We start from the raw sequence: 55,409 nt of genomic DNA, 5'->3' as shown, positions 1-55,409 counted from the left end.
CTCACCGACATCTCCGCGCCCGCGGCGATGTCGTCGATGCGGACGTCGTAGAAGCCGCGCTCGTCGAAGAGCTCGGTGGCGGCGGCGAGAATTCGCTCGCGGCGCCCGGCCGGGAGCCGGGGCGCGGTGGCGGGCGGTGGCGGCTCGGTGGCGGCGGGCAGTTCGCAGGCGGCGATGGCGCGGGCGATGGCGGACTGCAGTTCGCGCAGCCGCTCCGGGGTGAGGGTGCCGCGGATACCGCTGGTGTTGGAGTACATGGTGAGGACGGCGAAGCCGAGCAGCTCCGCGTCGGGTGCGGACAGCTCGGGGCGGATGCCGCGGATGCCGTCCGCGATCCGCGCGGTCACCTGGACGAAGTTCTCCTCGAAGACCGCGCGCTGCGCCGGTTCCAGGTGCCGCTGCTCGCGGCGCCACAGGGTGGCCTCGTCGTGGTACGCGGTGAGGTCGCCGAGTCCGTCGAGCAGCAGGTCGAAACGCTGGCGCGGGGTGCCGCCCGCGGTGTCGGCGCGGATGGCGAGCTCGTCGACCATGGCCACCTGCCGCATCAGCGCGGCGACCAGGATGGCGTTCTTGCCCTTGAAGTGCCGGTAGACCGCGGGCCCGGTGAGCCCGACCGCGGCGCCGATCTGGTCGATGCCGACGTTCTGGTAGCCGAGCGTGCGGAAGAGCTCACCGGCGGCGGCCGCGATCTGGTCGGCGCGGCGGCCGCGGCGCGCGGGCGCCGGGGCGGTGTCGGCGGGGCGGGCCATCAGCGTCGTCCGGTCGGCTCGGTCATCGCTCCAGTTTCGCATTCCGCCGCGGCCGGAGTCAGCATGGCGTGCGCGAGGACCCGCAGCTCGGCGTCGATGTCCGGGTGGGTGCGGACGCGGCCGGTCTGGGAGAGGTCGGTGACAACGCCGATCACCGCGAGCGCGACCGCGCGGGCCTCGGTGGCCGGGTGGTCCGGGTGGCGGGCCCGGACGGCGTCGGTCCACTCGGCGACGTACTCGCGCTGCGCGGCGCGCAGGTCCCGCTGGGTGTCGTCGGGCAGGTAGATGGCATCGGTGGCGAGGATGCGCATGGTGCGCCCGTGCAGCCCGAGCGCCTGGTCGACGTAGGTGCCGACCAGGGTGTCGAGGGCGTCGTCCGCCCGCGCGAGCGCCTCGGCGGTCACGTAGAGCAGCCCCTCGGCCCCGCGCTCCAGGATGGCCCGCAGGATCAGCGTCTTGTTCGGGAACTGCTGGTAGAGCGTTGCCCCGGACATGCCGGCCGCGCGGGCGATGTCGTCCACGCGCACATCGTGGAAGCCGCGGCGGTCGAACAGCTCGGCGGCGGCGGCGACGATCCGCTCCCGGCGCCCGGCCGGAGTGCGTTCGGCCGGACGGGGTCTCGCGACCCCGGCGCCGCCGGGCGGCGCGCACCCGACGATCGCGCGGGCGAGCCCGCCCTGCACCGCGGCCAGCCGGGCGTCGTCCAGCCCGACGCGCATCTCGGGGGTGTTGCCGAAGAGCGAGAGCAGGGCCACCGAGAGCAGCTCCAGGCCGCTTTCGCCGAGGTCGGGCCGGGCGGCCGCGAGCGCGGATCGGGTGTGGCCGAGCACCTTCCCGAACGCGGCGCGGAACCGCTCGCGCTCGGCCGGGCGCAGGTGCCTGCGCTCGCGCCGCCACAGCATCGCCTCGTCGCGGTGCACGGAGTGCTGCTCCAGGTCGGCGAGGAAGCCGGCCATGCGCTGCCCGGGCGTGCCCGGCCCGTCGGCGGCCCGGCGCGCCATGTCCTCGACGAGCTCGACCTGCCCGATGAGCGTGCGCACCAGGATGTCGTGCTTGCCGGCGAAGTGCCGGTACACCGCGGGCCCGGTGAGCCCCACGGCGGCGCCGATCTCGTCGATGCTCACGTTCCGGTACCCGGCGTCGCGGAACAGCACCGCGGCCGCCCGCATGATCTGTGCACTGCGCCGAGTCATCCAGCCCCCTCATGTGTCGGAGTGGATATTAACAGTAAGCAGTATCTGCGCAGTAAATGACGCTATTGACTCGAGAGGGCATCAAAGTTTACATTCACTCGAGAGACCTGGATCACAGCTAGCGAGGAGTTTGGACATGTACCCCGGCCGACTCGTCTCCGAGCACCCCGACCGACCCGCGATCATCATGGCCGGTACTCGCGAGACGCTCACCTACCGGCAACTGGACGAGCGGGCCAACCGGCTCGCCCACCACTTCCGCGCCATCGGCCTGCGCCGTACCGACCCCATCGCGATCTTCACCGAGAACCACCTCGAGCTGATCGTGACCATGGCCGCCGCCGAACGCACCGGCCTGTACTACACGCCGGTGAACTCGTTCCTCGCCGCGGAGGAGGCGGCCTACATCGTCCGCGACTGCGGCGCGAAGGTGGTGATCAGCAGCACCGCGAAAGCCGAGGTGGCGTGCAGACTTCCCGGTTTGTGCCCGGACGTCGAGCACTGGCTCATGGTGGACGGCGCCGAGCCGCCGTTCCTGGACTTCGCGACCGTGCTCGCGGGCTACCCGGTGACGCCGGTGGAGCGCGAGCGGCTCGGCACGCCGATGTTCTACTCCTCCGGCACCACCGGGCGGCCCAAGGCGGTCAAGCGGCAGCTGCCCGATGTCGCGCCGGACACCCAGCTCGGCATCGAGGAGATGGGCAAGCGGCTGTTCCACATGCGCGAGGGGATGGTGTTCCTCTCTCCGGCGCCGCTCTACCACTCGGGCCCGCAGTCCACGATCTCCATCGGATTGCGGCTCGGCGCGACCCATATCGTCATGGAGCGGTTCGACGCGGAGGAGTTCCTCGCGCTGCTGGACGAGTTCCGGGTGACGCACACGATGGTGGTGCCGACCATGTTCTCCCGGCTGCTGAAGCTGCCCGCCGAGGTCCGCGACCGGTACGACCACTCGACGCTCGAGGTGGCGGTGCACGGCGCCGCGCCGTGCCCGCGCCAGGTCAAGCAGGACATGTTCGACTGGTGGGGGCCGGTGATCTACGAGTACTACGGCGGCACCGAGGCCAACGGCACCTGCGGCTGCACGCCGGAGGAGTGGCTGGCGCACCCGGGCACCGTCGGCCGCGCCTTCTTCGGCGAGATCGTCGTCCTGGACGAGAGCGGCGATCCGCAGCCGCCCGGCACCCCGGGGGACATCTGGTTCCGTGGCGGCAACAGCTCGTTCGAGTACCTCAACGATCCGGGCAAGACCGCCGAGGCCCGCGACCCCGGCGGCACCATGTCCACGATCGGCGATATCGGCTACCTGGACGAGGACGGGTACCTGTTCCTCACCGACCGGCAGGCGTTCGTCATCATCTCCGGCGGGGTGAACATCTATCCGCAGGAGATCGAGAACCTGCTCGTCACGCACCCCGAGGTCATGGACGCGGCCGTGTTCGGCGTTCCCGACGAGGATTTCGGCGAGGCGGTGCAGGCGGTGATCCAGCCGTTCGACCCGGACGGGGCGACGCCCGAGCTGGCCGAGCGGCTACGGGTGTTCTGCCGCGAGCACCTGGCCCGATTCAAATGCCCGCGCTCCTTCGACTTCATCGAGGAAATGCCGCGGCTGCCGACCGGGAAGCTGTACAAGCGGACGCTGCGGGATCGGTACTGGCCGGAGCCTGCCCCCGTCGGCGGGGCCGATCAGACTCCGTAGACGGCGGCGACGAGCAGGTCGCCGAGGAAGGACGCGACGGCGTCGATGTCCCCCAGGTGCGCCTCGCCGGCGAGCGAGCCCGCGATACTGCGCTCGATGGTCCACAGCAGTACCGCGGCGAACTCGCCGGCAGGCGGGCCTGCGACGGCGAGCCCCGCCGCGCGGTCGGCGTCGATGACGCGCTCGAGGGTGGCCGTCATGGTGGCGACGGTGTCCAGGTAGCGCAGGCGCAGCTCGGGGCGGCGCGGCCATTCGTGAATGGCGTTGCGCAGCACGCCGAGATCGGCCGGATCGAGTTCCAGCCAGGCGCTGATCGCCCCCCGGATGCCGGCGGGGTCGGTGCGGTCGGCCGCGGCGAGGTCGGCGAAGCCGCGCACGATGCGGTCGGCCACGGACTGGAACAGCTCGATGAACGCGTCGTCCTTGTTCCCGAAGTAGAAGTAGAAGGTGGCGCGCGAGAGCTTCGAGCGATCGAGGATCTTCGCGACGCTCAGCTGGTCGAGCGTCATCTCGCCGAGCAGTTCGCTGGTGGCCCGGAGCAGCGCCGCCTTGGTCTCGGCGTCACCACCGGGCGTCGCCGCCGGACGCTCCGGCGCGGCGACCGGCGGCGCGGCGACCTTCGCGCGTTTCCGAGCCCGCTCGACCGGGCGTTCGGCGCCGAAGATCCCGGCGAGGGTGAGTTCGGTGATCGCGGCGACCGCGGCCGCGGGCTCCGGAATCCGGGGATCGAGGCGGCGCTGCCCGACGTAGAAGCTCCGCTCGTAGCCGCAGACCAGGACCGTGGCCACCAGCTCGGCCGGCGCGCCCGCGGGCGCGCGGCCCGCGGCCCGCTCGTGCTCGACCTGCTCGCCGATCGCCGAAACGAAGCGCTGCAGCATGACGTTCCAGGCCGCGCCGAGTGCCGGGTGGCTGTGCATGTTCTCCACCACCGCGCAGATGAGCGGGCCGTGCGCCGACCACATCCCGATGGTGCGCTGCAGGTTCTCGTCCAGTGCCCGCTGCCTGGAGCGGCCGAGCTCGGAGTTCCACGGCCCCTCGGCGGTGTAGGTGTCGGTGAGCAGCCGCGACACCATCGCCACCACGACATCGAACTTGGAGGCGAAATAGTGGTAGAAGTTCGCCCTGGAGAGCTTGGCCTGCTGGATGATCTGAGCCACGGTCAGGTCGTGCAGCGACGTGGTGTGCAGCAGCTCCTCGGTCGCCGCGAAGACGGCGAGTTCGGCGGCGGCCCCGCCGTCATGGGCCCGGGGCCGTCGACGTGCTAGCGATTCCCTGTCCACCCGGCCACCCTAGTCGATGTCTGGACACGATGACCGGTCGACCTGTCTGCCCCGCTCCGCCCGGCGTGGTGGCCGAGCGGGTGAGTCGGCACGCGGTTCCTCACCCGCCCGGAGTCCGGAGGTGGCGTCACGCGGGTCGGGTGGCTTCCCGGTAGACGTCCTCGATGACGTCGGCGTACTTCGCCGCCACGCCGCGGCGCCGCAGCTTCATCGTCGGGGTGAGTTCCGCGGAGTCGGGGAGCCACTCGGTGCCGAGCAGGCGGTACGCCTTGACCTGCTCGACCCGGGAGAGCCGGGCGTTCGCCCGCTCCACCGCCGCGTCGACGGCGGCGCGCAGCCGCGGCTCCGCGACAAGGGCGGCGGGGGAGGCGTCCGCGATGCCGTTCTCCTCGGCGAAGATTCGCGCGGCGTCGGGGTCGAGCACGATGAGCGCGATATTGAACGGCCTGCGGTCGCCGACGACGCAGACCTGCCCGAGCAGCGGCGAGGCGCTCTTGAGTGTGCTCTCGATATTGACCGGCGACATGTTCTTGCCCGCCGCGTTGATGATCAGCTCCTTCTTCCGGTCGACGATGCGGACCCAGCCGTCGGCGTCGATGACCGCGATGTCGCCGGTGTGCAGCCAGCCCCGCGGGTCGATCGCCTCGGCGGTGCGCTCCGGGTCCCCGCGGTAGCCGCGCATCACGTGCGGTCCGCGCAGCAGCAGCTCGCCGTCCGCGGCGAGCACGGCCTCGGTGCCCGGCTGGGCCAGCCCGACCAGGCCGATCCGGATGTCGGTGGTCAGGTTGGTGAAGCCGAGCGCCCCGGTCTCGGACATGCCGAAGCCCTCCTGCAGCGGCAGCCCGACGGCGAGGAAGAACTCGTGCACCGCGGGCGCGATGGGCGCGGCCCCGGTCATCAGCAGGGCGACCCGGTCGAGGCCGAGCTGGGTGCGCAGCGGCCCGAAGACACGCTCCTCGGCGATGTCGAGCCGGGCGCGCAGCTCCGCCGGGATGTCGGCGCGCTCCTGGCCGAGCCGCACGGCGGTGATCGCCGATTCGACCATCGCCGCGGTTGCCGTCCGCTGCTCGTCGGGGAGCGAAGCGAAGCGGGTGAGCAGCGCGCCGCGCAGCTTCTCCCAGATGCGCGGCACCCCGAGGAACCAGGACGGGCGGGCCTGCGCGACCGCCGCGAAGACCGTCGCGGCATCGCGCACGGTGGTGATCGGCCAGCCGGTGACGGTCGCCAGGTAGTGCGAGAAGACCCGGTCCGCCGCGTGCGCGGTGGGCAGGTAGGAGATCGCCGCCCCCTCGGGGTCGAACGGGAAGCGGATATTGCACGAGTGCATGACGAACATCAGGTTCGCGTGGGTGAGCTCGACGCCCTTCGGGTCGCCGGTGGTGCCCGAGGTGTAGATCAGCGTGCCGATGTCGCCGGGCCGCACCGCCCGCCAGGTCGCGGCGAAGTCGAAGCCGGGCGGCCTGCGCCCGCGCAGCTCGGCCAGCGGGAGCACCTCGGCGCCCGCGACCGTTCCCGGCCGGTCCGCGTCGGTGACCACCACGTGCTTCAGCAGCGGCGCGCCGGTGCGCGCGACGACGTCGAGGAAGCGCTCCTCGGCGACCAGCACGGCGTTGCCCGCGTTGTCGAAGAGGTAGGCGAGCTGCTCGGGCGCGGAGGTGAGGTAGACGGAGAAGGGGGTGGCGCCCAGGTGCAGCGCCGCCATGTCGATGATGTGGAACTCGGGGCTGTTGGACAGCATGATCGCCACGGTGTCGCCGCGCCGGACGCCGAGCGCGGCGAGCCCCGCGGCGACCTCCTCGACGGCGGCCGCGTACTCGCGCCAGCTCAGCGTGCGGTCCTCGCCGTACGCGACGAGCGCGGGCCGGTCGCCGCGCTCGGCGGCGGTGGCCTGGAAGGCCTGCGGCAGGGTGGCGGCGGCTATCCCGGGCGCCGCACCGGGTGCGGCGGTCTCTACCAGTTCGGACATGGCTTCCTCACATCATCGGGTCGGCGTGGCCGCGACGGCGGCATCGCGGTGGGTGATCTCGAAGTCCGCCTGCCGCGGCGCGTTGACCCGTTTCCAGTAGTCGATGTAGCGCCACGGGCTGTTGGTGACGATGCGGCCGCGGCTGTTGCGGTAGTAGGTGGTGGTGCCGCCGAAGTCCCAGACCGTCCGCGCGAGCGCGTCGTCCAGTTCGCAGTTGTAGGCGTCGTGCGCGTCCTGCCTGACCTCCATCGCGGCCCAGCCGTTGTCGAGCAGCGCGGCGATCGCGGCGCTGACGTACTGCACCTGCATCTCGGTGCCCGCGATGACGGTGCCGCCGTGGCCGGTATTGGTGTTCGGGCCGTACAGGCAGAAGAAGTTCGGGAAGCCGGGCACGGTGATGCCGAGGTGTGCCCGGCCGTCGCCCGCGCCCCAGACGTCGCGCAGGACCCGCCCGTCCCTGCCCTCGACCCGGTACGAGGCGAGGACGTTCACCGCGTCGAAACCGGTGGCGAGCACGATGATGTCGGCGTCGTGGTGGTGTCCGTCCGCGGTGCGGATGCCGTCGGCGGTGATGGTGTCGATGGGCTCGGTCACCAGTTCCACGTCGTCGCGGCGCAGGGTGCGGAACCAGCCGCAGTCGATGAGCATCCGCTTCCCGTAGGGCGGGTAGTCCGGCACGCTCTTGGCGATCAGGTCCGGCCTGCCGTCGAGCTCGCGTTCGATGTAGGCGGTCAGCGCGGCGCGCAGCCGGTCGTTGCTTTTGTTCACCGCCCGGCCGAGGTCGGGGTAGCCGGGGTCCACCTGGAGCAGGCCCCACACCTTGTCGCCCATCCGCCAGAACAGCCTGGCCCGGTACCAGGCGAGGTAGAACGGCACGTGCTCGCAGAGGAAGCGGAAGGCGGCGGGCACCTCGCGGCCCTTGTTCGGGTGCGGCGTCGCCCACTGCGCGGTGCGCTGGAAGACGGTGACCTTCGCCGCGACCCCCGCCGCGGCGGGCACGACCTGCATGGCGCTGGCGCCGGTGCCGATCACCGCGACGCGCTTGCCCGCGAGCTCGATCGCCGGATCCCACCGCGCGGTGTGTACGGCGGGCCCGCGGAAGTCGGCGAGGCCGGGGAGATCGGGCACGCTCGGCTGGTTCAGGAGCCCGACCGCGCTGACCACGATGTCCGCGGTGAGCGTCTCGGCGGCGCCGCCTGCGGGCCGGACCGTCACCTCCCACCGCGCGGCGGTCTCGTCGTACACGGCGGCCTCGACCCGGGTACCGAACCGGATGTGCTCCCGGACGCCGTGCCGGTCGGCGAGCGCCCGCCAGTAGGCCGCCAGCTCGTCCTGCGGGGCGAAGTAGGTGGACCAGCCGGGATTCGGGTCGAAGGACAGCGCGTAGAGGTGGCTCGGGGTGTCGACGCCGCAGCCGGGGTAGACGTTCTCGTGCCAGGTGCCGCCCACCTCGTCGTTCTTCTCCACCACGACGTAGCCGATCCCGGCCTGCCCGAGGCGGATCGCCATGGCGAGCCCGGACACGCCCGCGCCGATGATCAGCACCCGGAAGCCGGGGTCGACCGGTGCCCGCGGCGCGCTGTGCCGGGGGAAGATCCCCATCTCCTCGCCGAGCAGCGTGCCGTACTCGGCCGGGATGGCGTCGGCGAGCAGCACCGACAGCACCCGGCTCAGCCGCTCGGGCGGCGGCTGCGCCGCCGGGAACGGTTCGCTGCCGTCCCGCCAGGCGCGCAGGACGGCGGCGGCCTCGGCGCGGATGCGCCGCCGCAGTTCGTCGGGGAAGCCGCCGGTGTCGTGGTCGCCGAGGTCGCGCGGGGCCGTCGGCAGGTAGGGGGCCTCGATCCAGCGGTCCTCGCCGGTCAGCAGCGCGAGCGCGCCGAGCAGCACCGGCAGGTTGGCGTCGGCGAGCGCGGCGTCGAGCGCGGCATCGGTGAAATCGGCCGTCGGCCGGAAACTCCCGGCAGGCGGGGCTCCCCAGTCGGGAGGCGAGAAGGGGGGAAGCGACTGCGACATAGCGAGACCATACAAATTGTTCAGACGTGGTGTCAATCACTTCGGCGAGGTATCCATACATTGTGTATGGATGGCATGTACCTTCACCGCTATGACGACTGTCGAGCAGCGCTCCCGCGGCGGGGCGATCTACGAGTCCGAGCACGAGGGTTTCCGGGCGAGCTTCCGCGCGTTCCTCGAGGCGAGCGTGGTCCCGGACTACCCCCGGTGGGAGCAGGACGGGATCATTCCGCGCGAGGTCTTCGCCGAGGCGGGCGGCCACGGCTTCCTCGGCATGGCGATCGATGCGGAGTTCGGCGGCGGTGGCGTCGACGATTTCCGCTTCAACGCCGTGATCGCGGAGGAGGTGTCGCGGGCGGGGGTGATGTCGCTCGGCATCAACCTGCACAACGACATCTGTGTGCCCTACTTCCTCCGCTACGCCACCGCCGAGCAGCGCGAACGCTGGCTGCCCGGCCTCGCCACGGGCCGGTCGATCGCCGCGATCGCCATGACCGAGCCAGGCACCGGCTCCGATCTCGCCGGTATCCGGACCACCGCGACCCGCGACGGCGACCACTTCGTCGTGCACGGCGCGAAGACCTTCATCTCCAACGGCATGAACGCCGACCTGGTGATCGTGGCCGTCCGCACCGAGCAGGGCGCGAACCGGCACGGCGGGCTCTCGCTGCTCGTGGTGGAGCGCGACACCCCCGGCTTCGGCCGCGGCCGCAACCTGGAGAAGATCGGCATGCATGCCCAGGACACCGCCGAGCTGTTCTTCGACGGCGCGCGCGTGCCGGTCGCGAACCTGCTGGGCGAGCCCGGCGGTGGCTTCGGCGCGCTGGTGTCGAACCTGCCGCAGGAGCGGCTGACGATCGCCGTGGCGAGCACCGCGGCCGCCGCCCGCGCGATCGAGCACGCGAGCGCCTACGTCCGGGAGCGCACCGTTTTCGGCAAGCCGCTGGCGAACTACCAGAACACCCGGTTCACCCTGGCCGAGGCGCACACCCGAACCGAGGTGCTGCGGGCCTTCGTCCTCGACTGCCTGCGCGAGCACGTCGCGGGGGAACTCACCGCCGAGCGCGCCGCGATGGCGAAGCTGGCGGCGACCGAGACCCAGGGCCGGGTCGTGGACGCCTGCCTGCAGCTCTTCGGCGGCTACGGCTACATGGCCGAGTACCCGATCGCCAGGGCCTACGCCGACGCGCGGGTGCAGCGCATCTACGGCGGGACCAGCGAAATCATGAAGGAGATCATCGGGAAAGCGATGGGGATCTGACATGCGCCGCACGCTCTTCGCCGACGAGCACGAGCAGTTCCGCGCCGCCGTCCGCAGCTTCCTGGAGAAGAACGCGGTCCCGCACACCGCTGAGTGGGAGGCGGCGGGCCAGGTCGACCGCGGCTTCTGGCGGGCCGCCGCGGCCCAGGGGCTGGTCGGCTTCGCCGCCCCCGAGGAGTTCGGCGGTGCCGGGTTGCGCGACTTCCGGTTCAACGCGGTGCTGAACGAGGAGGTGGTGCGCACCGGGACCGTCGGCGACGGCTTCTCGCTGACCAACGACATCGTGCTGCCGTACTACCTCGATATCGCCTCGTCCGAGCAGCAGCGGCGCTGGCTGCCCGGCATCGTCTCCGGCGACACGGCGATCGCGATCGCCATGTCGGAGCCGGGCACCGGGTCGGATCTGCGCGCCATCAAGACCACCGCCGTCCGGGAGCGCGACGGGTGGCGGCTGAACGGCGCCAAGACCTTCGTCACCCGTGGCATCCAGGCGGAGTTGATCATCGTCGCCGCCCGCACTCCGGAGGCCGACGGCTTCGGGCTGTTCGTCGTGCCGAGCGAGAGCGCAGGCTTCGAGCGGGGGCGCAAGCTGGAGAAGATCGGCCGACGCGCGCAGGACACGGCCGAGCTGTTCTTCCGCGACGTCCTGGTACCCGAGGAGAACGTACTCGGCGAACCGGGCAACGGGCTGCGTCTGCTCATGGGCAATCTCGCGCAGGAGCGGCTGTCGATGGCGGTGGTCGCGGTCGCCAGCGCCGAGCACGCGGTGCGGACCGCGCTCGACTACGCCAGGGAGCGCACCGCGTTCGGGCAACCCATCGGCTCGTTCCAGGCCAACCGGTTCCGGCTGGCCGACCTGTCGACCCGGGTCGGGGTGGCGCGGGTCTTCATCGACCGGTGCATCGAGGCGCGGAACAGCGGGGAGCTGACCGCCGCCGAGGCGGCCGGGGCGAAGTTCTGGACCACCGAACTCGAGTTCGAGGCGCTCGACGCCTGCCTGCAGCTGCACGGTGGCTACGGCTACATGGAGGAGTACGAGGTCGCCAGGCGCTGGCGGGACGCCAGGGTGCAGCAGATCTACGGCGGCACCAACGAGATCATGCGCGAGATCGTCGGCCGTTCGCTCGGGCTCTGACGAAATCGGAGGGGGAGCACTCGCCGAGTGCTCCCCCTCCGACGGCGCCGCACCACGTCGTTGTCGTGCGGAGACCGCGACCCCGTTGTCGCGGTGACGGACTTCAATCTGCGACGACTCCGCTGTCCACGAGCGCGGCGACCTCGTCGTCGGGGTAGCCGAGCTCGGCTAGCACGGCGCGGCTGTCGGCGCCGGGGGAGCGGCGCGGGCGCGGGGTGGTCGGCGGTGCGCCGTCGAAGCGGGGTGCGGGAGCAGGTTGCACCACGCCGCCGATCTCCACGAAGGTGCCGCGCTCCCGGTGGTGCGGGTGCTCGACGGCCTCGGCCAGCGAGAGCACCGGCGCGTAGCAGGTGTTGCTGCCGAGGAGCAGCTTGTCGAGCTCCGCGCGGTCGTAGCGCGCGATCCGCTCGGCCAGGACGCGCCGGTACTCGTCCTGGTTCTCGGTGTCGAACTGGTTGTCGCGCAGCTCGTCCGGCAGCTCGAGGACGTCGCACAGCTCGTGCCAGAAGGGCGCCTCGATGGCGCCGATGCTGACCCACCGACCGTCGGCGGTGCGGTAGACGTCGTAGCAGAAGGCGCCGGTGCCGAGCAGGTGGGTGCCGCGCTCGTCGGTGAACAGCCCCTCCGCCCGGTAGGTGTGGAACATCGCCATCAGCGCCGAGACGCCGTCGATCATGGCCGCGTCGACCACCCGGCCGCCCGCGCCGCCGCGCGCGGCCAGGATCCCCGCCAGCATGCCGAACCCGAGCAGCATGCCGCCGCCGCCGAAATCGCCGACCAGGTTGAGCGGCGGCACCGGCGGCTCGCCCCTGCGGCCGATCGCGTGCAGCGCTCCGGCCAGCGCGATGTAATTGATGTCGTGACCCGGCATCGATGCCATCGGGCCGCTCTGCCCCCAGCCGGTCATCCGGCCGTAGACCAGGTCCGGGTTGACCGCCGTGCAGTCCGCCGGGCCGACGCCGAGCCGCTCGGCCACCCCGGGCCGGAAGGTCTCGATCAACCCGTCCGCGTCCGCGCACAACCGGCGCACCACCGCCGCGCCCGCCGCCGTCTTCAGGTCGACCGCGACATGGCGCCTGCTGCGGAACAGCAGCGAATGGCCGTGCACCGCCCAGGGATTGCCGCCCGGGCGGTCGACGCAGATCACCTCGGCGCCGAGATCGGCGAGCATCATCCCGGCGAAGGGGCCAGGCCCGATCCCGGCCAGCTCGATGATCCGCACGCCGGCCAGGGGCGGGGCGGCGCCGGTCACGAGCCGGACACCACGGGCATGCCGCCCCGGTTGGCGGCGATGTCGGCGTGCACTTCCTCCGGATTCGCCACGGCGACGGCCCGGTGCCCCTTCGGTACCTCGATGGCCGCGTTGAAGGTGCGCAGGATGTCGAAGGCGGTCTTCTCGTCGTCGTGCGGGAGCAGCCTGCCGATCCCGTGCGCGGCCGAGACGAGCGGCCGGATCGCGGGCAGCACGTGCCGCCACGGCGTGCGCTCGGCGCCGAGCGCGGTGAGCACGTCGGCGGGGATCCAGGAGTGCAGCAGCCCGTAGGCGAGGGCGAGGCGGCGCTCGGTGGTCATGAACCTGGCGATCGGGCCGGGCAGCACCTCCACGTCGCCGGGCGGGTTCTCCACGCTGTAGGCGATCACCGAGTGCACGACGTCGCGGCACAGCTCGTCCGGCGGCAGCTCGATCAGGGTGTGCACCTCGGTCTTGCGGCGCGCGTCCGCGTAGTCGGTGTGCAGGATCTCCTCCGGGACGCCGATCACGTGCCCCACGTAGCGGCTGAGCGCGAACATGTCCTCGAGTTCGCGGTCGCTGTAGCGGAAGCCGGAGTTCTGCACGGCGTCGACGAACTTCACGCCGAACTGCCCGGCCTGGGTGACCATGCCGTCCAGGTTGTTGATCGGGACGCCCCAGTTCGCCCAGTCCCACGCCGCCGAGCGGCTCAGGCTGTGCCTGACCGCGGCGTGGATCATCCGCACCTTCGCGGTGAGCCGGAACCCCTCCTCGAAGCGGCCCATGCCGCCGGGGGTGTAGGCCGCGACGACGTAGCGGAAGCTCTCGATCAGCCGGGTGCCGACCTTGTCCGACTGCCGCAGCCTGCCGCTGAACAGCACCGGCCGGGTCGCGCTGTACATGGAGAAGCCGCCGGCGATGGTGGCCCAGGCGAGCACCGGCGGGACGATCGGCCCGGCCCGCCAGAAGGCGACCGCGCCGCGGTAGAGCTGGTCGAAGTCGACCCAGTCCGGGATCCGGTCGAGCTCGGCGAACAGGGCGACCAGCCCCGGGCTCGGGTCGGGCACCGCGTCGATGCCCTGATCCAGCGCGAGGTCGAAGGTGCGCCAGTTCGCGCCCGTCGACTTGTCCTTGAAGTCGAGCATCGCCCGGTAGGCGTAGTCGTCGGCGAGCAGGGCGTGGTCGGTGAGCCGCTCCACCAGCTCCCGGCCGTACATCGCGATGGCCCTGTCCCGGTTGGCGATCCGGCCGAGATCGATACCGCGGGGGAGCCCGGGGGGAACGTCGAGGTCGCCTCGGAAGGTGCGCTCGTCCGGGCGCGTAGCTGCGCTGGTCATGGTCCATCTCCTCGTTGTGACTGCCGTTACACCGAGGGTAGACGCAACCAGACACTATGTCTACACTCCGTGTCTGGCCTCGCTGTCGCAGCGAGCGCCCCACTGCCGCCTTCCGGTGAGGAATTCGCATGTCCCAGAGGCTCGACACCACCGTTCTCGCTCCCGACGACGAGGCCACCGCCGCCCTCGAGCGCCTCCTGCGCGCACGGTGGAGCTGCCGCGCCTTCGCTCCGGAGCCCGTGCCGCGCGCGGAGATCGACCGCATCCTGGAGCTGGCCGGGCGCTCGCCCTCGTGGTGCAACACCCAGCCGTGGCACGTGCACGTGACCGAGGGGGCGGGCACCGACCGGCTGCGCGCCGCGCTGGCCGCCGCCGTTGCCGCCGGTCCGGAGGCCGCGCCGGACATCCCGTTCCCCGAGTCCTACGACGGGGTCTACCGCGACCGCAGGCGGGTCAGCGGGTGGCAGCTGTACGACAGCCTCGGCATCGACCGGAGCGACCGGGCCGCCTCGGGCAGGCAGACGCTGCGCAACTTCGACCTGTTCGACGCGCCGCACGTCGCCATCGTGACGACGGAGCGCGGGCTCGGCGCGTACGGCGCCGTCGACTGCGGGATCTTCGTCTCGACCTTCGTTCTCGCCGCGCACGCCCGCGGAGTCGCCACGATTCCCCAGGCCGCGCTCGCCACCCAGGCCCCGCTGCTGCGCGCGCACTTCGGGCTGCCCCCGGAGCGTCAGGTGCTGCTCGGGATCTCCTTCGGCTACCCGCGGCCAGGGCACCCGGTCAACGAGTACCGCACCGAGCGGCAGCCGCTCGCGGAGCTGGCCACCTTCGTCGCCGAGTGAGCGACGCCCATCCCTTCGACAGAGGAGTTTTCATGCCGGACACGCAGGCGCTGATCTTCGACGCCGTCCGAACCCCGCGCGGCCGGGGCAAGAGTTCCGGGGCGCTGCACACGATCAAGCCGATCGACCTCGCGAGCGGGACGATCCGCTCGGTGCTGGAGCGCAACCCGGCGCTGGACCCGGCCCGGATCGACGACATCGTGCTCGGCGTCGTCTCGCCGATCGGCGAGCAGGGCGGCGACATCGCGCGCACGGCCGCGCTGGTGGCGGGGCTGCCGCACACCGTGGCCGGGGTGCAGATCAACCGGTTCTGCGCCTCGGGGCTGGAGGCGGTGAACCTGGCGGCGCAGAAGGTGCGGTCCGGGTTCGAGGACGTGGTGCTGGCGGGCGGCGTGGAGTCCATGTCGCGGGTGCCGATGGGCTCCGACGGCGCGGCCTGGATGGAGGATCCCGCCACGAACCTCGCCACCGGCTTCGTCCCGCAGGGCATCGGCGCCGACCTGATCGCCACCATCGACGGCTTCGGCCGCGCCGATGTCGACGAGTTCGCGGCCCGCTCGCACGAGCTGGCCGCCAAGGCGGAGGCGGAGGGGCGCTTCGCGGGCTCGGTCGTCCCGGTCCGCGACCGCACCGGCCGGGTCGTGCTCGACCGGCACGAGACCATCCGCCCGGGGACCAGCGTGCAATCCCTCGCGAAGCTCCGGCCGTCCTTCGCCGCTCTGGGTGCCGAGGCCGGGTTCGACGCGGTGGCGCTGCAGGAGTTCCCCGAGGTCGAGCGGATCGACCACGTGCACCACGCGGGCAACAGCTCCGGCATCGTGGACGGTGCCGCCCTGCTGGTGATCGGCAGCGAGCGGGCAGGCGCCGAACTGGGGCTGACCCCGCGCGGCCGGATCGTGGCGACCGCGGTCTCCGGCGACAATCCGACGATCATGCTCACCGCCCCGGCGCCCGCCTCCCGCAAGGCGCTGGCCAGGGCGGGGCTCGAGGTCTCCGACATCGACCTCTTCGAGGTCAACGAGGCGTTCGCCGCGGTGGTGCTCCGCTTCGCCGCCGATCTCGGGGTCGACCTCGCGAAGATCAACGTCAACGGGGGCGCGATCGCCATGGGGCATCCGCTCGGCGCGACCGGCGCCATGCTCGTCTCCACCGTGCTGGACGAACTGCACCGCACCGGCGGCCGCTACGGGCTGGTGACGCTGTGCGTCGGCGGCGGCATGGGCATCGCGACCGTCGTCGAAGCCCTCTGAGCATTCCGGAAAGGACACCGAAACCATGACTGCCATTCGCCGCACCCGCGATTCCGGCGGGATCGTCACCCTGACCATCGACGACCCGAACCAGCGGGTCAACACCATGAACGCGCTGTTCGTGGCGGCTCTCGCCGCCGAACTCGACGCCATCGAGCAGGATCAGGAGAGCACCGGAGTCATCCTCACCTCGGCCAAGAAGACCTTCTTCGCCGGCGGCGACCTGAACGACCTGCGCGCCGCGAGCCGCGACCGGATCGACGAGTTCGCCGCCTTCGTCCAGCGCAACAGCGCGCTGCTGCGGCGGCTGGAGCAGCTGCCGGTGCCGGTCGTCGCCGCGATCAACGGCTCGGCGCTCGGCGGCGGCCTCGAACTCGCCCTGGCGGCCAACCACCGGATCGCGGTGGACGCGCCGGGCGCGGCGCTCGGCCTGCCGGAGGTGACGCTCGGCCTGCTGCCCGGTGCGGGCGGCACCGTCCGCACGGTCCGGCTGCTCGGGGTGCGGTCGGCGCTGCGGGACGTCCTGCTGAGCGGGCGGAAGCACACGGTGGCCGGTGCGCTGGAGCTCGGCCTGATCGACGCCGCGGTGGGTACCGCCGACGAGCTGATCCCGGCGGCGACCGCCTGGATCCGCGCGCACGCCGAGGCCCGGCAACCCTGGGACACCGCGGGATTCCGCATCCCGGGCGGGGCCCCCGGCGAGCGCGACGCCCCGCTGCACGCCACCCTGCCCGCGCTCGCCGCGACGCTGCGGGCGCAGACAAGGGGCGCACCCGCGCCCGCGAAGGAGCACATTCTCGCCGCCGCGGTCGAGGGCGCGCAGGTCGACGTCGACAGCGCGCTGGCGATCGAGGCGCGGTACTTCCTCGACCTGGCCACCGGGCAGATCGCGAAGAACATGATCCAGGCGAACTTCTTCGACACGCAGGTCGTCAACGGCCCGCGCGGCCGCGACGCCGCGCGGGAGCCGTGGTCGCCGCGCAAGGCGGTCGTGCTCGGCGCGGGGATGATGGGCGCGGGCATCGCCTACCAGTGCGCGGTCTCCGGCATCGACGTCGTGCTGAAGGACGTCACGGCCGAAGCCGCCGAGCGCGGTAGGGGCTATTCCCGGCGGGTGCTCGACAAGCGCGTGCGCGCGGGGCAGATCACCGCGGCGACCAGGGACGAGGTGCTCGCGCGGATCACCCCGGCCGCCGACGCCGCGGCGGCCGCGGGCGCGGACCTGGTGATCGAGGCGGTGTTCGAGGACCCCGCGCTCAAGGCCGAGGTGCTGCGCGAGATCGAACCGCTGCTCGCGCCGGACGCGCTGATCGGGTCGAACACCTCGACCCTGCCGATCACCGGGCTCGCCGGGAACGTCGCGGCCCCCGACCGCTTCATCGGCCTGCACTTCTTCAGCCCGGTCGACCGGATGCCGCTGCTCGAGATCATCAGGGGCGAGCCGACCTCCGCCGAAACCCTCTCCCGGGCACTGGATCTGGCCCGCGTGATCGGCAAGACCCCGATCGTGGTCAACGACAGCAGGGGCTTCTTCACCAGCCGCGTGATCGGCACCTTCGTCAACGAGGCGCTGGCCATGCTCGGCGAGGGCGTGCCCGCCCCGGTGATCGAGCAGGCGACCACCCGGGCCGGGTACCCGGCCCCCGCCCTGCAGCTCGCCGACGAACTCAACCTGGAGCTGCTGCGCCGGGTGCGGGACGCCTCGCGCGCCGCCGCCGAGGCCGCGGGCGGTACCTGGGAGCCGCACCCGGCCGAGGCCGTGCTGGACCGCATGCTCGGGGAGTTCGGCCGGGCCGGGCGGCTCGCGGGCAGCGGGTTCTACGAGTACGAGGACGGTGCCCGCACCCGGCTCTGGCCCGGACTGCGCGACGCCTTCGGCTCGCCGCGCGCCGACCTGCCCTTCGCCGACCTGAAGGAGCGGATGCTCTTCGCGGAGGCGCTCGAATCGGTGCGGTGCCTGGACGAGGGCGTGCTCGAGTCGGTGCCGGACGCCAATATCGGCTCCCTGCTCGGCATCGGCTATCCGGGCTGGACCGGCGGCGTGCTGCAGTACATCGACGGCTACGCCGGTGGCGTGGCCGGATTCGTCCGCCGCGCCGAGGAACTCGCGGCCGCCTACGGGCCCCGCTTCGCCCCGCCCGCGTCGCTGGTCGCGCTCGCCCGCGACGGCGGCACCCTGGCGGATACCCACCGCGAGCGGCAGTCCGCGCTGTCCTGAGCGGTATCGATGCGCGGGGTGGGCCGACCGGCCCACCCCGTCCGAGCGGAGGAACCATGACCGAACGTCTCGTCGAGGTGCGCGACGGCGTGCGCATCAATGTCAGGGAGCTGGGCGCGGGCCGTCCCGTCCTGCTGATCCACGGCTGGAGCCTGAGCGGCGAGACCTGGGATCGGCAGCTCCGGGTGCTCGCCGAGGCCGGGCACCGGGTGCTGGCCGTGGACCTGCGCGGCCACGGCGGCTCCGACGCCCCGCTCGACGGCTACGGAATCGACTCGCTCGCCGCCGATGCCGCCGACGTGCTCGCCGCCCGCGGGGTGACGGCGGCGGCGGTGGTGGGGTGGTCGCTCGGCGGCATGGTGGCGCTGCGCCTCGCGCACGAGCACCCCGCGCTGGTCGAGCGGGTGGTGCTGGTGGCGTCGAACGGCGTCGCCGCCTCCCGGACCCCGGCGTTCCCCTTCGGCGTCCCCGCCGACGGGCCGCTGAACGCCATCCTCGCCGCCGAGCACGACGACCGGATCACGCTGCGCCGCAGCGCCGTCGGCGACCCGTTCCGGACTCCGCCCGAGCCGCTGCTGCTCGACTGGCTGCACCGCATCTCGCTGCGGACCCCGAGCTGGGCCGCCCGCGCCGCCCTGCGCACGCTGCTCCGCACCGACCAGGTCGAGCTCCTCGACGGCCTGCGGGCGCCGGTGACCCAGATCGTCGGCACCGCCGACCCCGCGCTCTCGGTGCGCGGGGCGCGCTGGCTGCACGAGCGGCTCGGCACCACCCTCGTCGAGCTCGACACCGGGCACTACCCGATGTTCGAGGCGGCCGACGAGTTCGACGCCGCGCTGCTCCGCGCCGTCAGCGCCCGGTGAATTCGGGCGGGCGCCGCTCGGCGAAGGCCGCGACGCCCTCCCGGAAGTCCCCGGCGTCGACCAGCCGGGTCTGCCCGGCGACCTCGCTCTCGAACGCCGCCTCCAGCCGCGCGAGCAGGGCGATGTTCAGGCTGCGCTTGGTCGCCGCGAAGGCGGCGGTCGGCCCGGCGGCCAGGTGCAGCGCCAACTCGGACACCCTGGCGTCCAGCGCTTCCCGCTCCACGACCTCGTCCACCATGCCCCAGCCCAGTGCGGTCTCGGCGTCGACCCGCTCGGCCAGCAGCGCCATCCGGGTGGCCCGGCCCAGCCCGATCCGCGCACCGAGCAGCGCCGACGCACCCGCGTCCAGGGTCAGCCCGACCTTCGCGAAGGCCAGCGCGAAGGACGCGGAGCGGGCCGCGACGATCTGGTCGCAGGCCAGCGCGAGCGAGCAGCCGGCCCCGACGGCCGGGCCGCCGACCGCGGCGAGCACCGGTTTGGGCATGGCGCGGAGCGCCCGCACGATCGGGTTGTAGCGCATCCGCAGCTCCTCCTCGGTGCGCGGCGCCAGCCGGGTCTCCGGCGTCAGCCCGCCGAGATCCAGATCGGCCCCCGCCGAGAACGCCCGGCCCGCACCGGCCAGCACCAGACAGCGCACCGAATCGTCGGCCGCCGCGCGGTCGACGGCAGCGCGCAGTTGCCGCTGCAGGGCCGTGTCGAATGCGTTCAGCGCTTGCGGGCGAGCCAGGATCAATGCCGTCGCGCCACCCGACCGCCGAATTTCGATGGCGTCTGTCCGGGAAAGCAATTCCCATTCCTTCATGGCGCGAAATCGTAGTCCATACAATATGTATAGACAAGAAATACGCCATAGTGCCGAATCTGCGTCCAACGTGATTGACAGCACATCTGAACACTATGTATGGTGCTCGTCATGTCTCCCCTTTCTCCTGCTCGGAGGGCCGATCGGTGACCGCTCCCGCCACGGATACGCGGCCCCCCGACACCCGCACGGAGGTGGAACGCGCCCGCTCCGCTTTCGCGAGCGGCCGGACCCGCCCGCTCTCCTGGCGCATTGCCCAATTGGAAGGTCTGCTCCGTTTCGTCGACGACAGCGACGCCGATATCGCGGCCGCGATCGGCGCGGATCTCGGGCGCAGCCCGATGGCGACGTTCATGGCCGATATCGGCCCGGTGCGGCACGAGATCCGGCACACCCTCGCGAAGCTCGCGAGCTGGGTGCGGCCGACACCGGTGCGGGTGAGCGCCGCGACGGCCCCGGGCCGGGCGTGGTCGCTGCCGGAGCCGAAGGGGACCGTGCTGATCCTCGGCACCTGGAACTTCCCGCTGCTGCTCACCGTGCAGCCGCTGGTGAGCGCGCTCGCGGCCGGAAACACCGTGGTGCTCAAGCCCTCCGACCTCGCGAGCGCGACGGGCGCGCTGCTGGCCCGGCTGCTGCCGCGCTACGTCGACCCGGAGGCCGTTCGGGTGGTGCTCGGCGACGGGCAGGTCAACCGCGCGCTGCTGGCGGAGCGCTTCGACCACATCTTCTTCACCGGCTCCACCGCGGTCGGCCGGGCCGTGATGACCGCGGCCGCGCAGCACCTCACCCCCGTGACCCTCGAGCTGGGCGGCAAGAGCCCGGTGATCGTCACCGCGGACGCCGATATCGAGGTGGCGGCCCGCCGGATCGCCTGGGCCAAGTCGATCAACGCGGGCCAGACCTGCATCGCCCCCGACTACGTGCTGGTCGAGGACTCGGTGCGGCCGCGGCTGGTCGAGCGGCTGCTGGTCGAGTTGCCCGCGCACGGCGCGAACGACACCACCCGGATCGTGAACGAGCGTCACCTGGACCGGCTCGCCGGTGTGCTGGCGAGCCACGGTGGCGAGCAGTTCGGCGGTGTGGTCGACCGGGCGAAGCTCACCATCGCCCCCGCGCTGGTGACCGACCCCGACCCGGAGTCGGAGCTCATGCGCGAGGAGATCTTCGGCCCGATCCTGCCGGTGCTGTCGGTCGAGAATCCGCGTGCGGCGATCGACTTCGTGAACCGGCGGCCGAAGCCGCTCGCGCTCTACCTCTTCACCTCCGCCCGCGACACCGAGCGGGCCGTGCTGGAGCAGACCTCTTCAGGCGCGGTGGTGGTCAACCACCTGCTCTACCACCTGCTGGTGCCGGAGCTGCCGTTCGGCGGCGTCGGCGACTCCGGGCTCGGCAGCTACCACGGCAAGCACGGCTTCGACACCTTCAGCCACGCCAAGGCGGTGCTGCGCAAGCCCGCCCGGCCCGATCCGTCCCTCGCCTACCCGCCCTACGGCTCCGCGATGCGGAAGGTGCTGCGCCGGCTCATGGGCTGACCGCGCCCGCTCGACCTCGTTCGCTTCGATCTGCCCCAAGGGAGGTGTGCAGTGAGTATTTCCGTACCCGGAGGGCTGGCGCGGCGCGTCGGCGGCTCGCTCGCGGACCGGGTGTCCCGCAGCCTCGCGACGCTGGGCCGGTCGGCGCGGCTCGGTGCGGACGTCGCCCGCTTCTCGATCGCCGACACCGTCGCCGGTCGGCTTCCGGTGGGTGAGGTGATCGAGCAGATGTGGACATTGTTCAAGGTCACCGCGCTGCCCGCGCTGCTCATGGCGGTGCCGATCGGCGCCGAGGTCTCGGTGCAGGTCGGCGGGGTGATGGATCAGGTCGGCGCCAACTCGCTGGCGGGCGCGGCCAGCGGGCTCGGCGTGGTGAGCCAGGGCGCGCCGATGGCGGCCGGGTTGCTGATGAGCGGCGCCGCCGCCTCCACCATCGCCTCCGACCTCAGTGCCCGCGCCATCAGGGAGGAGATCGACGCCATGCGCGTCATGGGGGTGGATCCCGTGCAGCGGCTGGTGGTTCCGCGCTTCATCGCGATGGTCGCGATCGCGCCCGCGCTGTGCATCCTGATCATCGCCGCCGGCGTCGCGGCGGGGCTGATCATCTCGACCAATGTGAACGGGGTGGTGCCGGCCAGCTTCTGGCAGTCCTTCGGCGCCTTCGCCACGCCGCTCGACCTGGTGTTCTCCGTGCTGAAGGCGTTGCTCTTCGCGATCATCGTTGTCACCATCGCCAGCCTGCGCGGGCTGGAGGCCTCCGGCGGCCCGAAGGGGGTCGCCAACGCGGTGAACGCCTCGGTGGTGCTCAGCGTGTTCTGCATCTTCATGACCAACCTGGCCGTGAGCCAGCTGCAGAACATGTTCTTCCCGGCGAGGCTGGCGTGAGCGCCGCGCGAGCGGTCGCGAACTCGGCGGCCGGCGTGTTGCTCGAGCTCGGGCAGATCGCCGCCTTCACCTGGAAGACCCTGGCGAGCCTGCCCAAGACGGTGCGGAACTACTCCAAGCAGACGCTCAAGACCATGAACGACATGGCCTGGGGGAGCGGCTCGCTCATCGTCGACGGTGGCGTGCTCAGCCTGATGTTCTTCCTCGGCGTCGCGGTCGGGGCGGTCGTCGCGATCCAGGCGTTCATGGCCTTCGACCTGCTCGGCTTCGGTGCGCTGACCGGGATCATCGGCTCGTTCGGCAATATCCGGGTGATCGCGCCGATCATCACCGGCATCGGCTTCGCCGCCCAGGCGGGCTGCCGGATGACCGCCGAGATCGGTGCCATGCGGATCTCCGAGGAGATCGACGCCACCGAATCGATGGGGCTACAGGCGATTCCGTTCGTGGTCGGCACCCGGCTGGTCGGCGGCATGCTGGTGGTGCTTCCCGGCTACCTGATGGCGATGGTGGTCAGCTTCATCACCGGCGGGCTGATCATCAAGTACGCCTACGGGCAGCCCGCGGGCACCTACGACCACTACTTCGCGCAATTCGTGAACATCGGCGATTTGGCGGCCTCGGTGGGCAAGGCGCTGGTCTTCTGCGCCGTCGTCACCATGATCCACTGCTACTACGGCTATTTCGCCTCCGGTGGCCCCGCGGGCGTCGGCGTCGCGTCCGGGCGGGCGATCCGCGCGAGCCTGGTGGCGATCGTCGTCCTGAACTTCTCCATGACCGTAGCCATCTGGGGCCTGAACCCGGAACTTCCATTCAGGGGATGAGCATGGCCAGACACATCGACCAAGATTTCGTCCGCGGCGACGGCGATCGCCAGCTGCGGGTGCTCGCGCTCTGCGGCGGCGCGGCCGCCGTCGCGCTGCTCCTGCTGGTGCTGGCCGGGTCGCTGGCCTACACCCGCTGGACTGCCCCGCACGGCATCCGGCTGCAGCTCGTGGTGCCCGCGCTCGGCCCCGGCATCGAGCCGGGATCGAAGGTGCTGGTGCGCGGCGCCACCGCGGGTGAGGTCACCGACGTCGCCGCCGTGGACGCGGGCACCGTGCACGTCGACCTGGTCCTCGACGACGCGCAGGCGGCCGTCCTGACCGACAGCCTCGACGTCGACTTCCGGCCGGAGAACTACTTCGGCGTCACCGCGGTCAACCTCGTCGCGCGGCCCGGCGGCAGCGCCCTCACCGACGGCCGGGTGCTGCACCGGACGGCGGCGCCGGACTACACCATGTCGACCATGCTGGAGCAGGTCTCCCTGGTGGTGGACGGCGCGCTCACCACGAGCACGATCGCCACCCTGGACGAGATCATGCGCTACGCGAACGGGCTCGCCCCGCTCATCCGCACCGGCATCATCGTGGCCGAGCAGCTGTCCAAGACGCAGCGGCACCTGCCGACCGAGCTGCTGCTGCGCGCGAACGACGTGCTCGTCCAGCTGCCCGCCTTCGCCAGGGGCGCCGCCGACGCGCTCTACGCCATCTACCACAGCGCCTACAACCAGCGCCCGGACGGCAGCACCGGCGTCGACGACGCCTTCATGACCGAGACCGACCGGGCACTCGAGCTCGCCGCCTCCGACCTCTTCGGCAAGGCGGGCGCCCTGCTGGCCTCGCACGACGCCGAGCTGATCCCGCTGGTCGGCGCGGCCGACAGGGTGGTGGCGCCGCTGCCCGGGCTGCTCGGCGACGGCCGGATGGCCGAGCTGAACACCGCGATCGACCGGCTGGAGTCGGCGTTCACCGGCCCGCCCGAGCAGCGGACGCTGCAACTGCGGGTGGTGCTGGACGACGTGCCCGCGCTGGCCGGGCCGCTGGCCCAGCTCGGCGTGCGGGCGGTGCGCTGATGTCCACCGGACGCGGAGTGCTCTGGGCCGCGATGAAACTCGTCGTCGTCGCGGTGGTGACCGTGCTGCTGTTCGTGCTCGTGCTGAATGCCATGCGCAACCCGGTCGGGGGGAGCACCCGCGGCTACACCGCGGATTTCACCGATGTCTCCGGCCTGCGGGTCAACGGCGACGTCCGGCTGAAGGGGCTGCGGATCGGCAAGGTCACCGGCGTCGAGCTGAGCACCGAGGGCGACGGAACGACAGCCAGGGTCGACTTCTCCATGGACGCGGGCTACGAACTCACCGACACCGCGACGCTGGCGATCAAGTACCAGAACCTCACCGGCGCGCGCTTCATCGACGTCGAGTTCGCCGCGCGGCCGGGGAATCGGGTCGACCACCTGACCACCGCGGCCACCCGGCCCTCCTTCGACATCACCGCGCTCTTCAACGGCCTGCAACCGGTGCTCTCGACCATGGACACCGGGCAGATCAACGCCTTCGCGGAGAACGCGATCGCGGTGCTGCAGGGCGACGGCGGCGGCCTGGCCCCGATGCTGGAGAGCGCGCAGCAGCTGGCCGCCTACGCGCAGGACCGCAAGCAGCTGATCTCGGCCCTGACCGCGAATGTCGCGCGGATCGCCGACACCATGGGCGGCCGCTCGCAGTACGTGCTCGAGTTCCTGAAGGCCATGAGCCTGCCGATCAGCAATGCCATGACCGTGCTCGACGAGTTCCCCAAGACCGCGGCGACCGGCCCCGCGCTGGTCGAGCCGATCGAACGGCTGCTCGCCGCGCTCGGCTTCCGCGCCGACGTGGATATCGACGCGCTCGTGCGGCAGGCGTTCGCCTCGCTGACCGAGGCGGTCGACTCGCTGCGGCTCATGCCCGCCGCGCTGGCCGGGCTGCGGGTCGCGGAGCGCCCGGAGCGCGCGCACTGCAGTACCGGGCAGGCCCAGCTGCCGCCCGATGTCCGGATCCTGCTCGACGGGAGTGAGGTCGTGCTGTGCAACGCGAAATGACCAGGCTGCGGGATCGGGTGCACGCCGTCTGGCAGAACGACGTCCTCGTCGGCGTCGCCGTCGTCGGCGCCACCGTGGTGCTGGTCGCCGCCTTCGCCGTCCTCTACCTGCGCCCGCCCGGGCAGCAGACCATCACCTTCGAGACCACCGATGTCTCCGCGATCGAGTCCGGGCAGGACGTCCGGGTGGCCGGGATCAGCGTCGGCACGGTGTCCGAGGTCGCCATCGGCGCGGCGACCGTCACCGTCCGGGCCAGGATCGACGATGCCATCCGGGTGGGTGACCGGTCGCGCGTCGAGGTCAGGATGCTCACCCCGGTCGGCGGGTACGCGGTGACCCTGATCCCGCTCGGCCCGCCCGCGGTCGGCGACGTCGCCATCCCGGCGGACCGGGTGACGGTGCCGTACTCGATCGGCGATGTCCTGCAGAGCGCGCCGGCCGTCACCGACGAGGTCGACGCCGCGACGTTGAACGCGAACCTGAGCCAGGTGGCCACGGCGCTGGCGGGGAACTCGACCTCCCTCGGCACCGTCATCGACGGCATGAACGCGATCACCGAGGTGCTCGACCAGCAGCGGCTGCAGATCCACCGGGTCGCGGGGCTGGCCGCGGAGTACCTGCGGACCTTCGATGTCAACCGCGGCTTCGTCTTCGAGCTGATCGGCAAGATCGACACCGTGCTCGCCACCTATCACCTGAATTCGGCGGGCTTCAACTACGCCTACCAGCTGCTCGGCAGCGCGCTGTCCCGGTTGCAGCCGCTCGAGTCGTACTACCTCGACCACTCGGACGAGGTCGAGCGGCACATTCGCGATCTGCAGGGGCTGGTGGCGGAGCTCCAGCAGCACCTCGGGCCCGCGATCGACACCTTGACCGGCCTGCGCGCGCAACTCGAACAGTGGCTCACGCCGGAAGGTATGGCCCAGTTCGGTGGCGGGGTGCTCACCACGTCGCTGTGTATTCCGATTCCGGGACGGGAGTGCTGACATGCGGATCTCCAGGACGAGCGGCGTCGCGGTGCTGGCGGTGGTCGCGGTGCTCGGCACCGCCGCCGTCGTGCGGCACTCCGCCGAGGCCGCAGGCGCCGACCCGCCCGGCGGCGGGGACGGGTTCTGCGTCGACATGCCGGATGCCATCGGCCTCTACCCCGGTAATCCGGTGACGCAGATGGGATTCCGGGTCGGCACGGTGGACTCGGTGCGGCAGCGCGGCGATCACGTGCGGGTCGAGTTCGCGCTGGACGACGGCCGCCGCTACCCGGCCGACGTCCAGGTGGTGACCCGCTCGAAGTCACTGCTCGCCGACCGGAGCCTGGAGCTGGTCGGCAACTACACCGCGGGCCCCTCCCTGCGGCCCGGCGCCTGCGTGCCGCGGCAGCGCGCACACACCCCGAAGAGCGTCTCCGAGATCGCCGGCTCCGCGGCGGATTTCATCGACGCGCTCTCCGCGGCGGGCGACGACAGCGTGCGCGGCTCGATCGCCGGGTTGAACACCGCGCTCGACGGCTCCGGCGCCGCCATGAACGCCATGTTCACGCACGCGGCCGCCGCCGCGAACAGCCCGGACCGGGTGACCGCCGACGTCGGCGCGGCGATCATGAGCATGGCCCCGCTCACCGAGGACGCGCTGGCGCACTGGGACCGCATCGAATCGATCCTCACCCGGATGCCGGAGATCGCCGCGCTCGGCACCGAACTCTTCGGCTACGTCGCCCGGTTCGACCGCGGCATCGGCTGGCTGGTCGCGGTGATCTACGACATCCAGCGCCGCTACGGCGATCAGCTGTGGCCGCTCATGCACGGCCCGGTCGCCGACGTGATCGCGCTGGCCGCCACCAGGTCCCCGGACCTGGCCCGGCTGTACGGCACCATTCCCGCGGTCGTCACCGCGGTGAACTACCAGCAGCAGACCGGAGGAGGTATCTCGGTGCCGTACCGGCCGCCATCCGTTCCCGTCGACGCCGCGGTCTGTGAACTGCTCGGACCGCAGTGCGCGCGTTCCGAATTCGCGCCGGGCACCGTCGACCTGCTCTCCCTGATCGCGCGGAGGCCGTCGTGATCTGGCGCGCGCTGGCCGCCGCCTCGGTCGCGCTCGCGGTCTCGGGCTGCTCGCTGAGCCCGGACGACCTGCCGTCGGTGCGCTCCGGCGTGCACACCGACTACACCGTCACCCTCCGGTTCGAGAACGTCATGAATCTGCCGTCCGGCGCGGATGTGCTGCTCGGCGGGCTCCGGGTCGGGCAGGTCCATGGCCTCACCGCGAACCCGGACGGTATCGACGTCACGGTCGGGCTCGCCGCGAACACCAGGGTGCCCGCCGACGCCGGAGCGATCATCCGGCAGAACACCCTGCTCGGCGACACCTACATCGCGTTCGTCCCGAGCGCGGAGCCGCACCGGGAGCCGGGGTTCCTCGCCGCGGGCAGCACCGTCCCGGTGCAGCGGACCACCTCGCCGCCGCAGCTGGAGGACACCATCGCGGTGCTCGCCTACTTCGTCAACGGCGGCAGCATCCAGAAGATGCAGGACACCATGGCCACCCTGAACCGGACCATGCCCGCGCTCGCGGACGTCCGGCGGATGGCGGGCACCGTCGCGCTCGACCTGGCCGACCTCGCCGCGGGCACCGCGGAGCTGGACCGCCTGCTGAACGGCGGGAACGACACCGCCGTCGCGGTCGGCGACCGCAGCACCGAGTGGCAGGCCGTCTTCGGCGAGCAGGGCGCCTACTACTGGCACAATGTCGCCCGCGCCGTCGTCGGGCACATCAGCACCCTGCTGCCCTCGGTCGGCTCGATCTTCGAGGGTGGGCTGTGGCTGATCCCGCTGCTGACCTCGCTGGCCGAGACCGCGGAGTCGGGCCGCGGGATCTGGGACGACGCCCCGGCCACCGCCGCGCGGGTGCACAACTTCCTGCGCACGACGCTGCTGCCGTTCGCGCGGAATCCCGCCGTGAACGTCACCTCGGTGCGTACCGGGTCCGGGGACGAACTGATCGGCGATGCCACCTCGATCCTGCGTCTGCTCGGAGCCGTCCGATGATCACCCGTACCCGCGTCTCCGTCGTGGCCATGGTGGCGCTGACCGCCCTGTCCCTGCTCTACATCCAGCGCGCCGGGCTCGAGGTGGACCGCTTCCGCGACATGCGAACGGCCAGCATGCCGGTGCCGGACACCAACGGCATCCTCGTCGGCTCCAGGGTGCTGCTGCGCGGCGTGCCGATCGGCACCGTCACCGGTATCGCCCCGGAGCCGGACGGTGTCCGGATCACGCTGCGCTACCACGGTTCCGACCCGATTCCGGTGGGCAGCTGGTTTCGCGTCGACAACCTCTCCGCACTCGGGGAGTCCTACGTCTCGGTGCTGCCGGACACCGCCGCAGGCCCCTTCCTGGCCGATGGCGCCCGGGTCGACGCTGACCGGGTCCGGGTGCCGACGACTTTCAAGGAGCTCTCCGCCCGGCTCGCGCACCTCCTGCAGCAGGTCGACCCGGACCAGGTGCGGCAGATCTTCCGCACGCTCGACGTCGGGCTGCCCGACGGGGTCCAGGTGGTCGGCGACCTGAACCGGGCGGGCACCCTGCTCGCCGCCGAGTTCACCCGGCAGACCGACAACCTCGTCACCCTGCTCAGCACGCTGCAGCCGCTGCTCATGCGCACCGGCGAGGTGCCCGCGAGCCTGGCCGCGACCAGCCCGCAGCTGCCCGGATTCGGCGCCGGCTTCCAGGAACTGCTGAACTCCGTGCGGGACGCGATGCACCGCGGGCCGCTGCTGGAGGGCATCCGGGACGGGGCGAGCCCGCTCTTCGGCGACCTGCAGAAATTCCTCGACATCACCGCCGCCGATCTCGGCGTCATCGGCGTCAACCTGCTGCCCGCCGCGCAGTCCGGCGGTGCCGCGCTGCGCACGGTCGACCTGGGCAGTCTGCTCGGCCGGGTGCTCGAGGCCACCGACCCGGCGGGCGCCGTCACCGTCCGCATCCCCACCCCGAGATAGCCCTACCGAAAGGAGCAGGTCGATGTCGGAGAAGTCGACGGCCCGCGCTGTGGTTCGAAACATTCCGCGCCGGACGATTCTCGCCGGAGTCCTGGTCGCCGCGGTCATCGCCGTGCTGAGCTGGCAGTGGTACTCGACCGCAGGCGAGCTGGACCGCCGGGACGCGGCGGCCGCGGACCGGGCCCACGCCGAGCAGGTCGCCCTTGACTACTCCACCGGCGCGGCGCAGATGAGTTTCCAGAACACCCAGGAGTGGCGCGGCCGGCTGGTCGCCAACACCACCCCCGAACTCACGACCCGCCTCACCCAGGCCGCGACCTCGATGGAGCAGCTGATCGGGCCCATGCAGTGGTCGTCGACCGCCCGGCCGATCGCGGCGAAGGTGGAATCGGAGTCCGACGGCGTCTTCCGGGTCGTCTGCTTCGTCGACGTGCTCACCAAGAACGTGCAGGCGCCGGAGGGCGTCCAGTCCACGGCGACCTACAAGCTCGATATCGACCGCGGGCGGGACTGGTCCATCACCGAGATCAGCGGCATCGACTCCGCACTCGGCGGCGGAACTCCGCGCTGACGGGTGCCGCCGCCGACCGGTGCGGTCGGCCCGTCAGTCCTGCGTGCCCGCGGTGGTGGCGAAGAGCGCCCGCATGTCGGGGACGAACGGCTGGTGCGCCAGCAGCCCGCCGTCCACCCGGATCGTCTCCCCGTTGATCCCGCGCGACTCGTCCGAGGCGAGGAACAGGTACACCTGCGCCAGCTCGGCCGGCCCGTTCAGGTCGGGCGACGGGGTGTGCCGCCGGTAGATGTCGGTGATGGCGGGCGGCAGGTTCTGCGCCGGGGGCGTGCGGGTGGTGCCGGGGCAGATGGCGTTGCAGCGCACCCCCTCCGGGCCGTACTGGGTGGCGGTGTAGGCGGTGAGCGCGAGCAGCGCCGCCTTGGTGCAGCCGTAGCCGGTGAGGCTGGTGTCGCCGGCGAAGGCGTGCGTGGAGGAGGTGTTGACGATCGACCCGCCGCCCGAACGCAGATGCGGCAGCGCGTGTTTCGTGGTGAGCAGGGCGCTGCGCAGGTTCACCGCCATGACGTCGTCCCACACCTCGATCGGCATGGTCGCGACCTCGCTGTCGCCGCCGGGGAAGACGCCGGCGACGTTCATCAGCAGGTGCAGCCCGCCGAAGGTGGCGACGGTGGTCTCGACCAGGGCGGCGATCTGCTCCTCGGAGCGCAGATCGGTCTCGACCGCGAGCGCCACCCCGGGCCCGTGCTCGGCCTCCAGCTGCTTCGCCAGCGCCTGCGCGCCGTCGATATCGATATCCGCGAGGACCACGCGCGCGCCATCGGCGGCGAAGGCGGCGGCCGTGGCGCCGCCGATATTGAGCCCGCCGGGGTCGACGAGGGTGGCGCCGGTGACGATGGCGGTGCGGCCGGTGAGTCTAGCCATGACGGGGTCCTTCGGTGGTGTGGAAATCGGTGAGGTCGGGGTGGGCGGTGCGGGCGAAGTAGTCCGGGACGGCCCAGGGGGAGTTGGTGACGACGCGGCCGGAGCTGTTGCGGTAGTAGTTCCGCACCCCGTCCTGCGCGTAGACCATGGCGGCATTGGCGGCGTCGAGCTCGGCGTTGTACCGCTCGTAGACCTCCGGCCGCACCTCGACGGCCGCGAGGTCGTCGCGCACCATGCGGGTGAGCAGCTCGACCACGTAGCGCACCTGCGCCTCGGCGGTCACCAGGTAGCTGCCGCCGGGCGGGTTGGTGTTCGGGCCGTAGAGGAAGAACAGGTTCGGGAAGTGCGGTGCGGTGATGCCCAGGTAGGCGCGGCCGTCGTCGTCGCCCCAGGATTCGCGCAGCTCGAGCCCGTCGCGCCCGCGCAGCCGCAGCGGATGCAGGAAGCGCTGCTGCTGGAAGCCGGTGCAGAGCACGAGGGTGTCGATCTCGTGCGTCTCGCCGGACGGGGTGACCAGGGCCCGCTCGGTCAGGTGGTCGATGCCGTCGGTGACCAGGTCGACGTGCGGGCGGCGCAGGGTGGCGAACCAGCCGTTGTCCAGCAGCAGCCGCTTGCCGAAGGGCGGGTGCCCCGGCGTGGCCTTGGCGACGAGATCGGCCCGGTCGCCGAGCTGGGTCTCCAGGTAGCGGGTGAAGAAGCCGCGGAAGGCGTCGTTGAGCGAGCTGACCTGCTTGCCCTTCGCCGCCGCCTTCGGGTCGACGCGCAGCGCGGCGTAGGTGCGCTCGGTGTAGAGCCAGTACAGCCGGAACCGGAACCAGGCCCGGTAGAACGGCACCTGCCGGAACAGCTGGTGCCGCGCCTCCGGCTGCGGCAGGAAGTAGTGCTCGTTCGGCGCGATCCAGTGCGGTTCGCGCTGCAGCACCACCAGCCGCTCGGCCTCGTCGGCGACGGCGCAGACCAGCTGCATGGCACTGGCCCCCGCCCCGACCACCGCGACCCGCTTGCCCGCGACCTCGGTCCCCTCCGGCCAGCGCGCGGAGTGCACCACCTCGCCGGTGAAGTCGGCGAGGCCGGGGAAGTCGGGGATGTTCGGGGTGCTGTGCAGCCCGGCGGCGGTGATGAGCGCGGTGCAGCGGATGGTCTCGGTGGCGGTGGTGACGATCCACTCGTTCGCGGCGGCGTCCCACTCGGCGTGCTCGACGGCGACCCCGCACTCCAGGTGCGGCGCCAGCTCGAAGTGGTCGATCAGGTCGTCGATGTAGCCGACGATCTCGTCCCGCCTGGCGAAGTTCTCGCTCCAGTCCCGAGGGAAGAACGAGTACGAGTACAGATTGCTCGGGATATCGACGCGCGCACCGGGATACCGGTTCTCGAACCAGGTTCCGCCGGGCCGGTCGTTGCGCTCCAGCACCCGGAACGGGATGCCCGCCCGTTTCAGGTGCACTGCGGCGGCGAGCCCGGAGAACCCGGCGCCGACCACCACCACCGAGAACCCGGGCCGCAGCCGAGCGGCGACGTCCTCCGGCACGTACGGGGTGAAGCCGAGCTGCTCGGCCGCGAGCGGCGCGTAGGTCTCCGGGATCGGCTCACCCATGACCGTGCTCATGAGCTCGACCAGCTCGGCCGGGCCCGGCTCCGGATGCGCGGCCGGTGTGCCCGCGGACCACGCGGTCACCGCCTCGGCCGCGGCCGCCCGCACCTCGGCGGCGCGCTCGGCGGGCAGCCCGCCGTCGTCCAGGTCCTCGAAGCCGACGGTGCGGGCCACCCGGTACGGCTCGGCGAGCCAGCGCCGGTCCCCGGTGAGCTGGAACACCACGCCGAGCAGGCACGGGACGTTCGCCGACTCGAGCGCGCGGCGCAGCGCGCCGGGGTCGACGGCGGGGGCTGGGTCGAGCAGGCTGCTCACGAGATCTCCTTGCCGATGGCGACGACCGTGCGCACGGCGTCGAGGCGTTCGGTGGGGTCGGTGGCCATCGGGGTGACGTTCACCAGGGACACGCCTGCCGCGCGCAGCGCGTGCAACCGTGCGCGCAGGTGCGCGGGGTCGCCGATGAGGGTGGTGGCGCGGACCAGGTCGTCCGGCACCGCCGCGACCGCCTCCCGCGTGCGCCCGGCCAGGAAGTGGTCCTGCACCTCGGCGGCCGCATCGGCGAAGCCGTAGGCGGCGACGAGCCGGTTGTAGAAGTTCTGCTCGCGCGAGCCCATCCCGCCGATGTAGAGCGCCAGCTGCGGCTTGGCGGCGTTCAGCAGCGGTGCCGGATCGCCCTCGGTGATTGCGAGCGGCGCGCGGGCGATGATCTCCAGCGGCGGCAGCGTCTCCGCGCGCTTCGCCTTGCCGGCAGCCAGCGCCGCACCCCAGACCTGCTCGGCGCGCTCGGGATGGAAGAAGATCGGCTCCCAGCCCTCGGCCAGTTCGGCGGTGAGCTCGACCATGCGCGGGCCGAGCGCCGCGACCGAGATCGGAATACCGGCGCGCACCGGATGATTGATGAGCTTGAGCGGTTTACCGAGCCCGGTGCCGCGCTCCGGGTCCAGCGGGATCCGGTAGTTCCTGCCCTGGTGGCGCAGCGTCTCCCGCCGCCACACCGCCCGGCAGGTGTCGATGGTCTCCCTGGTCTTGCCGAGCACCCCGTCGAAGGGCAGCCCGTGGAACCCCTCCACCACCTGCGGCCCGGAGGAGCCGAGCCCGAGCCGGGCCCGCCCCGCCGCCACGTAGTCCAGCCCGGCCGCGGTCATGGCGATCAGGGTCGGGGTGCGGGTGTCGAGCGGCAGCACGCCGGTGGCGATCTCGATCGTCTCGGTGCGGGCCGCGAGGTAGGCGAGCTGGGTGACCGCGTCGAAGGTGTAGGCCTCGCCGACGGTGACCGAGGCCAGCCCCGCCCGCTCCCAGGCGGCCACCTCGTCGGCGACCGCGGCCATCGGCCGCCCGAACTCCAGTACTGTCCCGATGCGCATGGCGCGCTCCTTCTGCCTGCTCACAGCCCGAGGCCGCGGCCGACGATCTCTTTCATGATTTCGGTGGTCCCGCCGTAGATCCGGGTGACCCTGGCATCGGCGTAGGCCCGCGCGACCGGCTCCTCGGCCATGTAGCCGTAGCCGCCGTGCAGCTGGACGCAGCGGTCGGCCGCGCGGCCCTGCAGTTCGGTGCACCACCACTTGGCCTTCGCCGCGTCCACGGCGGTGAGCTCGCCCGCGTTGTGCGCGCGCACGCAGGTGTCGACGAAGCACTGGGCCAGGTCGAGTTCGGTGGCGAGCTCGGCGAGCGCGAAGCGGGTGGCCTGGAAACTGCCGATCGGGGTGCCGAAGGCGGTGCGTTCGCGCACGTAGCGCAGGGTCAGCTCGAGCACCGCGCGGGTGCAGGCGGTGGCGTGCACAGCGATCGCGAGCCGCTCCTGCGGCAGGTTCCGCTGCAGCAGCTCGAACCCGGCCCCCTCGGCGCCGAGCCGGTTCGGTTCGGGCACGAAGACGTCGTCGAAGACGAGTTCGGCGGTGTCCTGGGCGTGCTGGCCGAGCTTGTCCAGATTGCGGCCGCGTTCGAAACCGGGCATGTCGCGCTCGACGACCAGCAGGGAGAGGCCGTCGTGCCTGCCGCCGCCGGTGCGGACGACGGTGACCACCAGGTCGGCATTGATCCCGTTGGAGATGAATGTCTTCCGCCCGTTCACCCGGTACCCGGGCACCCCGTCGACGGTGTCGCGCACCGCGGTGGTGGCGATCCCGGCGAGATCCGAGCCGGTGCCCGGCTCGGTCATGGCCACCGCGGCGATCAGCTGCCCGGTGGCGGCGCCGGGCAGCCAGCGGAGTTTCTGCTCGTCGTCGGTGAGCGTCTCCAGGTAGGGGAGCACCAGGTCGTTGTGCGCGCCGAGCCCGGTGCCCGCGCCGCCCAGGTGCGCGGCCGCGATCTCCTCGGCGATCACCACGTTGAAGCGGAAATCCTCGGCACCACCGCCGCCGTACTTCTCCGGGCTCTGCATGCCGGTGAAGCCGAGTTCGCCCGCGCGGGCGAACATCTCGCGCGGCACGATGCCCGCCGCTGCCCACTCGGCGAGGTGCGGCACGAACTCGGCCGCCAGGAAGGCGCGGAAGGAGGCACGGAAGGCCTCGTGGTCCGCGTCGAAGAGGTCACGTCGCATGGTCGTCCCGGCATCGGAGGGAGTGCGCACCCGCGCACGATTGAGTTAACGCTAACTTTGGCTATATCGGATGTCAACGATGCGCTTGAGCGCGCTAGTCAGCGAAAAACTCCGAGAAAGCCCTTCAAATGTTAATCATGACTATGTTACCGTCGTCACACGGCAGAGCGCGGGGGTGCCGTTACCGAAGAGATCTGAGAGGAAGTCCGATGGCGCGTACCGACCCGCTGGCCCGGGTGGAGAAGATGTATGTCGACGGGTTCCCCGACGCGACCGATGCCTCGATCGAGGACCTGCGGGCGAGCTACGACGCTCTGCTGCTGCAGTTCCCGGTGCCGGAGAGCGCGACGGTCACCGAGGGCGAGATCGCCGGGGTGCCGACCGTGACCGTGACCGCCGCGGGCGCGGCGACCGACCGGGTGCTGGTCTGGTTCCACGGCGGCGGCTATGTACTCGGCAGCGCGAAGGCGTTCGCCGAGATGGCGCACGGGCTCTCCCGTGCCGCCGGGGTCACCGTGATCCTGCCGGATTACCGGCGGGCCCCCGAGCACAAGTACCCCGCCGCGGTCGACGACGCGGTGCTGGTGGCGACCGCCGTCCTCGAGCAGTACGACGCGGTGGCGTTCGGCGGCGACTCCGCCGGTGGCGGGCTGGCCGTGGCCACCCTGGTGTCGCTGCGCGACCGCGGCGCCCCGCTGCCCGCCGCGGCGGTGCTCATCTCCCCGCTGCTCGACTTCTCCCGCAGCGGCGAGAGCATCCACGCCAACGCGGCCACCGATATCGCGGTCTCGAACGCCTCGATCACCGATCTCGGCGCCGCCTACCTGCAGGGTCAGGACGAGCGCACCCCGCTCGCCTCCCCGCTCTTCGCCGAGCACCACGACCTGCCGCCGATCCTGGCGCTGGTCGGCTCGGCCGAAGTCCTGCTCGACGACTCGCGCCGGCTCACCGAGAAGGTGAACGCCGCGGGCGGCACCGCCGAGCTCTCCGTCTACGACGACATGTGCCACGTCTGGACGCTGTTCGCCTCGATCCTCCCCGAGGGCGCGCAGGCGCTCGACGAGGCGGGCGCCTTCCTCGAGAAGCACATCCAGGCCTGAAATCCCGTTTTCTGTAAGGAGTCACCCCCATGAAGGTCACCTACCAGATGTTCTTCACCGGCAAGTCGCCCGAGCTGAGCGATGCCGAGTTCTACCGCCGCGAGATGGCGCTCGCGGAGCTGGCCGAGCCGCTCGGGTTCGAGGGGATCTGGTGCGTCGAGCACCACTTCGACGGCCCGTACTCCATGTGTCCCGACAACTTCGCGGTGCTCTCCTACCTGGCCGCCAAGACCGAGCGGATCACGCTCACCACCGGCGGCGCGATCCTGCCGTGGAACGACCCGCTGCGGGTCGCGGAGAAGGTCGCGCTGCTGGACAACCTCTCCGGGGGCCGGGTGCAGCTCGGCGTCGGGCGCGGGCTGTCGAAGATCGAGTACGACACCTTCGGCATCGACATGGGCGAGGCCCGCGGCCGCATGGAGGAGAGCCTGGACATGATCCTGGCCGCCCTGAAGTCCGGCACCATGGAGCACAGCGGCGAGTTCTACACCCAGAAGGCGGCGCCGATCCGCCCCGGGCCGGTCAAGGCCATCGCCAATCGCGACGTGGTGAGCATCGCCATGTCGCCGGAGTCGCGGGCCACCGCCGCCCAGCGCGGCACCGCCATCGCCTCCTTCGCCCAGTTCCCGATCGAGGTGCACGCCGCCGACTTCGCCGCCTACCGCGAGGAGTACCGCAAGCACCACGACGGCGAGCCGCCGCGCGTCGTGCTGTCGGACTCGGTGTACTGCTCGGAGGACCCCGTCGAGTGCGAGGCCACGTCCAAGCGGGCCATCTACACCCACTTCGCGCTGACCACCGCGCACTACGGGCTGGACAAGGCGGGGCACTTCGACAACATCAGCGGGTACCAGAACTACGCCGCCATGGCTGACGGCATCGTCGCCGCTGGCAAGGAAGCGGCGGCCGAGGGGTACTGGGCAGCGCAGCTCAGCGGCACCCCCGAGCAGCTGGTGCAGCGGATCGCCGAGCGGTACGAGGCGTTCGGCGACTACGACCAGAACTGCGGCTTCTCCTGCGGCGGGCTGGATCACGGCAAGGCCGAGGCCAGCATGCGGCTCTTCGCCGAGAAGGTGATCCCGGAGCTGAGCAGGCTCGGGATTCCGGTGCGCGTGCCGGCCGCCGTCTGATGTCGGCCGACCTGGGCGGTGCGTTCCGGGACGCGATGGCGGCGGTCTGCACGCCCGTGGCGGTGGTGACGGCGATGGACGGTGCTCGCCCGCACGGGACCACGGTCAGCGCCTTCGCCTCGCTCTCCGCGAGCCCGCCCTCCTTGCTCGTCAGTCTCGATCGCGGGTCGGATCTGCTCGCGGTGATCACGGTGAGCGGGGAGTTCGGGGTGAACATTCTCGGGCACGGGCAGTCGGAGCTGGCCGGGAGGTTCGCTCGCAAGGGGGCGGAGAAGTTCGCCGGGGTGTCGTGGTCGGGGGCGGATGGGGTGCCGCGCTTGGACGGGGCGCCCGGGTGGTTCGCCTGCCGGGTGGTGCAGACGGTCGTCGCCGCGGATCACGTGCTGGTGGTGGGGGAGGTGTACGCGGTCGACACCGCGTCCGCCGCACCGCTGACCTACCACGAGCGGGTGTTCGGAACGCATCACGTACCCGCGTGATCCGAGGGGATGGCCGGTCGCTCAGGCGGCCGGCCATCCCCTCGGTGGTGTCCCTTTGTCCTTCGTGCCCGCTCGGGACAGGAATTCATCGACCTCGCGCGGATTGCGCAGTCGGTGGACGTCGGCTGTCCCGGCGTGCTCGGCGATGGCGGCAAGGACGATCGGAAGGCTTCGCCTGCGGTAGCCGAGCAGCCAGCGCCAGAACGCGAGATTTTCGCGGGAGCGGCGAGCGGCGCGCCAGGCGCAGAGCCGGAGTGGGAAGTCCAGGACGACGACGGTGTCGGCGGCGGCCAGCCGCACCGGGAGGACGTCGTAGGGGCCGAGATCGCCGTCGAGGATCCAGCGGTCGGCGGCGATGAGCTGTTGCTGGACGGCTGCCCATCGGTCCTCGGAGATCGGGGTGAGATCGGCGGGCCAGAAGTGCCTGTCGAGTTCGACGACCGGCAGACCGGTGGTGGTGCCGAGGCGGGCGGCGAGGGTGGATTTCCCCGCCCCGCCGCGCCCGAGTATCACGACCCTGTTCATGGTGGAAGTGTCGCGCGTCGTTCGTTCGAAGGACAGCGCGAAACGCTCGGCGGAGGACGGCGAGAGCCGGGAAAGAGATTCGTTCCCGGCTCTCGTGCGGTTCGGGTCAGAGCCGCCCGCCCGCATCCACGATGTGCTGGGTTCCGGTGACGTACCGCCCCGACTCGCCGACGAGGTAGAGCACGGCGTTGGTGATGTCCGCGGACTCCAGCGCCGCCACCGGCAACTTGTTCAACGTCCGCGCCGCCTCCTCGAAGTCGGCCCGGGTCGGCGCCGCCAGATCCGGGCGGAACAGCCGGTAGGTGGCGTCGTTGAGGATCATGTCGGTGGCGACCGTGGTCGGGTGCACGGTGTTCACCCGGATGCTCCGCGGCGCCAGCTCCTTGGCGAGCACCCGCATGAGCCCGACCAGCCCGCTCTTGGCGGCGCTGTAGTGCGCCATGTTCTCGTTGGTCGCCTGCGCGGCGAGCGAACTCACCAGCACCACCGACCCGCCGCGCCCACCGGCCACGATGTGCGGCACCGCGGCACGGACCGTGCGCCACTGCCCGGTGAGGTTGATGTCGATCATGGTCGTCCACATCTCGTCCGACATCTCCAGCGTGGGCGCCATGCTGGAGATCCCGGCATTGGCGATCACGATGTCGAGCCTGCCGAGCTCGGCCACGCCGGCGTCGGCGGCCTGCCGCAGCGCGTCGAGATCGCGAATGTCGGCCTCGGTGGCGAGGATTCGGCGGCCGGTGGCCTCGACGAGGCGGACGGTCTCGGCGAGGTCGTCGGGGGTGGCGGTGGGGTAGACGACGGTGTCGATGGGCCGGCAGATGTCGATGGCGATGATGTCGGCGCCCTGTTCGGCGAGGCGGAGCGCGTGGTTGCGGCCCTGGCCGCGGGCGGCTCCGGTGATCAGGGCGACCTGCCCGGTGAGTGAGCTCATGTCGGTTCCTTCGAGAGCGCGCGGTGGACGTCGGGGTAGCGCATGAGGTGCGCTCCGCCGTTGAGGTCGAGGGTTTCGCCGGTGAGCCAGGCGGCGCGGCGCAGGTAGAGCGCGGCGTCGGCGATCTCCTCCGGGGTGCCGGTGCGGCCGAGCGGGGTGTTGGCGAGGTAGTCGGCCTCGAGGCCGGGGAGTTGGAGCGAGGCGGCGGTGAGGGGGGTGTGCACCAGGCCGGGGGCGATGGCGTTCACGCGGATGCCGCGCGGGGCGAGTTCGAGCGCGGCGACCTGGACGAGCATGCCGAGCCCGGCCTTGGCCGAGCAGTAGGCGCCCATGCCGATGCCGGGCTGGCGGGCGTTCAGCGAGGAGAGGACGGCGATGGAGCCGCCGTCGGCGAGGCGGGGCGCGGCGTGTTTGACGGTGAGGAACGCGCCGGTCAGGCAGACGTCGAGCACGCGGCGCCACTTGTGCGCGGGCAGTTCGGTGAGCAGCCCGAGGACGCTGATGCCCGCGGTGTTCACGACGAAGTCGACGGGGCCGGGAACGGCGGCGAAGAGCGCGCCGACCGAGTCCTCGTCGGTGACGTCCACCGCCGCGGCATCGACCCCGAGTTCGGTGGCGAGCGCCTGCGCGTCGGCGATATTGCGGTCGGCGACGGTCACCGGCGCGCCGTCCGCGACGAGCGCGCGCACGATGGCCGCCCCGATCCCGGACGCGCCGCCGATCACGACGGCGCGTCCGGGAGTGTCGCTCGCGGTCACGCGCCCGCTCCGGTGCCCGCGGTCTCCGACCCGGCGATCAGCGCGTGGCCGCGCAGGGTGACGGTGCCGTCGGCGAGTGTCGCGGTGAGCGCGAGGCGCGTGAGTTCCGTTCCGTTCGCGTCGGTCTCGGTGCCCGTCCGCTCGGCGGTGATCACCGGTTCGGCGAGCACCGGGGTGATCGCGGTGAACCGGGTGGCGAGCTCCACCAGCCTGCTCTGCGGGAACGCGTCGGTGAGCGCGCGGCCCAGGTAGGCCATGGAGAGCATGCCGTGCGCGAAGACGTCGTCCACGCCGGATTCGCGGGCGGCGTCGATATCGATGTGGATGGGGTTGTGGTCCCCGGAGGCGCCGGCGAAGAGCGCCAGCGTGGTCCGGGTGATCGGCCCGGCCTTCAGCGAAGGTACGTCGGTCATGCGGGGTTCCCTCCGTTCCGGATGACGGTGACGCTTTCGAGTTCGGCGACCGGGTCGCCGTCCCTGGTCACCTCGGTGCGCCGGACCAGGAAGTCCAGCGCGCCCCCCGCCTTCGAGTAGGCGGCGATGTAGCGGCTGGTGAAGCGCAGCACGTCACCGGCGTGCACGGTGGCGCGGTAGCGGAAGGTCTGCTCGCCGTGCAGCACCCGGCCCAGCTCGACGCCGTGCCTGGCGAGGTCGCCGAAGACGTCGGAGTTCTCCAGCTCCAGGCCGAACAGGAAGGTGGGCGGGGCCGGTACGTCCGGGTGCCCGGCCGCGCGGGCGGCGTCGCGATCCCGGTAGACGGGGTCGGTCTCGCCGATGGCGACGGCGAACTGCCGCAGCCTGCCGCGCTCCACGGTCAGCTCCAGCGGCTCCGGAACCACCTCGAGAATTCCCTGATCCAGGCTCATGCCGTCACCTTCTCGTAGAGCGAGACGACGCAGGCCCCGCCGAGGCCGAGGTTGTGCTGCAACGCGATTCGCGCGCCGTCGACCTGCCGGTCACCGGCGCTGCCGCGCAGCTGCCAGACCAGCTCGGCGCACTGCGCCAACCCGGTCGCGCCGAGCGGGTGGCCCTTGGAGAGCAGCCCGCCGGAGGGGTTGGTCACCACCCGGCCGCCGTAGGTGTTGTCGCCGTCGAGCACGAACTTCTCCGCCGTGCCCTCCGGGGTGAGCCCGAGCGCCTCGTAGGTGATGAGCTCGTTGGTGCTGAAGCAGTCGTGCAGCTCCACCACGGGGATGTCGAGCGGGTCGACCCCGGCCTCGGCGTAGACCTCGGCGGCGGCGCGCTTGGTCATGTCGTAGCCGACCACGGTCATCATGTCGGTGCCCTCGAAGGTGCCTGCACCGTCGGTGACCAGCGACTGCGCCCGCAGCCGGATGCTGGCGTCCAGCCCGCGCGCCTTCGCGAAGCGCTCGCTGCACACGATCGCCGCGGCCGCGCCGTTGGTGGGCGGGCAGCACATGAGCCGGGTGAGCGGGCCCCAGATCCGCGGGGCGGACATCACCTGCTCCAGGTCGATCGGGTCGCGGAACACCGCGAGCGGATTGCGCCCGGCGTGCGCGCGCGCCTTCACCGACACCCGCCCGAACACCTCGGGGCCGACGTCGTAGCGCTCCATGTAGGTGACGCCCGCGCCGCCGAACAGCTTCGCGGCCATGGGCGCGGGCACCTCCCCGCCCGGACGGGCCTGCGCGATCTCCTCGCCGCGCGCGGTCGGGCTCGGCCGGTCGTCGAAGGCGTTCACCAGCGCGCCCGGCCGCATCTGCTCGAAGCCGAGCGCCAGCACGCAGTCCGCGGCGCCCGAGGCGACCGCCTGCCTGGCCAGCCACAGCGCCGAGGAGCCGGTGGAGCAGTTGTTGTTCACGTTCACGATCGGGATGCCGGTCAGCCCGACGTCGTAGAGCGCGTTCTGCCCGGACGTCGAATCGCCGTACACGTAACCGGCGTACGCCTGCTGGACGTCGGTGTAGCTCACCCCGGCATCGGCCAGCGCGGCCGCGACGGCGCCCGCCGCCATCCGCTCGTAGGTCTCGCTCTTGCCCGGTTTGGCGAACGGCACCATGCCGACGCCGCTGATGCACACGGTGCTCATGCGCTCTCCCATCATTGGATCGAATTCGAAATTAACATTACGTCGGACCAACTGCAATGACATGCACATTGACGACCTCAAGCACTGTAGTTAGTATTCACATTCGTGACTCGGGTCACGAACCGGCAGGAGAGGAGACGTCAGGTGAACGCACAGAGGCTGCAGGGCAGGGTCGCGCTGGTTTCGGGGTCGGGCCGCGGCATCGGCCGCGCGGTCGCCGAGAAGCTCGCCTCCGAGGGCGCCAAGGTGGTCGTCAACGACCTGGATCCGGAGCCGGCCAAGGAGGCGGTGGCCGCGATCGAGGCGGCGGGCGGTCAGGCGGTGGCCTGCGTCGGCAGCGTCACCGACCCGGAGTTCGCCGACCGCTTCGTCGCCACCGCGGTCGACCAGTTCGGCGGGCTCGACATCATCGTCAACAACGCCGGCTACACCTGGGACAACGTCGTCCAGAAGATGACCGACCAGCAGTGGGACGACATCATCGACGTGCACCTGACCGCGCCCTTCCGGATCCTGCGCGCGGCGCAGCCGGTGATCAGTGCGACGGTCAAGCGCGAGCGCGCCGATGGGCTCGCGGTGCCCTGCCGCAAGGTCGTGAACATCTCCTCGACCTCGGGGCTGCAGGGCAACGCCGGGCAGGCGAACTACTCCTCGGCCAAGGCCGGGCTGGTCGGGCTGACCAAGGCGATCGCCAAGGAGTGGGGCCGCTACAACGTCACCGTGAACGCGGTGGCCTACGGCGTGATCAACACCCGGCTCACCTCGGTGACCACCGAGGAGAAGACCATCAAGGTCGCCGACCGGGACATCCGGGTCGGGGTGAACCCGGCGGTGATGGAGGCCGCGACCAAGCAGATCGCGCTGGGCCGGGCCGGCTCCGCCGAGGAGGCCGCGGGCGCGGTGTACCTGCTGTGCAGCCCGGAGTCGAGCTACATCACCGGCGAGATCCTGGTCTGCGGGGGCGGGCTGTGACGCTCGCGGCCGACCGCGAGTACGAGGAGGTCCGGCTGGAGGTCGCGGACGGGGTCGCGGTGCTGACCCTGGACGCCCCGGCCCGGCGCAATGCCATGCGGGTCCAGATGCTCGTCGACGTCTGGCACGCACTCGACCGCGCCGACCGCGACCCGGCGGTGCGCGCGGTGATCCTCACCGGCGCGGGCCCGGCCTTCTCGGTCGGCGCCGAGCTCGACGGCCCGGACACCCTGGTCCGGGCACTGAACGCCGACGTCGACGGCCACACCCCGACCGGCTACCGCGAGCCCGCCGGCCGGATCACCGAGCGCATGTTCAGCATGCAGAAGCCGGTGATCGCCGCGGTGAACGGCGACGCGGTGGGCGGCGGCGCCTCGCTGATCGCCGCCGCCGACGTCCGGATCGCCAGTGACACCGCGCGGTTCGGGTTCGTCTTCACCCGGCGCGGGGTGGTGCCGGAGGGCGGGTCGTCCTGGTTCCTGCCCCGGCTGGTCGGCATCGGCCGGGCCACCGACTGGATCCTCTCCGGACGGGTCTTCGACGCCGCCGAGGGGTACGCGGCCGGCTACCTGACCCGGATCGTGCCCGCCGCCGACGTGCTCACCGCCGCGCACGAGTACGCGGCCGTCTTCGCCCAGGACACCTCGCCGACCTCGGTGGCGCTGGCCAAGCGGCTGCTGGCGGCGAGCTGGTCCACCCCGCTGCCCGGGCTCGCCGCCGCCGAGGAATCGCGCACCTACGCCTCCCGGGTCGACTCACCGGACGCCCGCGAGGGCATCAACTCCTTCCTGGAGCGCCGCCGCGCCGTCTTCCCGCCGCTCGACCCGAGCCCCGCCCAGCGGTTCTAGACCGCACCCGAGACGAAGAAGGGCCCATGAGTTTCACGAACTGCCAGTACGGCGCCGACGCCGAGCAGACCCACGACTTCACCGGTATCGAGAACTACAACGAGAGCGTCTACGTCAACTTCCTCGACCCGGTCTCCCAGCTCGGCGGGCTGCTCCGGATCGGCAACCGGCCCACGCTCGGCTACTCCGAGGCGTCGGTGCAGCTCACCCTGCCCGGCGGCGCCGTCGCCTTCCGGGCGGGCCGCGAGCCGAGCGACACCAACGACGGCTTCGCCTCCGCCGGGCTGGAGATCGTGGTCAAGGAGCCGACCCGTACGGTGCAGCTGAGCTACCGGAACACGGTGGCCCGCCTCCCGATCCCGGCGCTGCTCGCCGACCGCGGCAGGCAGGCACTGAAGAACGCGCCGGCGGAGGAGTGCGAGATCGCGCTGACCTTCACCGCGGGCACCCCGCTCTTCGTCACCACCGACGACGACGGCGACTGCACGCCGGGCTCGTCCACCATCGCCAGCGACCACTACGAGCAGTTCGGCCACGTCAGCGGCGCGATCCGGGTCGGTGGGCGCACCTGGACGCTGGAGCACGCGACCGCCTTCCGCGACCACTCCTGGGGCCCCCGCGAATGGGCCTCCTACACCGGCGAGTGGCTCGCCGCCTGGCTGGCCGACGGCACCGCCATCACCGCCTACGGCGAGTTCGAGCCCTCCGGCGTGCGGGCATCCGGTGGGGCCGTGATCACCCCGGACGGCAGCTTCCACCCGATCCTCGACTACACCGTGCACACCGACTACGCCGGTGAGCCCACCTACGCGGGCCGCCACGTCGCGCTGGTGCGGGCCGAGGGGCTGCCGCTGCTCGTTCTCGACGGCAGCATCAGGCACTTCGTCCCGGTCACCCAGCGCACCGGCGACCGCGCGCTGCGCATGGGCCAGATGACCGTCGACTTCGCGGGCGGACTCGGCGGCTGGGGCATCGCCGAGTTCCTGCGCCCGATCCGGGGCTGAGCGCCGTGCCGCACGACGTCTTCGTCTACGACGCCTTCCGCACCCCGCGCGGCCGCGGCCGGGGCGGCGCGCTGCACGGGGTCAAGCCGATCACCCTGGTGACCGGGCTGCTCACCGCGCTGCGCGACCGCAACCCCGCCCTCGACCCGGCCCGCATCGACGACCTGGTGCTCGGCTGCGTGAGCCCGCTGCGCGACCAGGGCGCCGATATCGCGCGGATCGCCGCGGTCGCGGCCGGGCTCCCGGACACCGTCGCCGGAATGCAGCTCAACCGCTTCTGCGCCTCCGGGCTGGAGGCGGTGAACACCGCCGCGCAGAAGATCGCGTCCGGCTGGGAGTCGCTGGTGCTCGCGGGCGGGGTGGAGAGCATGAGCCGGGTGCCGATGGCCTCCGACGGCGGGGCCTGGGCCAACGACCCGGAGACCGCGCTGGCCACCCGCTTCGTCCCGCAGGGCATCGGCGCCGACCTCATCGCCACCCTGGAGAACTTCACCCGCACCGACGTCGACGCCTTCGCCGCGGAATCGCAGCGCAGGGCCGCGGCCGCCTGGGACAACGGCTGGTTCGCCGGCTCCGTCGTCCCGGTGCGGGATCGCAACGGCATCGAACTCCTCGCCCGCGACGAGCACCCGCGCCGCGGCACCACCGTCGAGACGCTGGCCGCGCTGAAACCGGCCTTCGCCCGGATGGCGGACTTCGACGCCGTCGCGCTGCAGAAGTACCACTGGGTCGAGCGGATCGAGCACGTGCACACCGGCGGCAACTCCTCCGGCATCGTGGACGGCGCCGCCCTGGTGGTGCTCGGAAACGCCGCTGTCGGAACGGATCTCGGGCTGCGCCCGCGCGCCCGGATCGTGGCGGGCGCGGTGAGCGGCTCGGACCCGACCATCATGCTCACCGGCCCCGCCCCCGCCACCCGCAAGGCGCTGGCCACCGCCGGGCTCACCGTGGACGACATCGACCTGTTCGAGATCAACGAGGCATTCTCCGCGGTCGCCCTCCGCTTCCTGCGCGACCTGGACCTCCCGCACGAGAAGGTCAACGTCAACGGCGGCGCCATCGCGCTCGGGCACCCGCTCGGCGCCACCGGCGCCATGCTCGTCGGCACCGTCGTCGACGAGCTGGAGCGCCGTGACCTGCGCCGCGGGCTGGTGACGCTCTGCGTCGGCGGCGGCATGGGCATCGCCACCATCGTCGAGCGGGTGTGACGCCATGACCGAAGGGGATTCCACCGTGAACGCACCACTGACCGTCCGGCACACGGAGAACGGCGTCGCCGTCGTCACTTTCGACGATCCGCGCCGGAGCGCGAACACCGTGACCGCCGCGTGGGCGGACGCGCTGGAGGCCGAGCTGAATCGGCTTCCCGACGGCCTCACCGGCATCGTGCTCACCTCCGCCAAGCGCACCTTCTTCGCCGGCGGCGACCTGCACGACCTGCACGCCGCCGGCCCGGCGGACGTCGAGCGGCTCACGTCGTTCGCCGACCGGGTGAAGGCGCTGCTGCGCAGGCTGGAGACGCTCGGCGTGCCCGTGGTCGCCGCGCTGGCCGGCAGTGCGCTCGGCGGCGGGCTGGAGATCGCGCTGGCCGCGCACCGCCGGATCGCGGTGGACGATCCCGCGCTGCGGGTCGGGCTGCCGGAGGTCACGCTCGGGCTGCTGCCCGGTGGTGGGGGAGTCGTGCGGACCGTCCGGCTGCTCGGCCTGGACACCGCACTGCATCGAGTCCTGTTGTCCGGCCGGACCTTCCCGGTTCGGGACGCCGTCGAGCTCGGCCTGCTCGACGAACTCGTGCCCGCCGCGGACGCCCTGCTTCCCGCAGCGTTGGCCTGGATCCGCGCCAACCCGGACGCCACCCAGCCGTGGGATCGCACCCCGGCGGCCGCCGCCGCGGTCGCGGTCTCCGGCGAAGCGGACCTTCCCGGCTACACCGCCCGGCTGCGCGCGGCCGACCGTGATGCCCCCGCGCCCGCCGCGCGGAACATCCTCAGCGCGGCGGTGGAGAGCACCCAGGTCGACTTCGACACCGCCTCGGCCGTCGAGACCCGCTATTTCGTGGAGCTGGCCACCGGCCGGATCGCCACCAACATCATCCAGGGCACCTTCCTGGACCGGCGCACCGTGCGCTCCGGCGCGAGCCGTCCCCCGGGCTTCGACCCGCGCGAAGCCCGGTTCGCCGCGGTGCTCGGCGCAGGCATGATGGGCGCGGGCATCGCGCTGGCCTGCGCCGTCGCCGGAATCCGGGTCGCGCTGAAGGACGTCGACGCGGCGGCAGCCGAGCTCGGCAGGGACCACGCGCGCACGGTGCTCGGCAAAGAGGTCGCCGCGGGCAGGCGCACGCGGGAAAGCGCGGACGCCGTGCTTGCGCTCATCACCCCGACCGCCGACGTGGCCGACCTGGCCGGCGCCGACCTGGTGATCGAAGCCGTCTTCGAGGACCCCGGGCTCAAGCACCGCGTCTTCGGCGAGGTGCTCGACGTGATCGCCCCGGACGCCCTGCTCGCCTCCAACACCTCCACCCTGCCGATCACCGGCCTCGCCGACGGCGTGCCCCGCCCGGAGGACTTCATCGGCCTGCACTTCTTCTCCCCGGTCGAGCGGATGGAGCTGATCGAGATCGTGGTCGGCGACAAGACCTCCGACGCCACCCTGGCCGCCGCCTTCGACATCGCCCGCCAGCTGGGCAAGACGCCGATCGTGGTCGGCGACGGCCGCGGCTTCTTCACCAGCCGGGTCATCCTGCAGCGGCTGATCGAGGCCGCCGCCATGATCGGCGAGGGCGTCTCGCCGCACTCCGTCGAGCAGGCGTCGCTGCAGGCCGGGTACCCGCTCGGCACGCTGGCGCTGCTGGACGAGGTGACGCTCTCGCTGCCGCTCACCATTCGCGGCCAGTTCCGGGAGGCGGGGTTCCTGCCCGAGCATCCCGGTGACGCGGTGCTCACCACGCTCACCGCGCTGGACCGGCGCGGCCGGGTCGCCGGTGCCGGGTTCTACGAGTACACCGACGGGCGCAGGCAGCGGCTGTGGCCGGGGCTCGCTGAGCTCTTCCCGGTCGCCGCCGAGCCCGCCGACCTGGGTGAACTGCGTGACCGGCTGCTCTTCGCCGAGGCGCTGGAGACCGCGCGCTGCCGGGAGAGCGGGGTGCTGCGCTCGGCCGCCGACGCCAATGTCGGCTCGCTGCTCGGCATCGGCTATCCGACCTGGACCGGCGGCACCGCCCTGTTCGTCGCCGGCTACCCCGGTGGACCGGCGGCCTTCGCCGCGCGGGCCCGAGAACTGGCGCAGCGCTACGGTTCCCGCTTCGAGCCGCCGGAGTCGATCGATGCGTAGGGATCTCTACACCGCCGAGCACGAGGCATTCCGCTCCGCCTTCCGTGCCTTCCTGGACAAGGAGGCGGTGCCGCACGCCGACGCCTGGGAAGAAGCGGGAACGGTCGACCGCGCGTTCATCCGCTCGGCCGCCGAGAACGGCTTCCTCGGCTTCGAATTCGACCCCGGGTACGGCGGTCTCGGCATCGCCGACTTCCGCTACAACGCGGTCATGGCGGAGGAGGTCGACGCCTCCGGCACGGCAGGCGACACCTTCTCCATGCAGAACGACATCATCGTCCCCTACCTGCGCGACCTCACCACCCCCGCGCAGCGCGACCGCTGGCTGCCGCGCTTCACCGCGGGCGACTGCGTCACCGCGCTGGCGCTCACCGAACCCGGCGCCGGCTCGGACCTGGCCGGAATTCGCACCACCGCCCGCCGCGACGGTGACTTCCTCGTCCTCGACGGCGCCAAGACCTTCATCACCTCCGGGGCGACCTGCGACCTCGCCCTGGTACTCACGCGGACCGGCGAACGGGACGGCCGCGGAATATCGTTCGTCGCCGTCGAGGCGGGAACGCCCGGCTTCGAGCGGGGCAGGCCGCTGCACAAGATCGGCCGCCGCGCCCAGGACACCGCGGAGCTGACCTTCACCTCCTGCCGGGTGCCGATCGGCAATATCGTCGGCGAGCCCGGGCGCGGGCTCGGCTCGGCCATCGGGAATCTGCCGCGCGAGCGGCTCTCGATCGCGGTCTCCGCGGCCGCCTCCGCCGCGCACGCCCTCGGGCTGGCGCTGGAGCACGTGCGCGCCCGGGTCGCCTTCGGCGCCCCGCTCGCGGAGTTGCAGTCGGTTCGCATGACGATCGCCGAGCTGCACACCGAGATCGAGCTGGTCCGGCACTACGTCGACCGCTGTGTGCTCGCCCTGAACGCGGGGGAGTTGAGCGCCGAGGACGCGGCGGGCGCGAAGTACCGCGCCACCGAACTGCAGTGGGACGTGGTCGACCGCTGCCTGCAACTCTTCGGCGGCTACGGCTACATGGAGGAGTACCCGATCGCGCGGATCTGGCGCGATGCCCGCATCCAGCGCATCTACGGAGGGTCGAACGAAGTGATGAAGGATCTCGTCGGGCGCGCGGTGGTGCGCGGATGAGCGGGCCGGAAGGGGCGCGCGGTCAGGGCGATGCGCCGATCGAATCCGCCGACCCGGGCACGGGCGCGGCGCCGATTCCCGCTCGGCCGGGAGCGCCGCCGGCCGGGCGGATCGTGCTGGTCACCGGCGGATCGCGCGGGGTGGGGCGGGCGGTCGCGCTGCGGCTGGCCCGCGAGGGCGCCGCGGTCGCGGTGAACTACCGCCGCGATTCCGCCGCCGCGGACGAGGTGGTCGCATTGATCCGGCAATCCGGTGGCCGCGCGGCGAGCTACCGGGCCGCCATCGGCGACGACGACGCAGTCGCCGAGATGGTCACGGGGATCACCGGTGATCTCGGCCCGGTCGACCTGCTGGTCAGCAATGCCGGGTCGGCGAGCAAGGGCGCCACCGTCGAGAACACCGCGCAGGCCGACTTCGCCGCGCTCATGCGCGTGCACGCCTTCGGCCCGATCGGGCTGATCCAGGCATTGCTCCCCGGCATGCGCAAAGCCGCGGCCGGCCCGATCGGCCGTGCTGACATCGTCATGATCTCCAGCAACTCGACCACGACCACCCCGGCCGGCGCCGCCCCCTACACGATGGCGAAGGCCGCCATGGAGACCTGCGTCCGCACCCTCGCCCGCGAGGAACGCCCGCACGGCATCCACGCCAATATCGTGGCCCCCGGCCTGGTCGCCACCGAGATGGGCAAGCGCCTGGTCTCGGCCGCGCGCGGCACCGACCTCGCCGACCTGGCCGCGACCTCGCCCTTCGGCCGCGTCTGCACCCCGGAGGACGTCGCGGGCACCGTCGCCTTCCTGGTCTCCGGCGACGCCGGCTACCTCACCGGCCAGCGCCTCACCGTCGACGGCGGCGGCCCCGACGCGGAGCTCTTCTGATGGACACCTTCCTGGACGACCTGACCGCCACCCTCGACACCGCCCTCGGCGCCGCGGGCACCCTGCACCTCACCGAGGTGGACCGGCGCGGCGAGGGCAACTCGTGGGAGACCTACCTGGTCGGTGTGAAATGGGACGGCGGCGAGGCCGACTACGCGGTCAAGCGCAGGCCGCTCAGCGGCATCGTCGCCGAGTACGACGTCGAACGCGAGGTCGCGCTGCTCGGCGCCGCCGCCGCGCTCGGGCTGCCGGTGCCCGCGGTGATCACCCACGACCCGGAGCTCGCCCGCGGCTTCTTCGTCATGGCGAAGGTGACCGGTGCGATCCCGCTGCCCGGCACCGTGACCCGGCTCGTGCCCGCCGAGCGCAGGGAACCGCTCGGCAGGCAGATCGCCCGCGCCATGGCCCTGCTGCACGCCGCCGACCCGGCGGCGCTCGGGCTCGACCGGCTCGGCCCGGTCCCCGCCGCCGACCGCACCGGCGCGCAGGAGAACGCGGAGTGGGCGGGGCACTACCGCGAGGTCGCCGACATCCGGATCCCGATTCTCGATCTGGCCCTGGCCTGGCTCGAGCACCGAGCCGATCGGGTCTCCGGCCGGGTGGCGCTGGTGCACAACGACTTCCGCATCGGCAACCTCGTGGTGCGCGACGACGGGCTCGCCGCCGTGCTGGACTGGGAGACCGCGCACTTCTCCGACCCGGCCGCCGATATCGCCTGGTTCGCTCAGCGCACCAGCCGCGGCCGCTCACCGCTGCTGTGCAAGCTCATCGCGCTCGAGCCGTTCCTCGACGAGTACGAGGCGGCGGCGGGCTGGCGGCCATCGGCGGAGACGCTCACCTGGTGGGCGGTGCAGTCGCTGACCAAGACGGCCATCGGCTGCCTGCAGGCGGTGCGCGTCTACAACCGCGGGGAACGCGACGACCTTCGCTACGCCGCCATGGCGAACAGCGTGTACTACAGCCTCGGCTGGCTCGGACAGATGCTGCGCGACGGTGAATGGGGGAAGTGAGATGACCGGATACAGCAGTGATCCCGCGCAGGTGCTCGGCACCGTCGTTGAGGCTCTGACGAACCGGGTGCTGCCCGAGGTGCCGGATGGGCCCGCCCGGCTCGAGCTCGGCGCCGTGCTGGAGGTGCTCGGGAATCTCGTCGGGCGAGTGGGGTGGGACGGTCTCCGGCTCGGTGCGGTGTGTGCGCGCACCGAGGAGCTTGCTCGCGAGCTGGGGCTGCCCGGTGCCGATCTCCCGCCGACCGTGGCCGCGTTGCGCGAGCGTCGCGCGGAGATCGCCGGACGCCTCGCGGCGGCATATCGAGCGGACCGTGGCGCCTGCCCTCCCGGCACGAGCCCGAGCGGCACCGAGCACACCGCTCCCGCCCCGAGCCACGCGCACCCCGATGCCGAGCAGTCCGTCCGCGCCCGCGCCGGAGCCGCCGCGGCGGTTGTCGCACGAAGCCACCCGGACACCGCCGCCATCGCGGCCGCCGTCGCCACCTTCACCGCCGACGACGTCGCCGAACAGATCACCGGCGCCCTGCGCGGCGCCTTTGCCCCGACCGGAGACCCCCGATGACGCCGACGACCCTCGAGGAAGCCGAGACCGCCTGGTCCTCGGTCTTCGGCGACGGCCGCCTTCCGCTCGACCGGCTCCGGCGCAACCTCGACGCCATGATGTCCGAAACCCCCGTGCCACCGAATGTCCCGGTCACGAGCGACACCGTCGCCGACGTGCCGTGCCTCCGAGTCGGCACCGGCACCCGGACCCTGGTCTGGTTCCACGGCGGCGGCTACGTCATGGGCAGCCCGCACGGCTACCGCGCCGCCGCAGCGACCCTCTCGGCCGCGCTCGACGCCCAGGTACTCCTCCCGGACTATCGACTGGCCCCGGAACACCCCTTCCCGGCCGCCTTCGACGACGCCACCGCCGTCCTCACCGCCCTGAGCGCCGACGACACCCTGATCGCGGGCGGAGACTCGGCGGGCGGCGGGCTTGTCCTCGCCGCCACCAGCGCCGCCCGCGACCGCGGCGCCGCCACCCCGAGCGCCGTCATCGCCGTCTCCCCCCTGGCCGACTTCACCGCCTCCGGCGACAGCTTCACCACCAACGCGGGCACCGACCCGGTCATCAGCGCCCGAGCCCTGCGCGGCCTCGCCGCGAGCTACCTCCGGGGCCACGACCCGAGCGACCCCCGCGTCTCCCCGCTCTTCGCGGCCTTCCACGACCTGCCCCCGATCCTCTTCCTGGCAAGCGACCGCGAGGCCCTGCGCGACGACGCCGTCCGCATGCACGCCACCGCCCGCGCCGCGGGCAACCGGGGCGCGCTCTCGATCCACCCCGATGCCTGCCACGCCTGGACCCTCTTCGCCGACCTGCCCCAGGCCCGCCGAGCCCTGGCCGAGATGACCGACTTCGTGAACGGAGCCCTGCCGTGACCATCCGGGTGACCGACGAGAACTCCGTCCGCCGCATCGCACTCGACCGCCCCGACCGCCGCAACGCCGTCGACGCGAAAACCCTCACCCTGCTCCGCGAAGCCGTCGAATCCGCGGCCGCGGACCCGGCGGTGCGCGTCATCGTCCTCGCCGGCGAAGGCCGAACCTTCTGCTCCGGCGGCGACCTCGGCGCCGACGACCCCTTCGACACCGACGCCACCGCCCGCACCCTCGACGCCGCCACCGGCCTCGTCACCGCCATCCGCGCGGCCCCGCGCCCGGTGGTCGCCGAACTGCGCGGCCCGGCCATCGGCGTCGGCGTCTCCATCGCCCTGGCCGCCGATATCGCCGTCGCCCGCGCCGACAGCTACCTGCGCACCCCCTTCACCGCCGTCGGCCTCATGCCGGACGGCGGCGCCACCGCCCTGGTCGCCGCGGCGGCGGGCCGCTCCGTCGCCATGCGCCTGTTCGCGCTCGGCGCCAAGATCGGCGCGCACGAGGCCGAACGCCACGGCCTCGTCGCCGCCGCCTTCGCCGTCGACACCTTCGACGCCGAGTTCGCCGCCGTCGTCGCCACCCTGCGCGACAGCTCGCTCGACGCCTTCGCGCGCACCAAACGGGCCGTGCACGCCGCCACCCTCCCGCACCTGGAGGCCGCGTTCGCCCGCGAACGGGAAGGCCAGCTCGCCCTCGCAGGCGGCCCCGACTTCCGGGAGGCGATCACCGCCTTCGCCGCCAAACGTCCCGCGATCTTCCATCGACCCGCCTGAACAGGACCCCTGACATGACCGCGATCACCGCCGTTCGCCCCAGCGCCGAGCTCGCCGCCGGCCACACCGTCGTGCTGCTCGACCCGCACACCGGCGCGGGGCACCTGGTGCTCGCCGCCGAGCACGCCACCACCGCTGCCCTTGCCTTCCTGATCCGCCACACGTCGGGTTTCGTGGAGGTCGCGCTCGGCGACGCCGACTGCGCCCGCCTGCACCTGCCGTCGATGTGGAGCCTGCCCGGCGCGGCGGGCACCGCCCGCGATCACACCGTCACCCTGGACGCCGTCGACGGCATCACCACCGGCATCTCCGCCGCGGACCGCGCCCGCACCATCCGTGCCATGGCCGACCCGGCGACCGGCCCCGCCGATTTCACCCGCCCCGGCCACGTCGCCCCGGTCCGCGCCCACGGCACCGGCGCGCTCGCCGATCTCGTCGTCGAGTTGGCAGCCGATGCCGGTGCCCGCCCGATCGCCGCCTTCGCCGCGCTCGTCTCACCCGGGCACCCGGCATTGCTGGCCGACGCCGCCGACTGCCGCGCTTTCGCCGAGCAGCACGGGCTACTCGTGCGTGGCTACCCCGTGTAGACGACGATTCCGCGCTCGGCCCGCTCGATGGCCCCGGTTGCTCCCGAGAATTCGACTTTGATCTGCACGAACCAGTTGATCGATGAATGCACTGCCTCGGTGGTCGGGTCGATATCCTTCGGCAGGGTCATGGCGAAAGGGAACTCCTGGCGCTGCCCCCCGATGAATCGCACGTCCTTGGCGAAGGTGACCATCGGCCGCACGTAGGAATCGGTAGCACTACCCGGGGTCTTCTCCACTGGATGCGACTCCTGGATGCGCTGGAACCAGCCCGCGATCGTCGCGGTGCGGTCCGGCGTCTCCGGCGCGGTCACCGCGACCACCCCGCGCACCTCGTCACCGCGCCGGTACGCGCCCCGCTCGGTGACGATCTCGAAGTCGAGGGTGCTCGCCAGTGCCCGGGTCTTCTGGATCAGCGGCAGGTCGGCCGAGGCGGGCAGCGGGTCGGGAGGGCCGATCAGCACTGTCAGCGGCACCGCGGTCGCCAGATCCCGGCCCGAGCGCTCGACCGCGAGCCGGATCTCCCAGCGGACCACGTCCTTCGACGAGCCCGGCGACCACGACGGCAGCCGGAGCCGCACCCGATGCTGCCCGGCGGCCAGGGTGCCGTCGACCACCGGCAATTGCTCGGCCAGGACGGGCACCCACTCCTCGGTGTCCTTCTCCGAGCCGTAGTCGGTGCCGACCTGCCCCATCAGGAGCAGCGAGTTGTTGTCGTGGTTGAGCGCGGCATCCGTTCGCCCGGCCCACCGGTACCGGAAGCCGTTGCGATAGCCGAGGTGCACCGAGGCCGCCGACACCCTGTCCAGCGCCGCGTCCACGGTGACCGTCGCGGTGATCGTGTCCGTGGCACGGTACGGCCCGTCCGGGGCAAGGGCGATGCTCGCGCCCTTCCGGCGGCTGAACAGCCCCATCATCGCTGCCCACCGGCCGCCTTGCGCGCCGCCAGCTCGGCCTGGAACGCGGCGTACTCCTCCGGATTGTTCCGCTTGTGCATCGCCCGCACCGGCCAGAACAGCACATAGAGGATGCCCTCGACGACCTTCCCGACCGCCCACAGCGGCCAGAACAGCACGAGCACGAACAGCCACGCCGGGTAGACCAGGATCAGGCAGAACTGCAGGAACTGCTTGATCCCGACCGGATACCCCTCGGCCTGGGAGAGCAGGAACTTCGGGTTCGCCGCCGCCGCGGCCATGCGGGCCCAGCTGCGCTCGTCCACCACCGCCTGCTGGGCGGTGCTGACGTCCGGTCCGCGCTCGGCGGCGGTGGTGCCGCGTTGCGGACGCGGAGGTTCGGCGACGGTCATGGTTGCTCCTGGCTATCGGCGGGCGCGCGGTTATCGGAATGCTCTCATTGCGCCCGTCCGGGTGCCAGTGGAACGGGCGGAGTGTCGTCCTTACTGGACATATCGCCCTTTTGTGCGGAAAGTGATCTGTCCGGCGATGTCCGGGAGTGTGCTGGTGCTCCTCCGTCAGCAATTCCGCTGCAAGTCGCGGTTCTTCCGCGGCACTCGGCCTCGGAGGGAATACGTTGTATCCGAGCTCATCTCGTGAGATTCGTTGTAGGGAGACTGCGCATGGCCGGACGCCCGCTGTCCGCGGAGGAATGCGACCGGCTCTGGCGGGCCTGGACGCCCGCCGAGGTCGCCGCACGGCTGTCGGGCACACCGCCGTGCTGGTACGTCGCGGCCGGGTGGGCGCTTGACCTGTTCGTCGGCGGCCTCGGGCGGGAGCACTCGGATCTCGAAATCGGCGTT

The 55,409-nt window shown here is 72.1% G+C and carries 53 protein-coding genes (2 of these 53 running past the window's edge); 33 read left to right on the top strand and 20 right to left on the bottom strand.

Features of this window, described 5'->3' with window-relative positions; genetic code table 11:
- On the bottom strand, window positions 1-749 hold the 5' portion of the coding sequence (locus tag ACFUJ1_RS16810) for a TetR/AcrR family transcriptional regulator (RefSeq protein WP_378646482.1). It extends 451 nt beyond the left edge of the window; 749 of the gene's 1,200 nt are visible here — the first part of the coding sequence; it begins with the start codon at window positions 747-749; its stop codon lies beyond the left edge, outside the window.
- Window positions 749-1,942: a TetR/AcrR family transcriptional regulator gene (locus tag ACFUJ1_RS16805; protein WP_378646480.1), complete on the bottom strand. Its 1,194-nt coding sequence runs from the start codon at window positions 1,940-1,942 to the stop codon at window positions 749-751. Before ACFUJ1_RS16805 ends, ACFUJ1_RS16810 begins: the two co-directional genes overlap by 1 nt.
- Before the next feature lie 136 nt (window positions 1,943-2,078).
- Here ACFUJ1_RS16805 and ACFUJ1_RS16800 point away from each other — a divergent pair, with 136 nt between their 5' ends.
- On the top strand, window positions 2,079-3,641 hold the full coding sequence (locus tag ACFUJ1_RS16800; protein ID WP_378646478.1) for an AMP-binding protein: 1,563 nt from the start codon (window positions 2,079-2,081) through the stop codon (window positions 3,639-3,641).
- Here ACFUJ1_RS16800 and ACFUJ1_RS16795 read toward each other — a convergent pair.
- The 3 genes from ACFUJ1_RS16795 to ACFUJ1_RS16785 form a co-directional block, all read right to left on the bottom strand.
- Window positions 3,629-4,921, bottom strand: a complete 1,293-nt coding sequence (locus ACFUJ1_RS16795; RefSeq protein ID WP_378646476.1) for a TetR/AcrR family transcriptional regulator — start codon at window positions 4,919-4,921, stop codon at window positions 3,629-3,631. The genes ACFUJ1_RS16800 and ACFUJ1_RS16795 overlap by 13 nt on opposite strands.
- A 127-nt stretch (window positions 4,922-5,048) precedes the next feature.
- The gene (locus ACFUJ1_RS16790) at window positions 5,049-6,887 is read right to left on the bottom strand and encodes an AMP-dependent synthetase/ligase (RefSeq protein WP_378646474.1); all 1,839 of its coding nucleotides are present in this window, start codon (window positions 6,885-6,887) and stop codon (window positions 5,049-5,051) included.
- Between the two features lie 12 nt (window positions 6,888-6,899).
- Window positions 6,900-8,900 carry a flavin-containing monooxygenase gene (locus ACFUJ1_RS16785; RefSeq protein ID WP_378646472.1) on the bottom strand — a complete coding sequence of 667 codons (2,001 nt, stop codon included), beginning with the start codon at window positions 8,898-8,900 and terminating at the stop codon, window positions 6,900-6,902.
- 91 nt (window positions 8,901-8,991) lie between these two features.
- Here ACFUJ1_RS16785 and ACFUJ1_RS16780 point away from each other — a divergent pair, with 91 nt between their 5' ends.
- Window positions 8,992-10,161: an acyl-CoA dehydrogenase family protein gene (locus tag ACFUJ1_RS16780; RefSeq protein ID WP_378646470.1), complete on the top strand. Its 1,170-nt coding sequence runs from the start codon at window positions 8,992-8,994 to the stop codon at window positions 10,159-10,161.
- 1 nt (window position 10,162) lies between these two features.
- Complete coding sequence (locus ACFUJ1_RS16775) at window positions 10,163-11,296, top strand: acyl-CoA dehydrogenase family protein (protein WP_378646468.1); 1,134 nt, start codon at window positions 10,163-10,165, stop codon at window positions 11,294-11,296.
- Window positions 11,297-11,399: 103 nt separating this feature from the next.
- On the opposite strand, the gene ACFUJ1_RS16770 is transcribed toward ACFUJ1_RS16775, so the two are convergent.
- Together ACFUJ1_RS16770 and ACFUJ1_RS16765 are read right to left on the bottom strand one after the other, a co-directional pair.
- The gene (locus ACFUJ1_RS16770) at window positions 11,400-12,548 is read right to left on the bottom strand and encodes a CaiB/BaiF CoA transferase family protein (protein WP_378646466.1); all 1,149 of its coding nucleotides are present in this window, start codon (window positions 12,546-12,548) and stop codon (window positions 11,400-11,402) included.
- On the bottom strand, window positions 12,545-13,864 hold the full coding sequence (locus ACFUJ1_RS16765) for an oxygenase MpaB family protein (RefSeq protein ID WP_378646464.1): 1,320 nt from the start codon (window positions 13,862-13,864) through the stop codon (window positions 12,545-12,547). The genes ACFUJ1_RS16770 and ACFUJ1_RS16765 overlap by 4 nt, the downstream gene beginning before the upstream one ends.
- 128 nt (window positions 13,865-13,992) lie before the next feature.
- Here ACFUJ1_RS16765 and ACFUJ1_RS16760 point away from each other — a divergent pair, with 128 nt between their 5' ends.
- From ACFUJ1_RS16760 to ACFUJ1_RS16745, 4 genes are read left to right on the top strand one after another with little or no spacing between them, the layout of a single operon-like run.
- Window positions 13,993-14,709 carry a nitroreductase gene (locus ACFUJ1_RS16760; protein ID WP_378646462.1) on the top strand — a complete coding sequence of 239 codons (717 nt, stop codon included), beginning with the start codon at window positions 13,993-13,995 and terminating at the stop codon, window positions 14,707-14,709.
- A 32-nt stretch (window positions 14,710-14,741) separates the two neighbouring features.
- A complete protein-coding gene (locus ACFUJ1_RS16755) occupies window positions 14,742-15,959 on the top strand; it encodes an acetyl-CoA C-acetyltransferase (protein WP_378646460.1) in 1,218 nt (405 codons plus the stop codon).
- A gap of 25 nt (window positions 15,960-15,984) precedes the next feature.
- Entirely contained in the window at window positions 15,985-18,177 is a 2,193-nt protein-coding gene (locus tag ACFUJ1_RS16750; protein ID WP_378646458.1) for a 3-hydroxyacyl-CoA dehydrogenase NAD-binding domain-containing protein, read from the top strand.
- A gap of 56 nt (window positions 18,178-18,233) precedes the next feature.
- Window positions 18,234-19,040: an alpha/beta fold hydrolase gene (locus tag ACFUJ1_RS16745; protein WP_378646456.1), complete on the top strand. Its 807-nt coding sequence runs from the start codon at window positions 18,234-18,236 to the stop codon at window positions 19,038-19,040.
- Here the strand turns inward: ACFUJ1_RS16745 and ACFUJ1_RS16740 are convergent.
- Window positions 19,027-19,842, bottom strand: a complete 816-nt coding sequence (locus ACFUJ1_RS16740; protein ID WP_378646454.1) for an enoyl-CoA hydratase-related protein — start codon at window positions 19,840-19,842, stop codon at window positions 19,027-19,029. The two genes, ACFUJ1_RS16745 and ACFUJ1_RS16740, sit on opposite strands and share 14 nt — an antisense overlap.
- Window positions 19,843-19,937: 95 nt before the next feature.
- Here ACFUJ1_RS16740 and ACFUJ1_RS16735 point away from each other — a divergent pair, with 95 nt between their 5' ends.
- From ACFUJ1_RS16735 to ACFUJ1_RS16690, 10 genes are read left to right on the top strand one after another with little or no spacing between them, the layout of a single operon-like run.
- The gene (locus tag ACFUJ1_RS16735; RefSeq protein WP_378646452.1) at window positions 19,938-21,374 is read left to right on the top strand and encodes an aldehyde dehydrogenase family protein; all 1,437 of its coding nucleotides are present in this window, start codon (window positions 19,938-19,940) and stop codon (window positions 21,372-21,374) included.
- 57 nt (window positions 21,375-21,431) lie between these two features.
- Window positions 21,432-22,259, top strand: coding sequence for an MlaE family ABC transporter permease (locus tag ACFUJ1_RS16730; protein WP_378646568.1), 828 nt, complete (start codon window positions 21,432-21,434; stop codon window positions 22,257-22,259).
- Window positions 22,256-23,083 (top strand): MlaE family ABC transporter permease, encoded by an 828-nt coding sequence (locus tag ACFUJ1_RS16725; protein ID WP_378646450.1) that lies wholly within the window; start codon window positions 22,256-22,258, stop codon window positions 23,081-23,083. Before ACFUJ1_RS16730 ends, ACFUJ1_RS16725 begins: the two co-directional genes overlap by 4 nt.
- Complete coding sequence (locus ACFUJ1_RS16720; RefSeq protein ID WP_378646448.1) at window positions 23,080-24,153, top strand: MlaD family protein; 1,074 nt, start codon at window positions 23,080-23,082, stop codon at window positions 24,151-24,153. Before ACFUJ1_RS16725 ends, ACFUJ1_RS16720 begins: the two co-directional genes overlap by 4 nt.
- Window positions 24,153-25,157 (top strand): MlaD family protein, encoded by a 1,005-nt coding sequence (locus ACFUJ1_RS16715; RefSeq protein ID WP_378646446.1) that lies wholly within the window; start codon window positions 24,153-24,155, stop codon window positions 25,155-25,157. Before ACFUJ1_RS16720 ends, ACFUJ1_RS16715 begins: the two co-directional genes overlap by 1 nt.
- Window positions 25,142-26,143, top strand: coding sequence for an MlaD family protein (locus ACFUJ1_RS16710; RefSeq protein WP_378646444.1), 1,002 nt, complete (start codon window positions 25,142-25,144; stop codon window positions 26,141-26,143). The genes ACFUJ1_RS16715 and ACFUJ1_RS16710 overlap by 16 nt, the downstream gene beginning before the upstream one ends.
- A 1-nt stretch (window position 26,144) precedes the next feature.
- Entirely contained in the window at window positions 26,145-27,215 is a 1,071-nt protein-coding gene (locus tag ACFUJ1_RS16705) for an MlaD family protein (protein WP_378646442.1), read from the top strand.
- Window positions 27,212-28,198, top strand: a complete 987-nt coding sequence (locus ACFUJ1_RS16700; RefSeq protein WP_378646440.1) for an MlaD family protein — start codon at window positions 27,212-27,214, stop codon at window positions 28,196-28,198. The genes ACFUJ1_RS16705 and ACFUJ1_RS16700 overlap by 4 nt, the downstream gene beginning before the upstream one ends.
- On the top strand, window positions 28,195-29,151 hold the full coding sequence (locus ACFUJ1_RS16695; protein ID WP_378646438.1) for an MlaD family protein: 957 nt from the start codon (window positions 28,195-28,197) through the stop codon (window positions 29,149-29,151). Before ACFUJ1_RS16700 ends, ACFUJ1_RS16695 begins: the two co-directional genes overlap by 4 nt.
- Window positions 29,152-29,173: 22 nt before the next feature.
- Window positions 29,174-29,722 carry a hypothetical protein gene (locus ACFUJ1_RS16690; RefSeq protein WP_378646436.1) on the top strand — a complete coding sequence of 183 codons (549 nt, stop codon included), beginning with the start codon at window positions 29,174-29,176 and terminating at the stop codon, window positions 29,720-29,722.
- A 33-nt stretch (window positions 29,723-29,755) separates the two neighbouring features.
- Here ACFUJ1_RS16690 and ACFUJ1_RS16685 read toward each other — a convergent pair whose 3' ends face one another.
- Genes ACFUJ1_RS16685 through ACFUJ1_RS16670 form a run of 4 tightly spaced genes read right to left on the bottom strand, consistent with a single transcriptional unit; the run spans window position 29,756 to window position 34,749 of the window.
- Window positions 29,756-30,586 (bottom strand): SDR family NAD(P)-dependent oxidoreductase, encoded by an 831-nt coding sequence (locus ACFUJ1_RS16685; protein WP_378646434.1) that lies wholly within the window; start codon window positions 30,584-30,586, stop codon window positions 29,756-29,758.
- Window positions 30,579-32,492 carry a flavin-containing monooxygenase gene (locus ACFUJ1_RS16680; protein WP_378646432.1) on the bottom strand — a complete coding sequence of 638 codons (1,914 nt, stop codon included), beginning with the start codon at window positions 32,490-32,492 and terminating at the stop codon, window positions 30,579-30,581. The genes ACFUJ1_RS16685 and ACFUJ1_RS16680 overlap by 8 nt, the downstream gene beginning before the upstream one ends.
- On the bottom strand, window positions 32,489-33,541 hold the full coding sequence (locus ACFUJ1_RS16675) for an LLM class F420-dependent oxidoreductase (RefSeq protein ID WP_378646430.1): 1,053 nt from the start codon (window positions 33,539-33,541) through the stop codon (window positions 32,489-32,491). Before ACFUJ1_RS16675 ends, ACFUJ1_RS16680 begins: the two co-directional genes overlap by 4 nt.
- Before the next feature lie 20 nt (window positions 33,542-33,561).
- Window positions 33,562-34,749: an acyl-CoA dehydrogenase family protein gene (locus ACFUJ1_RS16670; protein ID WP_378646428.1), complete on the bottom strand. Its 1,188-nt coding sequence runs from the start codon at window positions 34,747-34,749 to the stop codon at window positions 33,562-33,564.
- Window positions 34,750-34,928: 179 nt separating this feature from the next.
- Here ACFUJ1_RS16670 and ACFUJ1_RS16665 point away from each other — a divergent pair, with 179 nt between their 5' ends.
- The 3 genes from ACFUJ1_RS16665 to ACFUJ1_RS16655 are packed head-to-tail and all read left to right on the top strand — an operon-like array spanning window position 34,929 to window position 37,428.
- On the top strand, window positions 34,929-35,819 hold the full coding sequence (locus ACFUJ1_RS16665) for an alpha/beta hydrolase (RefSeq protein WP_378646426.1): 891 nt from the start codon (window positions 34,929-34,931) through the stop codon (window positions 35,817-35,819).
- Window positions 35,820-35,848: 29 nt separating this feature from the next.
- A complete protein-coding gene (locus ACFUJ1_RS16660; protein WP_378646424.1) occupies window positions 35,849-36,949 on the top strand; it encodes an LLM class flavin-dependent oxidoreductase in 1,101 nt (366 codons plus the stop codon).
- Complete coding sequence (locus ACFUJ1_RS16655) at window positions 36,949-37,428, top strand: flavin reductase family protein (RefSeq protein ID WP_378646422.1); 480 nt, start codon at window positions 36,949-36,951, stop codon at window positions 37,426-37,428. Before ACFUJ1_RS16660 ends, ACFUJ1_RS16655 begins: the two co-directional genes overlap by 1 nt.
- 21 nt (window positions 37,429-37,449) lie before the next feature.
- On the opposite strand, the gene ACFUJ1_RS16650 is transcribed toward ACFUJ1_RS16655, so the two are convergent.
- The 6 genes from ACFUJ1_RS16650 to ACFUJ1_RS16625 form a co-directional block, all read right to left on the bottom strand.
- Entirely contained in the window at window positions 37,450-37,953 is a 504-nt protein-coding gene (locus ACFUJ1_RS16650; RefSeq protein WP_378646420.1) for an adenylate kinase, read from the bottom strand.
- A 106-nt stretch (window positions 37,954-38,059) separates the two neighbouring features.
- Window positions 38,060-38,887: a mycofactocin-coupled SDR family oxidoreductase gene (locus ACFUJ1_RS16645; protein WP_378646418.1), complete on the bottom strand. Its 828-nt coding sequence runs from the start codon at window positions 38,885-38,887 to the stop codon at window positions 38,060-38,062.
- Window positions 38,884-39,645 (bottom strand): SDR family NAD(P)-dependent oxidoreductase, encoded by a 762-nt coding sequence (locus tag ACFUJ1_RS16640; RefSeq protein WP_378646416.1) that lies wholly within the window; start codon window positions 39,643-39,645, stop codon window positions 38,884-38,886. The genes ACFUJ1_RS16645 and ACFUJ1_RS16640 overlap by 4 nt, the downstream gene beginning before the upstream one ends.
- Entirely contained in the window at window positions 39,642-40,058 is a 417-nt protein-coding gene (locus ACFUJ1_RS16635; protein WP_378646414.1) for a MaoC/PaaZ C-terminal domain-containing protein, read from the bottom strand. The genes ACFUJ1_RS16640 and ACFUJ1_RS16635 overlap by 4 nt, the downstream gene beginning before the upstream one ends.
- Window positions 40,055-40,510 (bottom strand): MaoC family dehydratase N-terminal domain-containing protein, encoded by a 456-nt coding sequence (locus ACFUJ1_RS16630; RefSeq protein ID WP_378646412.1) that lies wholly within the window; start codon window positions 40,508-40,510, stop codon window positions 40,055-40,057. The genes ACFUJ1_RS16635 and ACFUJ1_RS16630 overlap by 4 nt, the downstream gene beginning before the upstream one ends.
- Window positions 40,507-41,694, bottom strand: coding sequence for a lipid-transfer protein (locus ACFUJ1_RS16625; protein ID WP_378646410.1), 1,188 nt, complete (start codon window positions 41,692-41,694; stop codon window positions 40,507-40,509). Before ACFUJ1_RS16625 ends, ACFUJ1_RS16630 begins: the two co-directional genes overlap by 4 nt.
- Before the next feature lie 144 nt (window positions 41,695-41,838).
- On the opposite strand from ACFUJ1_RS16625, the gene ACFUJ1_RS16620 reads away from it, so the two are divergent.
- The 12 genes from ACFUJ1_RS16620 to ACFUJ1_RS16565 are packed head-to-tail and all read left to right on the top strand — an operon-like array spanning window position 41,839 to window position 53,650.
- Complete coding sequence (locus ACFUJ1_RS16620; protein WP_378646408.1) at window positions 41,839-42,666, top strand: SDR family NAD(P)-dependent oxidoreductase; 828 nt, start codon at window positions 41,839-41,841, stop codon at window positions 42,664-42,666.
- Window positions 42,663-43,514: an enoyl-CoA hydratase-related protein gene (locus ACFUJ1_RS16615; protein ID WP_378646406.1), complete on the top strand. Its 852-nt coding sequence runs from the start codon at window positions 42,663-42,665 to the stop codon at window positions 43,512-43,514. The genes ACFUJ1_RS16620 and ACFUJ1_RS16615 overlap by 4 nt, the downstream gene beginning before the upstream one ends.
- A gap of 26 nt (window positions 43,515-43,540) precedes the next feature.
- Window positions 43,541-44,518, top strand: coding sequence for a hypothetical protein (locus ACFUJ1_RS16610; RefSeq protein ID WP_378646404.1), 978 nt, complete (start codon window positions 43,541-43,543; stop codon window positions 44,516-44,518).
- A 5-nt stretch (window positions 44,519-44,523) separates the two neighbouring features.
- Window positions 44,524-45,726 carry an acetyl-CoA C-acetyltransferase gene (locus ACFUJ1_RS16605; RefSeq protein ID WP_378646402.1) on the top strand — a complete coding sequence of 401 codons (1,203 nt, stop codon included), beginning with the start codon at window positions 44,524-44,526 and terminating at the stop codon, window positions 45,724-45,726.
- A gap of 4 nt (window positions 45,727-45,730) precedes the next feature.
- Window positions 45,731-47,848: a 3-hydroxyacyl-CoA dehydrogenase NAD-binding domain-containing protein gene (locus ACFUJ1_RS16600; RefSeq protein WP_378646400.1), complete on the top strand. Its 2,118-nt coding sequence runs from the start codon at window positions 45,731-45,733 to the stop codon at window positions 47,846-47,848.
- Entirely contained in the window at window positions 47,841-48,983 is a 1,143-nt protein-coding gene (locus ACFUJ1_RS16595) for an acyl-CoA dehydrogenase family protein (RefSeq protein WP_378646398.1), read from the top strand. Before ACFUJ1_RS16600 ends, ACFUJ1_RS16595 begins: the two co-directional genes overlap by 8 nt.
- Window positions 48,980-49,861 carry an SDR family NAD(P)-dependent oxidoreductase gene (locus tag ACFUJ1_RS16590; RefSeq protein WP_378646397.1) on the top strand — a complete coding sequence of 294 codons (882 nt, stop codon included), beginning with the start codon at window positions 48,980-48,982 and terminating at the stop codon, window positions 49,859-49,861. The genes ACFUJ1_RS16595 and ACFUJ1_RS16590 overlap by 4 nt, the downstream gene beginning before the upstream one ends.
- The gene (locus ACFUJ1_RS16585; RefSeq protein WP_378646396.1) at window positions 49,861-50,871 is read left to right on the top strand and encodes a phosphotransferase family protein; all 1,011 of its coding nucleotides are present in this window, start codon (window positions 49,861-49,863) and stop codon (window positions 50,869-50,871) included. Before ACFUJ1_RS16590 ends, ACFUJ1_RS16585 begins: the two co-directional genes overlap by 1 nt.
- A 1-nt stretch (window position 50,872) precedes the next feature.
- Complete coding sequence (locus ACFUJ1_RS16580; RefSeq protein ID WP_378646394.1) at window positions 50,873-51,433, top strand: hypothetical protein; 561 nt, start codon at window positions 50,873-50,875, stop codon at window positions 51,431-51,433.
- Complete coding sequence (locus ACFUJ1_RS16575) at window positions 51,430-52,293, top strand: alpha/beta hydrolase (RefSeq protein ID WP_378646392.1); 864 nt, start codon at window positions 51,430-51,432, stop codon at window positions 52,291-52,293. Before ACFUJ1_RS16580 ends, ACFUJ1_RS16575 begins: the two co-directional genes overlap by 4 nt.
- Window positions 52,290-53,063, top strand: a complete 774-nt coding sequence (locus ACFUJ1_RS16570; RefSeq protein WP_378646390.1) for an enoyl-CoA hydratase-related protein — start codon at window positions 52,290-52,292, stop codon at window positions 53,061-53,063. Before ACFUJ1_RS16575 ends, ACFUJ1_RS16570 begins: the two co-directional genes overlap by 4 nt.
- A 14-nt stretch (window positions 53,064-53,077) precedes the next feature.
- Window positions 53,078-53,650 (top strand): 3,4-dihydroxy-2-butanone-4-phosphate synthase, encoded by a 573-nt coding sequence (locus tag ACFUJ1_RS16565; RefSeq protein ID WP_378646388.1) that lies wholly within the window; start codon window positions 53,078-53,080, stop codon window positions 53,648-53,650.
- Here ACFUJ1_RS16565 and ACFUJ1_RS16560 read toward each other — a convergent pair.
- Together ACFUJ1_RS16560 and ACFUJ1_RS16555 are read right to left on the bottom strand one after the other, a co-directional pair.
- A complete protein-coding gene (locus ACFUJ1_RS16560; protein WP_378646386.1) occupies window positions 53,638-54,567 on the bottom strand; it encodes a hypothetical protein in 930 nt (309 codons plus the stop codon). The genes ACFUJ1_RS16565 and ACFUJ1_RS16560 overlap by 13 nt on opposite strands.
- Window positions 54,564-54,959, bottom strand: a complete 396-nt coding sequence (locus ACFUJ1_RS16555; RefSeq protein ID WP_378646385.1) for a hypothetical protein — start codon at window positions 54,957-54,959, stop codon at window positions 54,564-54,566. Before ACFUJ1_RS16555 ends, ACFUJ1_RS16560 begins: the two co-directional genes overlap by 4 nt.
- Window positions 54,960-55,229: 270 nt before the next feature.
- Between ACFUJ1_RS16555 and ACFUJ1_RS16550 the strand changes: the two genes are divergently transcribed.
- Window positions 55,230-55,409, top strand: the beginning of a protein-coding gene (locus ACFUJ1_RS16550; RefSeq protein ID WP_378646383.1) for a hypothetical protein. Its footprint extends 483 nt past the window's final position; only the first 180 of its 663 coding nucleotides appear in the window; the start codon lies at window positions 55,230-55,232; its stop codon lies beyond the right edge, outside the window.

It is taken from the genome of Nocardia sp. NPDC057227, from assembly GCF_042669725.1.
Taxonomy (GTDB): domain Bacteria; phylum Actinomycetota; class Actinomycetes; order Mycobacteriales; family Mycobacteriaceae; genus Nocardia; species Nocardia asteroides_A.
This window is presented reverse-complemented; position numbering and strand designations above follow the sequence as displayed.

Excerpts from the sequence above, each read along its gene's own strand:
- ACFUJ1_RS16590 (WP_378646397.1), top strand. The coding sequence starts at position 48,980 with ATGAGCGGGCCGGAAGGGGCGCGCGGTCAGGGCGATGCGCCGATCGAA.
- ACFUJ1_RS16775 (WP_378646468.1), top strand. The coding sequence starts at position 10,163 with ATGCGCCGCACGCTCTTCGCCGACGAGCACGAGCAGTTCCGCGCCGCC.
- ACFUJ1_RS16745 (WP_378646456.1), top strand. The coding sequence starts at position 18,234 with ATGACCGAACGTCTCGTCGAGGTGCGCGACGGCGTGCGCATCAATGTC.
- ACFUJ1_RS16555 (WP_378646385.1), bottom strand. The coding sequence starts at position 54,959 with ATGACCGTCGCCGAACCTCCGCGTCCGCAACGCGGCACCACCGCCGCC.
- ACFUJ1_RS16585 (WP_378646396.1), top strand. The coding sequence starts at position 49,861 with ATGGACACCTTCCTGGACGACCTGACCGCCACCCTCGACACCGCCCTC.
- ACFUJ1_RS16600 (WP_378646400.1), top strand. The coding sequence starts at position 45,731 with ATGACCGAAGGGGATTCCACCGTGAACGCACCACTGACCGTCCGGCAC.
- ACFUJ1_RS16630 (WP_378646412.1), bottom strand. The coding sequence starts at position 40,510 with ATGAGCCTGGATCAGGGAATTCTCGAGGTGGTTCCGGAGCCGCTGGAG.
- ACFUJ1_RS16675 (WP_378646430.1), bottom strand. The coding sequence starts at position 33,541 with ATGCGCATCGGGACAGTACTGGAGTTCGGGCGGCCGATGGCCGCGGTC.
- ACFUJ1_RS16595 (WP_378646398.1), top strand. The coding sequence starts at position 47,841 with ATGCGTAGGGATCTCTACACCGCCGAGCACGAGGCATTCCGCTCCGCC.
- ACFUJ1_RS16560 (WP_378646386.1), bottom strand. The coding sequence starts at position 54,567 with ATGATGGGGCTGTTCAGCCGCCGGAAGGGCGCGAGCATCGCCCTTGCC.
- ACFUJ1_RS16720 (WP_378646448.1), top strand. The coding sequence starts at position 23,080 with ATGAGCATGGCCAGACACATCGACCAAGATTTCGTCCGCGGCGACGGC.
- ACFUJ1_RS16715 (WP_378646446.1), top strand. The coding sequence starts at position 24,153 with ATGTCCACCGGACGCGGAGTGCTCTGGGCCGCGATGAAACTCGTCGTC.
- ACFUJ1_RS16645 (WP_378646418.1), bottom strand. The coding sequence starts at position 38,887 with ATGAGCTCACTCACCGGGCAGGTCGCCCTGATCACCGGAGCCGCCCGC.
- ACFUJ1_RS16685 (WP_378646434.1), bottom strand. The coding sequence starts at position 30,586 with ATGGCTAGACTCACCGGCCGCACCGCCATCGTCACCGGCGCCACCCTC.
- ACFUJ1_RS16785 (WP_378646472.1), bottom strand. The coding sequence starts at position 8,900 with ATGTCGCAGTCGCTTCCCCCCTTCTCGCCTCCCGACTGGGGAGCCCCG.
- ACFUJ1_RS16755 (WP_378646460.1), top strand. The coding sequence starts at position 14,742 with ATGCCGGACACGCAGGCGCTGATCTTCGACGCCGTCCGAACCCCGCGC.
- ACFUJ1_RS16705 (WP_378646442.1), top strand. The coding sequence starts at position 26,145 with ATGCGGATCTCCAGGACGAGCGGCGTCGCGGTGCTGGCGGTGGTCGCG.
- ACFUJ1_RS16665 (WP_378646426.1), top strand. The coding sequence starts at position 34,929 with ATGGCGCGTACCGACCCGCTGGCCCGGGTGGAGAAGATGTATGTCGAC.
- ACFUJ1_RS16575 (WP_378646392.1), top strand. The coding sequence starts at position 51,430 with ATGACGCCGACGACCCTCGAGGAAGCCGAGACCGCCTGGTCCTCGGTC.
- ACFUJ1_RS16780 (WP_378646470.1), top strand. The coding sequence starts at position 8,992 with ATGACGACTGTCGAGCAGCGCTCCCGCGGCGGGGCGATCTACGAGTCC.
- ACFUJ1_RS16580 (WP_378646394.1), top strand. The coding sequence starts at position 50,873 with ATGACCGGATACAGCAGTGATCCCGCGCAGGTGCTCGGCACCGTCGTT.
- ACFUJ1_RS16765 (WP_378646464.1), bottom strand. The coding sequence starts at position 13,864 with ATGACCAGCGCAGCTACGCGCCCGGACGAGCGCACCTTCCGAGGCGAC.
- ACFUJ1_RS16695 (WP_378646438.1), top strand. The coding sequence starts at position 28,195 with ATGATCACCCGTACCCGCGTCTCCGTCGTGGCCATGGTGGCGCTGACC.
- ACFUJ1_RS16565 (WP_378646388.1), top strand. The coding sequence starts at position 53,078 with ATGACCGCGATCACCGCCGTTCGCCCCAGCGCCGAGCTCGCCGCCGGC.
- ACFUJ1_RS16805 (WP_378646480.1), bottom strand. The coding sequence starts at position 1,942 with ATGACTCGGCGCAGTGCACAGATCATGCGGGCGGCCGCGGTGCTGTTC.
- ACFUJ1_RS16760 (WP_378646462.1), top strand. The coding sequence starts at position 13,993 with ATGTCCCAGAGGCTCGACACCACCGTTCTCGCTCCCGACGACGAGGCC.
- ACFUJ1_RS16655 (WP_378646422.1), top strand. The coding sequence starts at position 36,949 with ATGTCGGCCGACCTGGGCGGTGCGTTCCGGGACGCGATGGCGGCGGTC.
- ACFUJ1_RS16650 (WP_378646420.1), bottom strand. The coding sequence starts at position 37,953 with ATGAACAGGGTCGTGATACTCGGGCGCGGCGGGGCGGGGAAATCCACC.
- ACFUJ1_RS16610 (WP_378646404.1), top strand. The coding sequence starts at position 43,541 with ATGAGTTTCACGAACTGCCAGTACGGCGCCGACGCCGAGCAGACCCAC.
- ACFUJ1_RS16660 (WP_378646424.1), top strand. The coding sequence starts at position 35,849 with ATGAAGGTCACCTACCAGATGTTCTTCACCGGCAAGTCGCCCGAGCTG.
- ACFUJ1_RS16800 (WP_378646478.1), top strand. The coding sequence starts at position 2,079 with ATGTACCCCGGCCGACTCGTCTCCGAGCACCCCGACCGACCCGCGATC.
- ACFUJ1_RS16735 (WP_378646452.1), top strand. The coding sequence starts at position 19,938 with ATGTATGGTGCTCGTCATGTCTCCCCTTTCTCCTGCTCGGAGGGCCGA.
- ACFUJ1_RS16635 (WP_378646414.1), bottom strand. The coding sequence starts at position 40,058 with ATGACCGACGTACCTTCGCTGAAGGCCGGGCCGATCACCCGGACCACG.
- ACFUJ1_RS16750 (WP_378646458.1), top strand. The coding sequence starts at position 15,985 with ATGACTGCCATTCGCCGCACCCGCGATTCCGGCGGGATCGTCACCCTG.
- ACFUJ1_RS16690 (WP_378646436.1), top strand. The coding sequence starts at position 29,174 with ATGTCGGAGAAGTCGACGGCCCGCGCTGTGGTTCGAAACATTCCGCGC.
- ACFUJ1_RS16790 (WP_378646474.1), bottom strand. The coding sequence starts at position 6,887 with ATGTCCGAACTGGTAGAGACCGCCGCACCCGGTGCGGCGCCCGGGATA.
- ACFUJ1_RS16625 (WP_378646410.1), bottom strand. The coding sequence starts at position 41,694 with ATGAGCACCGTGTGCATCAGCGGCGTCGGCATGGTGCCGTTCGCCAAA.
- ACFUJ1_RS16740 (WP_378646454.1), bottom strand. The coding sequence starts at position 19,842 with ATGAAGGAATGGGAATTGCTTTCCCGGACAGACGCCATCGAAATTCGG.